The 57,671-nt window shown below is 54.5% G+C and carries 47 protein-coding genes and 3 tRNA genes; 29 read left to right on the forward strand and 21 right to left on the reverse strand.

Going from position 1 to position 57,671, the window contains the following annotated elements:
- The first annotated feature begins 121 nt into the window (after positions 1-121).
- Positions 122-2,116 (forward strand): ligand-gated channel protein, encoded by a 1,995-nt coding sequence (locus tag ACGS9J_RS04485; RefSeq protein WP_442229830.1) that lies wholly within the window; start codon positions 122-124, stop codon positions 2,114-2,116.
- Between the two features lie 64 nt (positions 2,117-2,180).
- Entirely contained in the window at positions 2,181-3,128 is a 948-nt protein-coding gene (locus ACGS9J_RS04490) for a siderophore ABC transporter substrate-binding protein (RefSeq protein ID WP_442229831.1), read from the forward strand.
- A 52-nt stretch (positions 3,129-3,180) separates the two neighbouring features.
- On the opposite strand, the gene ACGS9J_RS04495 is transcribed toward ACGS9J_RS04490, so the two are convergent.
- On the reverse strand, positions 3,181-3,969 hold the full coding sequence (locus ACGS9J_RS04495; RefSeq protein WP_442229832.1) for an ABC transporter ATP-binding protein: 789 nt from the start codon (positions 3,967-3,969) through the stop codon (positions 3,181-3,183).
- The gene (locus ACGS9J_RS04500; RefSeq protein ID WP_044552502.1) at positions 3,966-5,048 is read right to left on the reverse strand and encodes a FecCD family ABC transporter permease; all 1,083 of its coding nucleotides are present in this window, start codon (positions 5,046-5,048) and stop codon (positions 3,966-3,968) included. The genes ACGS9J_RS04495 and ACGS9J_RS04500 overlap by 4 nt, the downstream gene beginning before the upstream one ends.
- A gap of 353 nt (positions 5,049-5,401) precedes the next feature.
- On the opposite strand from ACGS9J_RS04500, the gene ACGS9J_RS04505 reads away from it, so the two are divergent.
- Positions 5,402-6,499, forward strand: a complete 1,098-nt coding sequence (locus tag ACGS9J_RS04505; RefSeq protein ID WP_442229833.1) for a GGDEF domain-containing protein — start codon at positions 5,402-5,404, stop codon at positions 6,497-6,499.
- 55 nt (positions 6,500-6,554) lie between these two features.
- On the opposite strand, the gene ACGS9J_RS04510 is transcribed toward ACGS9J_RS04505, so the two are convergent.
- Both ACGS9J_RS04510 and yieE read right to left on the reverse strand, forming a co-directional pair.
- Complete coding sequence (locus ACGS9J_RS04510) at positions 6,555-8,033, reverse strand: amino acid permease (RefSeq protein ID WP_442229834.1); 1,479 nt, start codon at positions 8,031-8,033, stop codon at positions 6,555-6,557.
- 200 nt (positions 8,034-8,233) lie between these two features.
- The gene (gene yieE / locus ACGS9J_RS04515) at positions 8,234-9,106 is read right to left on the reverse strand and encodes a DNA-binding transcriptional regulator YeiE (protein ID WP_442229835.1); all 873 of its coding nucleotides are present in this window, start codon (positions 9,104-9,106) and stop codon (positions 8,234-8,236) included.
- Positions 9,107-9,376: 270 nt separating this feature from the next.
- Between yieE and ACGS9J_RS04520 the strand changes: the two genes are divergently transcribed.
- The 3 genes from ACGS9J_RS04520 (at position 9,377) to nfo (ending at position 13,439) form a co-directional block, all read left to right on the forward strand.
- Positions 9,377-11,269: an acyltransferase family protein gene (locus tag ACGS9J_RS04520; RefSeq protein ID WP_442229836.1), complete on the forward strand. Its 1,893-nt coding sequence runs from the start codon at positions 9,377-9,379 to the stop codon at positions 11,267-11,269.
- Between the two features lie 148 nt (positions 11,270-11,417).
- Positions 11,418-12,497 (forward strand): YeiH family protein, encoded by a 1,080-nt coding sequence (locus ACGS9J_RS04525; protein WP_442229837.1) that lies wholly within the window; start codon positions 11,418-11,420, stop codon positions 12,495-12,497.
- Between the two features lie 102 nt (positions 12,498-12,599).
- Positions 12,600-13,439 (forward strand): deoxyribonuclease IV, encoded by an 840-nt coding sequence (gene nfo, locus ACGS9J_RS04530; protein WP_044552515.1) that lies wholly within the window; start codon positions 12,600-12,602, stop codon positions 13,437-13,439.
- Positions 13,440-13,493: 54 nt separating this feature from the next.
- Here the strand turns inward: nfo and fruA are convergent, their stop codons facing one another.
- Genes fruA through fruB form a run of 3 tightly spaced genes read right to left on the reverse strand, consistent with a single transcriptional unit; the run spans position 13,494 to position 17,268 of the window.
- Entirely contained in the window at positions 13,494-15,185 is a 1,692-nt protein-coding gene (gene fruA, locus ACGS9J_RS04535; RefSeq protein WP_442229838.1) for a PTS fructose transporter subunit IIBC, read from the reverse strand.
- 11 nt (positions 15,186-15,196) lie between these two features.
- Positions 15,197-16,138, reverse strand: a complete 942-nt coding sequence (gene fruK / locus ACGS9J_RS04540; protein WP_044552518.1) for a 1-phosphofructokinase — start codon at positions 16,136-16,138, stop codon at positions 15,197-15,199.
- Positions 16,135-17,268: a fused PTS fructose transporter subunit IIA/HPr protein gene (gene fruB, locus ACGS9J_RS04545; protein ID WP_442229839.1), complete on the reverse strand. Its 1,134-nt coding sequence runs from the start codon at positions 17,266-17,268 to the stop codon at positions 16,135-16,137. The genes fruK and fruB overlap by 4 nt, the downstream gene beginning before the upstream one ends.
- Before the next feature lie 247 nt (positions 17,269-17,515).
- Between fruB and ACGS9J_RS04550 the strand changes: the two genes are divergently transcribed.
- The 4 genes from ACGS9J_RS04550 (at position 17,516) to ACGS9J_RS04565 (ending at position 23,208) form a co-directional block, all read left to right on the forward strand.
- The gene (locus ACGS9J_RS04550; RefSeq protein WP_442229840.1) at positions 17,516-17,938 is read left to right on the forward strand and encodes a nucleotide triphosphate diphosphatase NUDT15; all 423 of its coding nucleotides are present in this window, start codon (positions 17,516-17,518) and stop codon (positions 17,936-17,938) included.
- A 259-nt stretch (positions 17,939-18,197) separates the two neighbouring features.
- A complete protein-coding gene (locus ACGS9J_RS04555; RefSeq protein WP_442229841.1) occupies positions 18,198-19,358 on the forward strand; it encodes a NapC/NirT family cytochrome c in 1,161 nt (386 codons plus the stop codon).
- A gap of 12 nt (positions 19,359-19,370) precedes the next feature.
- Positions 19,371-21,851, forward strand: coding sequence for a trimethylamine-N-oxide reductase TorA (torA, locus tag ACGS9J_RS04560; protein WP_442229842.1), 2,481 nt, complete (start codon positions 19,371-19,373; stop codon positions 21,849-21,851).
- Positions 21,852-22,029: 178 nt separating this feature from the next.
- Complete coding sequence (locus ACGS9J_RS04565) at positions 22,030-23,208, forward strand: sugar efflux transporter (protein ID WP_442229843.1); 1,179 nt, start codon at positions 22,030-22,032, stop codon at positions 23,206-23,208.
- A 6-nt stretch (positions 23,209-23,214) separates the two neighbouring features.
- On the opposite strand, the gene ACGS9J_RS04570 is transcribed toward ACGS9J_RS04565, so the two are convergent.
- Entirely contained in the window at positions 23,215-23,469 is a 255-nt protein-coding gene (locus ACGS9J_RS04570) for a YkgJ family cysteine cluster protein (RefSeq protein WP_004947052.1), read from the reverse strand.
- Positions 23,470-23,752: 283 nt separating this feature from the next.
- Here ACGS9J_RS04570 and mtr point away from each other — a divergent pair, with 283 nt between their 5' ends.
- Positions 23,753-24,997 (forward strand): tryptophan permease, encoded by a 1,245-nt coding sequence (gene mtr / locus ACGS9J_RS04575; RefSeq protein WP_442229844.1) that lies wholly within the window; start codon positions 23,753-23,755, stop codon positions 24,995-24,997.
- 130 nt (positions 24,998-25,127) lie between these two features.
- Positions 25,128-25,700, forward strand: a complete 573-nt coding sequence (gene yeiP / locus ACGS9J_RS04580) for an elongation factor P-like protein YeiP (protein ID WP_129936521.1) — start codon at positions 25,128-25,130, stop codon at positions 25,698-25,700.
- Between the two features lie 38 nt (positions 25,701-25,738).
- On the opposite strand, the gene uxuA is transcribed toward yeiP, so the two are convergent.
- The gene (uxuA, locus tag ACGS9J_RS04585) at positions 25,739-26,929 is read right to left on the reverse strand and encodes a mannonate dehydratase (protein WP_442229845.1); all 1,191 of its coding nucleotides are present in this window, start codon (positions 26,927-26,929) and stop codon (positions 25,739-25,741) included.
- A 339-nt stretch (positions 26,930-27,268) separates the two neighbouring features.
- On the opposite strand from uxuA, the gene ACGS9J_RS04590 reads away from it, so the two are divergent.
- Positions 27,269-28,750, forward strand: coding sequence for a mannitol dehydrogenase family protein (locus ACGS9J_RS04590; protein WP_442229846.1), 1,482 nt, complete (start codon positions 27,269-27,271; stop codon positions 28,748-28,750).
- 63 nt (positions 28,751-28,813) lie between these two features.
- Here the strand turns inward: ACGS9J_RS04590 and ACGS9J_RS04595 are convergent, their stop codons facing one another.
- Positions 28,814-29,122 carry a type 1 fimbrial protein gene (locus ACGS9J_RS04595; protein ID WP_442229847.1) on the reverse strand — a complete coding sequence of 103 codons (309 nt, stop codon included), beginning with the start codon at positions 29,120-29,122 and terminating at the stop codon, positions 28,814-28,816.
- A gap of 318 nt (positions 29,123-29,440) precedes the next feature.
- Here ACGS9J_RS04595 and ACGS9J_RS04600 point away from each other — a divergent pair, with 318 nt between their 5' ends.
- From ACGS9J_RS04600 to yejF, 8 genes are all read left to right on the forward strand, one after another.
- Positions 29,441-30,415 carry a CobW family GTP-binding protein gene (locus ACGS9J_RS04600; RefSeq protein WP_442229848.1) on the forward strand — a complete coding sequence of 325 codons (975 nt, stop codon included), beginning with the start codon at positions 29,441-29,443 and terminating at the stop codon, positions 30,413-30,415.
- 52 nt (positions 30,416-30,467) lie between these two features.
- Positions 30,468-31,172, forward strand: a complete 705-nt coding sequence (locus ACGS9J_RS04605; RefSeq protein ID WP_442229849.1) for a phosphatase PAP2 family protein — start codon at positions 30,468-30,470, stop codon at positions 31,170-31,172.
- Positions 31,173-31,586: 414 nt separating this feature from the next.
- Positions 31,587-32,162 (forward strand): bifunctional murein DD-endopeptidase/murein LD-carboxypeptidase, encoded by a 576-nt coding sequence (mepS, locus tag ACGS9J_RS04610; protein ID WP_442229850.1) that lies wholly within the window; start codon positions 31,587-31,589, stop codon positions 32,160-32,162.
- Positions 32,163-32,518: 356 nt separating this feature from the next.
- A complete protein-coding gene (locus ACGS9J_RS04615) occupies positions 32,519-34,105 on the forward strand; it encodes a cyclic di-GMP phosphodiesterase (protein ID WP_442229851.1) in 1,587 nt (528 codons plus the stop codon).
- Between the two features lie 89 nt (positions 34,106-34,194).
- Positions 34,195-36,003, forward strand: a complete 1,809-nt coding sequence (locus ACGS9J_RS04620) for an extracellular solute-binding protein (RefSeq protein ID WP_442229852.1) — start codon at positions 34,195-34,197, stop codon at positions 36,001-36,003.
- A 10-nt stretch (positions 36,004-36,013) separates the two neighbouring features.
- Positions 36,014-37,108 carry a microcin C ABC transporter permease YejB gene (locus ACGS9J_RS04625; protein ID WP_442229853.1) on the forward strand — a complete coding sequence of 365 codons (1,095 nt, stop codon included), beginning with the start codon at positions 36,014-36,016 and terminating at the stop codon, positions 37,106-37,108.
- A complete protein-coding gene (locus ACGS9J_RS04630; RefSeq protein ID WP_442229854.1) occupies positions 37,105-38,130 on the forward strand; it encodes an ABC transporter permease in 1,026 nt (341 codons plus the stop codon). Before ACGS9J_RS04625 ends, ACGS9J_RS04630 begins: the two co-directional genes overlap by 4 nt.
- Before the next feature lies 1 nt (position 38,131).
- Positions 38,132-39,724 carry a microcin C ABC transporter ATP-binding protein YejF gene (gene yejF / locus ACGS9J_RS04635; RefSeq protein ID WP_442229855.1) on the forward strand — a complete coding sequence of 531 codons (1,593 nt, stop codon included), beginning with the start codon at positions 38,132-38,134 and terminating at the stop codon, positions 39,722-39,724.
- A 9-nt stretch (positions 39,725-39,733) separates the two neighbouring features.
- On the opposite strand, the gene ACGS9J_RS04640 is transcribed toward yejF, so the two are convergent.
- From ACGS9J_RS04640 to rsuA, 3 genes are all read right to left on the reverse strand, one after another.
- Positions 39,734-40,078, reverse strand: a complete 345-nt coding sequence (locus tag ACGS9J_RS04640) for a YejG family protein (RefSeq protein WP_442229856.1) — start codon at positions 40,076-40,078, stop codon at positions 39,734-39,736.
- A gap of 604 nt (positions 40,079-40,682) precedes the next feature.
- Positions 40,683-41,891, reverse strand: coding sequence for a Bcr/CflA family multidrug efflux MFS transporter (locus ACGS9J_RS04645; protein WP_442229857.1), 1,209 nt, complete (start codon positions 41,889-41,891; stop codon positions 40,683-40,685).
- A 39-nt stretch (positions 41,892-41,930) separates the two neighbouring features.
- On the reverse strand, positions 41,931-42,644 hold the full coding sequence (rsuA, locus tag ACGS9J_RS04650) for a 16S rRNA pseudouridine(516) synthase RsuA (protein WP_442229858.1): 714 nt from the start codon (positions 42,642-42,644) through the stop codon (positions 41,931-41,933).
- A gap of 309 nt (positions 42,645-42,953) precedes the next feature.
- On the opposite strand from rsuA, the gene ACGS9J_RS04655 reads away from it, so the two are divergent.
- A complete protein-coding gene (locus tag ACGS9J_RS04655; protein ID WP_442229859.1) occupies positions 42,954-44,711 on the forward strand; it encodes a DEAD/DEAH box helicase in 1,758 nt (585 codons plus the stop codon).
- Between the two features lie 287 nt (positions 44,712-44,998).
- Positions 44,999-45,283 (forward strand): 50S ribosomal protein L25, encoded by a 285-nt coding sequence (gene rplY, locus ACGS9J_RS04660; protein WP_012145970.1) that lies wholly within the window; start codon positions 44,999-45,001, stop codon positions 45,281-45,283.
- An 84-nt stretch (positions 45,284-45,367) separates the two neighbouring features.
- Here the strand turns inward: rplY and yejK are convergent, their stop codons facing one another.
- Entirely contained in the window at positions 45,368-46,378 is a 1,011-nt protein-coding gene (gene yejK, locus ACGS9J_RS04665; RefSeq protein ID WP_442229860.1) for a nucleoid-associated protein YejK, read from the reverse strand.
- A gap of 304 nt (positions 46,379-46,682) precedes the next feature.
- On the opposite strand from yejK, the gene ACGS9J_RS04670 reads away from it, so the two are divergent.
- From ACGS9J_RS04670 to ACGS9J_RS04685, 4 genes are all read left to right on the forward strand, one after another.
- Positions 46,683-46,910: a YejL family protein gene (locus tag ACGS9J_RS04670; protein ID WP_006317912.1), complete on the forward strand. Its 228-nt coding sequence runs from the start codon at positions 46,683-46,685 to the stop codon at positions 46,908-46,910.
- A 9-nt stretch (positions 46,911-46,919) separates the two neighbouring features.
- Positions 46,920-48,701 (forward strand): LPS biosynthesis-modulating metalloenzyme YejM, encoded by a 1,782-nt coding sequence (gene yejM / locus ACGS9J_RS04675; RefSeq protein WP_442229861.1) that lies wholly within the window; start codon positions 46,920-46,922, stop codon positions 48,699-48,701.
- 78 nt (positions 48,702-48,779) lie between these two features.
- Positions 48,780-48,856, forward strand: a tRNA-Pro gene (locus tag ACGS9J_RS04680).
- 1,113 nt (positions 48,857-49,969) lie between these two features.
- The gene (locus ACGS9J_RS04685; RefSeq protein WP_442229862.1) at positions 49,970-51,127 is read left to right on the forward strand and encodes an acyltransferase family protein; all 1,158 of its coding nucleotides are present in this window, start codon (positions 49,970-49,972) and stop codon (positions 51,125-51,127) included.
- 183 nt (positions 51,128-51,310) lie between these two features.
- Here the strand turns inward: ACGS9J_RS04685 and ACGS9J_RS04690 are convergent.
- From ACGS9J_RS04690 to ACGS9J_RS04705, 4 genes are all read right to left on the reverse strand, one after another.
- Positions 51,311-51,386: transfer RNA gene (locus tag ACGS9J_RS04690), tRNA-Thr, on the reverse strand.
- Between the two features lie 6 nt (positions 51,387-51,392).
- A tRNA-Ser gene (locus ACGS9J_RS04695) sits at positions 51,393-51,480 on the reverse strand.
- Positions 51,481-51,637: 157 nt separating this feature from the next.
- Positions 51,638-51,967, reverse strand: a complete 330-nt coding sequence (gene osmE / locus ACGS9J_RS04700; protein WP_041414766.1) for an osmotically-inducible lipoprotein OsmE — start codon at positions 51,965-51,967, stop codon at positions 51,638-51,640.
- 67 nt (positions 51,968-52,034) lie between these two features.
- Positions 52,035-53,447: a PepSY-associated TM helix domain-containing protein gene (locus ACGS9J_RS04705; protein ID WP_442229863.1), complete on the reverse strand. Its 1,413-nt coding sequence runs from the start codon at positions 53,445-53,447 to the stop codon at positions 52,035-52,037.
- A 167-nt stretch (positions 53,448-53,614) separates the two neighbouring features.
- Here ACGS9J_RS04705 and ACGS9J_RS04710 point away from each other — a divergent pair, with 167 nt between their 5' ends.
- Positions 53,615-54,055: a DUF2946 domain-containing protein gene (locus ACGS9J_RS04710; protein ID WP_442229864.1), complete on the forward strand. Its 441-nt coding sequence runs from the start codon at positions 53,615-53,617 to the stop codon at positions 54,053-54,055.
- Positions 54,056-54,132: 77 nt separating this feature from the next.
- On the opposite strand, the gene ACGS9J_RS04715 is transcribed toward ACGS9J_RS04710, so the two are convergent.
- Positions 54,133-54,600 (reverse strand): nuclear transport factor 2 family protein, encoded by a 468-nt coding sequence (locus ACGS9J_RS04715; protein WP_442229865.1) that lies wholly within the window; start codon positions 54,598-54,600, stop codon positions 54,133-54,135.
- A 114-nt stretch (positions 54,601-54,714) separates the two neighbouring features.
- On the opposite strand from ACGS9J_RS04715, the gene ACGS9J_RS04720 reads away from it, so the two are divergent.
- Positions 54,715-55,293, forward strand: a complete 579-nt coding sequence (locus tag ACGS9J_RS04720) for a TetR/AcrR family transcriptional regulator (protein WP_442229866.1) — start codon at positions 54,715-54,717, stop codon at positions 55,291-55,293.
- Here ACGS9J_RS04720 and ACGS9J_RS04725 read toward each other — a convergent pair.
- Positions 55,287-55,703: a VOC family protein gene (locus ACGS9J_RS04725; RefSeq protein WP_442229867.1), complete on the reverse strand. Its 417-nt coding sequence runs from the start codon at positions 55,701-55,703 to the stop codon at positions 55,287-55,289. The genes ACGS9J_RS04720 and ACGS9J_RS04725 overlap by 7 nt on opposite strands.
- A gap of 153 nt (positions 55,704-55,856) precedes the next feature.
- Positions 55,857-56,969: a porin OmpC gene (locus ACGS9J_RS04730; RefSeq protein ID WP_442229868.1), complete on the reverse strand. Its 1,113-nt coding sequence runs from the start codon at positions 56,967-56,969 to the stop codon at positions 55,857-55,859.
- Positions 56,970-57,671 lie beyond the last annotated feature (702 nt).

Raw genomic sequence — 57,671 nt, forward strand, 5'->3', positions numbered from 1 at the left:
ATCCTTACAATAGCCTGACGAAACGAAGACCCCCGCAACGATGGGGCCTGTTTCTGCTTATTATTCAAACCGTTAAAGCGACACTTTGTCGATTTACATCAGACCAGGAAAGGTTTGCCTCATGGAAAAGCCACGTTATAACAAATTAACCGCATTGATCATTGCTACATTGACCAGCGCAGGCGCCGTCGCTGCGCAACCAGACGCTCAGGACACCATGGTGGTAACCGCTTCCGGTTTCCAGCAGAAAATCCAGGACTCCCCTGCGTCTATTTCTGTGATCCCACGTCAACAAATTGAAGACAAAGCCTACCGTGACATTACCGATGCGTTGAAAGACGTGCCGGGCGTGGTGGTTACCGGCGGTGCCAGCAACAGCGATATCAGCATCCGCGGCATGTCCTCCAAATACACCCTGATCCTGGTCGACGGTAAACGCGTCGATACCCGCGGCACCCGCCCTAACAGTGACAACTCAGGCATTGAACAAGGCTGGCTGCCACCGCTGGAAGCCATTGAACGCATCGAAGTGGTGCGCGGCCCGATGTCTTCGCTGTACGGCTCCGACGCCATGGGCGGCGTGATCAACGTCATCACCCGCAAAACCTCCACCACCCAGGCGTGGAAAGGCTCACTGCACGGCGACGCTACCTTCCAGGAAAACCGCAATTCCGGCGATATTTTCCAGACCAACGCCTACGCTTCCGGCCCGCTGATTGAAGGCCTGCTGGGCCTGCGGGTCAATGGCCTGCTGTCACACCGCGCCGAAGACCAAATCCTCAACGGCTTCAACGAGCAGCGCATGCGCAGCGGCACCGCGGTATTCAGCCTGACGCCAAACGAACAGAACGATTTCGATTTCGAAATTGGCCGCTCTTTGCAGGATCGCAACAGTACGCCGGGCAAATCCATGGCGACCGAAAACTGCCGCAATAAAAAGTGCACGCCTAACAGCGCCAGCGACAGCCTCTACACCCGCACCAACTACGCGGTAACCCACAACGGTTATTACGACTTCGGCAATACCACCAGTTACATTCAGCGCGAAGAGACCAACAACCCGGGCCGCGACATGAAGATGTACAACACCATTTTCAATACGCAAACCCAGTTTGACCTCGGCAGCCATATGCTGAACCTGGGTGGCCAGTACCGTTACGAGAAATTGAGTGACGGCGGCAACCAGATGCAAGGGGCGGATAAGCTGAGCCAATTGACACGCTGGAGTTGGGCGCTGTTTGCCGAAGACGAATGGGCGATGACCAACGACTTTAGCCTGACCAGCGGCATTCGTATGGATCAGGACCAAAACTACGGCAACCACTGGACGCCGCGCATGTACGGCGTTTGGCACCTGACCGAACAATTTACGCTGAAAGGCGGTGTTTCCGCCGGTTATCGCTCACCGGATCTGCGTCAATCTTCCGCCGGATGGGGGCAAATCACCGGCGGTGGCCGCACTTCAATCATCATCGGTAACCCGGATCTGAAGCCAGAGAAGAGCCTGAGCGAAGAGATCGGCGTGATGTGGGATAACCAGCAAGGTCTGAACGCCGGCGTCACCCTGTTTAACACCGACTTCAAAGATAAAATCACCGAAGTGCGCCGCTGTGACAGCGGCGATGGCGACGCGCAATGCATGATCGGCAACACGCCGTATTACTTTATCAGCGACCGCACCAACGTCGATAAAGCCAACATGCGCGGCGTGGAAGCTACATTTGGCTGGGAAATCACCAAAGACTGGCAGTTGACCACCAACTATACCTACACCACCTCCGAACAGAAGAGCGGGGATTTCCAGGGCAAGCCGCTGAACCAAATGCCGAAGCATATGGTTAACAGCGTATTGGACTGGCAGGCCACTCACGACGTCAGCCTGTGGTCGCGCGTTAACTTCCGCAGCAAGACTTCGGACTACATGAGCCGTGCAGACATGGCCAAGAGCACCCCGTCCTACACCTTTGTTGACGCCGGTCTCAGCTACCAGGCGAATAAAAACCTGATGGTGACCGGTGGGGTTTACAACCTGCTCGATAAAACCGTCGACTACGACAATTACAACACCGTGCTGGATGGCCGCCGTTACACCCTCGGCATGACCTACAACTTCTGATGCCAGTTTGGGCGCGCACTTCAAAATGCGCGCCCTTTTATTTCTCTTACCTGAGGAAATCTCAATGACATTACGCCGCTCCCCTATGGTTATCACCCTGCTGGCCTGCATGGCGCTGGCCGGCTGTAACGGAAAGACCCGCGCACCGGCTGCGGATGCCCCTGCAACCGTCAGTTTTCAACATCTGAACGGCACCACCGAAGTGAAAAAGCACCCGCAACGCGTGGTGGTGCTGGATTATGCTTCGCTGGAAACGCTGCAACTGCTGGGCGTTGATCCCTTGGCGCTGCCGGGCAACCGCAGCATGCTGCCGGACAGCCTGAAACAGTATCAGGATGCCAAATACCTCAACGCCGGTACCCTGTTTGAACCAGACATGGCCACGCTGCGCGCAGCCAAACCGGATCTGATCCTGATCGCCGGCCGCTCTTCCAAGGCCTATGCCGAACTCAGTGGCATCGCGCCGACGCTGAATATGGCTATCGATCCGCAAGATCAGTTGGGCGGCCTGAAACAACGCACCCTGCAACTGGGTGAGCTGTTCGATAAGCAGCAACAAGCCCAAGCGGCCGTCGACAAACTGGATGCGGAGATTGCGGCGATCAAGCCGCAGGTCGCTAAAGCCGGACGGGGCTTGGTGGTGCTGTTCTCCGGCGGGAAAATCAGCGCTTACGCGCCGAAGAGCCGTTTCAGCTTTACCTATGACGCCCTCGGGTTCCAGTCTGCGCTGCAGAGCGACAACGCCGATGTCCGCGGCAACAAACTGTCGCCCGAGCAGGTGGCTCAGTTGAACCCGGATTGGCTGTTTATCATCGATCGCGATGCGGCAACCGGTCGCCCGAACGCGGTTGCACCGCAGAAGATCCTCACCACCACGGCGCTGAAAAACACCGTAGCGGTCAAGAAAGGTCAGGTGGTTTATCTGCCGGCGGCTGAGGTCTATCTGTCCGGCGGTATCATCACCAGCCAGCATATCGTCGAACGCGTCGCCGAGGCGCTGAACAAGCGGTAATAAAAAGCCCGGCATTGTGAAATGCCGGGCTTTTTTAGGTATCAGTCGGGGATCAAATCGACGGCTGGTTAACCAACCCGTCGATCAACACCTGCGGGGTTCCCTGCGAGCAACGCTCAATGCGCCCACGAACGCCATAAACCCGTGCCAGACTTTGCGGGGTGATCACCTCTTCCGGTGCGCCGTCGGCGATCAATTCGCCATCCTGCAGCATCAGCACGTGGTCGCCGTGACGCAAAGCGATATTGATGTCATGCACCACCACCACGGTGATGATATTGCGTTTACGCGTCTCTTTGCGCACCAAATCCATAACGTGGAACTGGTAGTTGAGATCCAGCGCGCTCAACGGTTCGTCCAGCAACAGCAGCGAAGGCTGGCGGATCAGCGACTGCGCCAAGCCCACCAACTGCTTCTGACCACCGGAGAGCTGATCGAGATAGCTCAACGCCAGATGGGCAATACCAAGCTGTTCCAGCAGCGCCATCACCTCCGCCTCACTGCCGGCATTGCTGCGACCGCCCGAGGCACGTTGCGCCACGATGATCGACTCCAGCACGTGCAAATGCACCCCGGCAGGCAATGACTGCGGCAGATACACCACTTTCTCCGCGCGGCGGGCAAATGGCATCTGCATCAGATCGGTATCGTCCAGCCACAGTTGGCCCTGTGCCGGGTTCAAGCCGGCCAGTGAACGCAGCAACGTCGACTTGCCGCTGCCGTTCGGCCCCAGCAACACGGTGATTTGCCCGCGCGGTAACATGGGGACCGCCAGATTGCTGATAACCTGACGCTTGGGATAACCGGCGGAAAAACCTTCAATGCGCAATCCCTGATTCATACATTCCCCCGGTGACGCAGAATAATGCTCAGGAAGAACGGCACGCCCACCAACGAGGTCACGATGCCCACCGGAATGATAATGCCCGGGATCAGGTTTTTCGACGCCACGGAAGCCATCGACAGCACCAGCGCGCCAATCAGCGCACTGGCCGGCAAATAGAAACGGTGATCTTCACCGAAAATCATACGTGCGATGTGCGGCGCCACCAGGCCGATAAAGCCGATAGGCCCGACAAAGGCCACCGCCAGGGCGGAAAGAATGCTGATGCGCAGCAAGGTCGTCAGGCGCAGACGGCGCACGTCGATACCGAAGCTCACCGCCCGATCTTCCCCCAGACGCAGCGCGGTCAACTTCCACGAGCTCATCATCGACAACGGCAGCAGCACGGCGAATACGCCGAGCAGGATGCCCAGTTTGTCCCACGAAGCACGCGCCAGGCTGCCCATGGTCCAGAACACCAGCCCCTGCAGCGTGTCTTCGCTGGCGATAAACTGCATCATCGAGACCAGCGCGTTAAAGGTGAACACCAGCGCAATGCCGAACAGCACCACCCCGGAAGTGGCAACCCGTGTCCAACGCGTAATGCCGTCCAGCATCAATGCGGCGAACAGGGCGAAAATAAAGGCGTTGGCGGAAATGAACCACTGATCGGGAATGCCCGGTACGCCAATCCCCAGCACGATAGCCAGCGCCGCGCCGAAAGCCGCGGCAGAAGACACGCCGAGGGTAAAGGGGCTGGCGAGCGGGTTATTCAGGATGGTCTGCATTTCTGCACCGGCCAGGCCAAGGGCAAAGCCCACCACCACGGCCATCAAGGCATAAGGCAAGCGGATATCCCAGACGATGACCCGCGTTCCGGCGTCGGCCGCCGCAGGATCAATCAGCGTTTGCCACAGGGAGGACAACGAAAGCCCGGAGGGGCCCATGGTAAAATCCAGCAGCAGCGAACCCATAATCGCCAGTGCCAACACCCCCATCATCAATAAACGGTGGCGGAGAATATGGTGATAACGCCCCATGGCGTTGACGTCGGGTTTCCCCTTGGCGTCAGGCATAGGATCGGTGGATACGCTCATTATTTCGGATACCTGTTACGACGATGACCACAGCGGCAGGAAAACGGCCGTCTGAACGGGATAAGCAGCCGCTAACAATAAAGCAAACGATAATACTTATCAATCATATCAATAGTTATTATCTGTCATGTAAATATGTAACACTTTATTTTATAACGTTATTCGTCAAGCCCTTCCACAAACTGTTCCCTGATGCTCAGGGTTAACAATTCCGAAAATATCTCCCCGCCCCGCTCCGCTGTGACAAATAGCAATAAAACCACATAGAATCCGAATCCTGACCGGTAACTGGCGCCCCGCGCCGGGCCGGATATTTAGGGCCTGTTGGCTGGGCCCTTATTAAAGAGGCTGTAATGAGAAGTCGAACACCCGCGTTAACGCCTAAAAAACCCGCACTGCTGCACTGGCTGGTACAAAGCCCAGGGCTGGCTGATGACGCTCAATTACAACGCCAGATGCGGCTTACGTTGGTGCCTTCTCCCGCGACTCCCTGGATGAATGCCGCTGCGGTGGCGCTGCTGCTGCTGGCCTATATCTGGCTGAGCCATCGGGCCATTGGCGCCGGTCTGCTGATGCTGCTGGTGTTGCTGACCGGCGGGCGTTGGTGGCTGGCACGCGTCAATCCGCCCCGTTGGCCGAATGCCATGCTGGTAACGGTACTGCTGTGGTGTGCTCTGGTGGGGGCAGGCGCCCTGATGGCCATGCTTTCAGGTCGCATGGTGCTTATTCTGTTCGCCGGAATGTTGATTACCGGCCTGGCCTTCTGGCTGATGCAGCGTCACGCCGCGGCACCGCGTTTTGCCATGCTGGAAATCATGCTGTTGACGCTGCCTTATTTACTGGCTGCGCCGCTGTCGCGCGTGCAAAACCTGTTTTTACTGGCGGATATCATCCCGCTGTGGCTGCTGTTGGCCCATGGGCTGATCGCGTTTTACCACCGTCAGGTCGCTCGACACGTCACCCTGAGCGCAGAAAAACAGCAAGCCGCCCATCAGGATCATTTGACCGGTTTCCTCAACCGAGCGGGAGGTGAAGCGGTAATGCAGGATATTTGCCGCCCATCGGCGACGATACATCCGCTTTCCCATCTGTTTATTTTCGAATTCACCCCGCTGGCGGCGCTGTATCAGAGCCACGGCGTGCTGATCGGCGATGACGTGTTACGCACCATCGGCGAGCGCCTGAAAATGTTGGTTCGCCCCAGCGATTTTGTCTGTCGCTATAGCGGGGGCCAGTTTCTGATCCTGGTGCACGGCCTGCCTTACGGCTCGGAAGGCGAATTTTTGGCACGTATCGTTCCGGCGCTGGAAGCCCCCTGCGATTTTGGTGCTTTCGGTGAGATATCGCTGCAGCTCAACACCGGCGCACTGGCATTAACGCAGGATTATCCGTCGGTTGACAGTCTGATGGCCGCGGCGCAACAAGCGCTGGCGGTAAAAGGGAAGGAATAAGAAGTCAGGGGAAAGAATAACGCGGCGGGCTCCCGCCGCGTTTCATAGCAAGACGTTACTTCACGTCCATTTTCGGGAATTCCATTTCGCTGTACTTCACCACACGGGTGCCGCGCGTCAGCTTGTAACCGAACCAAATGATCAGGAACAACGGAATGCCGATATAGGTCGCGGTCACGCCGTACCAGTCGATCCGGTCTTGCAGGAACGCCTGATAGTTCTGGCCCAGCGTGATGATCAGGCACAGCACAAAGGCAAAGATCGGGCCTATCGGGAAGAAGCCGGAACGGTACGGCAAATCGTTCAGATCACGCCCCTGGATCATATAGCCGCGACGGAAGCGGTAATGACTGATGGCGATCCCCAACCAGGCGATAAAGCCGGTCATGCCCGAGGTATTCAACAGCCACAGATAAACCGACTGGTTGCCGAACATCGAGCTCAGGAAGCACAGGCCCGCGACCACGGTAGTGGCGTACAGCGCGTTGCGTGGTACCCCGCCCTTCGACAGCTTGGCGAAGATACGCGGCGCTTTACCTTCCGATGCCAGAGTAAACAGCATACGGGTGGACGCGTACATGCCGGAATTACCCGCAGACAATACCGCCGTCAGGATCACCGCATTCATCACCGCCGCCGCCGACAGCAAACCGGCATGCTGGAAGACCAGCGTGAACGGACTGACGCTGATGTCTTTCACATCATTGCGCAGCAGGCTCGGATCGGTGTAAGGAATGATCAGGCTGATAATCAGGATCGCGAAAATATAGAACAGCAGGATACGCCAGAACACCTGACGCACGGCGCGTGGGATATTCTTGCCTGGGTTTTCCGACTCACCGGCGGCGATACCGATAAGCTCGGTCCCCTGGAACGAGAAGCCGACGATCATCGCCACGCCTATCATCGCCGAGAACCCTCCGGCAAACGGCGCGTCACCGATGGTCCAGTTTTGCCACCCCGCGTGCTCGCCCCCTTTGAGGATGCCGAAAATCATCAGCACGCCGATACCGATAAAGATAATGACGGTGGTCACTTTGATCAGCGAGAACCAGTATTCCGCTTCGCCGAAGCCTTTAACCGAAATGTAGTTCAGCAGGAACATCAGGCACAGGAACAATGCGCTCCAGATCCAGCCTGGGGTGTCCGGGAACCAGTAAGTCATGACCAACTGCGAGGCCACCAGGTCAACGGCGATGGTCACTGCCCAGTTGTACCAGTAGTTCCAGCCCAGCGCGAAGCCAAAACCTTCTTCTACGTATTTGGCGCCGTAGGTGGAAAAGGAACCGGACACCGGCATAAAGGCCGCCAGTTCGCCCAGGCTGGTCATCAGGAAGTAAACCATCAGCCCGATCAAGGCATAAGACAGCAGCGCCCCGCCCGGGCCTGCCTGCGAAACCGTGGCTCCAGAAGCGACAAACAGACCCGTGCCGATAGAACCACCGATAGCAATCATGGTTAAGTGCCGCGCCTTCAGCTCGCGGCGCAATCCGGGTGCTTGTTGCCCCGATGTTTTTATATCCTGCTGAGCCATTCTTACCCTATCTGCTGGTCAAAAAAAATAAGGGCGGATTGTAACAAATACCCGCCGGCGAACTAGTAACATTGCACTGATATAAGATAGCTTCATAATTCAGGGCTAATTATTAGCAACGGGCCTCAAGGCCTTACTTACTGTCATTAATGTGACAGAGAGCAGATTTTTATGCTTCGTTTCTGCTTACCGAGGCCTTTTTAGGGCTGAAGGGTGCAATAGCTGAGAAAACGCTGCAGAGCATTGGAGATATGCTTCTGCCGATGGTGGATCAGGTACAGGGTGCGCATTAAAGGTGGCAACGGCAGCTTCAGCTCCACCAGCACACCGCTGGCCAACTGTTCGCCGATCACCCTTCGCGACAGGCAACTGATGCCAATACCGTGGCGAACCGCATGTTTTATCGCTTCGGAATTCCCCAGCTCCATCACCAGTTGAAAGTGCGGCAGGTGTGCCAACAGCAGGTGATCCAGCACCTCACGCGTGCCCGAACCACGCTCCCGCAGGATCCACGGCGCATTCGCCAGCATCTCCAACGTCAGCGGTTGACCCGCCAGCGGATTGTCCGGCGCGGCGAACACCACCAGCTCATCCTCCAGCCACGGCTGGGTGACCAGCTCCGGCATATGACAGGGCCCCTCGATCAGGCCCAGATCGACGCGGAAATCCGCAACCGCCACGATCACATCCTGGCTGTTGCCCACGTTAAGCTCCAGCGGCGTGGCGGGAAAGTCCTGCCGGTAGTGGGCGATCATTTCCGGCAACATATAGTTGCCAATGGTGCTGCTGGCCGCGATGCGCAACGCGCCACCGTCATGGCGGAACAACTGTTCAATCTCCCCGGCCTGCTCCAGCAACGCCAGCGCCTTCGGGTACAACAACCGTCCATGCTCATTGATAACCAAACGCTTACCGACGCGATCGAACAATTGCACGCCCAACTGCCCTTCCAGGTCAGCCAGCGCCGCGCTGACCGCCGATTGCGATAACGCCAGAACTACCGAGGCTTGCGTGGTCGAACCGCTTTTAAGCACTTCGGTAAAAACTTCCAATTGACGTAAGGTGATATGCATAGTGTCTCAGTATTGAAATTTCGAACATTTTCTTTGATAGATTATAACCCTTAATCTCTTCTTAAACCCGTCAGAAAACCTTAGTCATCGTAGAGATGCCAGATAGAAAACACGGTTGGCCCGCGACTTCTTAACCAACATTGCCGTTAACGATATTGAGTAAAATCTTATTTTTACATCTGATGGAGTATTCCGAAGAAACATTCTTAAAAATCTATAAACAATTTGTCTATACTGCCATTTCGAATTGCTTACAAATTGGGTGAAATTGTGAAGTATAGAGCAGATATCGACGGATTACGGGCGCTCGCCGTTCTGCCGGTCATCGCGTACCACATGGGCTTTGGCGGCATTCCTGGCGGTTTTACCGGTGTCGATATATTCTTTGTTATTTCTGGTTATTTAATTTCAGGGATAATATTCCAAGAATATATTAAAGGGGAGTTCTCTTATATTGAATTTTATAAACGCCGCAGTTTAAGGATTCTTCCCCCTTTATTTATTGTGCTACTTACAACACTCGCTATTGGATACCATATACTTCTCCCCGTACAGGTTGCCGAATTAGGGAAAAGTGCATTAGCTACAACATTATTCTCTTCCAACTTTTTCTTTTTTAGCCAAACCGGGTATTTTGATGGTCCTGCAGAACTGAAACCACTGTTGCATACTTGGTCGCTGGCAGTAGAAGAGCAATTTTATATTATTTTCCCTATTATTCTTTTTACCGCATTAAAATTCTTCCGAAATAGAATAACACTGATCATCACATTGATTATCGCCGGTTCATTTTTGCTCAGTCTTGCTGGATTGAAATACCAACCGAGCATGACATTCTATATGTTGCCAACCCGAGCTTGGGAACTGGCTATAGGGGCATTATTGGCGGTAAGTGGTATGGAGCATTCGTCGTCCCTAAAAGGAAAGACTACCCGCCACATCTTAAGTCTGTTAGGGTTAGCGCTGATTGTCTTCGGGTTTGTCTGGTTAGATACCACCAAGAAGTTCCCTTCCTATAATGCGCTTTACCCTTGCGTTGGCACCTTCTTGATTATCTTTTCCGGCCGTGATGCTATCGTCAACAAAATACTAGCACTTAAACCCATCGTATATATCGGCATGATTTCATATTGCCTGTACCTTTGGCATTGGCCGATCATTGTTTACTCCAACCTGCTGCTTGACATCAACCTGTGGCAGAAGAGTCTATTGGTTATTTCCCTAACCTTTACTCTAGCAATTGCTTCGCGCTATTTAATCGAAATACCGTTCAGATATAAACTAAAAAATATTTCATCAAAAAACATTGTTACGGCTTCCGCCTTCAGTGTTGTACTCGCTGCTTCAATGACCGCATTTATTGGATATGTAAAGAATGACAATGGAAGTTTTTCTTCAGAATCATTAAAGATCGCTGACTACATCCACTATCATGGTTCAAAAGAATACAATTTCCAGTATCGTTCTGGCGAGTGTTTTATTAACGGTAATATAGGTGAAGATAGTGTCTACGATAAGAAAAACTGCCTGAAGATTTCTGAAACACAGAAAAATGTTGTGTTGATTGGCGACAGCCACGGTGCTCATCTTTGGCGTGCTATCAGCCTGGCTGCAGGAAAAAACGTGAATCTGATGCAGGCAACCGCGTCAGGCTGCAAACCGGTAATAGCGCAAAAAACAAACAACCACTGTACTGACCTGATAAACTACGTGTATGAAGATTTTATACCCAATAATAAGATAGATGGTGTCATAATTTCAGCTCGCTGGAGTGAATCTGATATAAATCAGCTAATTAAGACCATAGCCTATCTTCGTAAGTATACAAAAAACTTTTACGTATTGGGACCAACGGTTGAATACAAGGGGCCATTGCCGGAATTGTTGGCTTATCAGGAAAATGGCGATCCTGCATTGGCAAGTCGCTCTATCGTCAATGGGCGAAAAGTTATAGACAGCGAATTGAAAACGCTGACGACGTCCATGGCGGTAAACTACATTTCGGTTTACGATTTGATTTGTCCAGCAGGTCATTGCCTAGAAATAACCGACAGTGGCGAACCTACAGCCTTTGATTACGGCCACTTTACCCTAAGCGGGGCGAACTACGTCGCGAAAGGTATCGTCACCCAACTCAATGACAATCACTTCTTTTTTCAATAGATAACCCATCCAATCTAAGGGTACACATCTTGTGTGCCCTTCGTCTGATACCACTTATTCAGATAGGTTATAAATATATAATCAATTTCTCTTTTATACCGCAATAACCTAGTCTTTGGCTCAAGAATTTGATGACAAGGGCTGACTTATGGCGACCAATACCACACATACTTTTCCATCGCGGCAATTCCCGCTGTTCGGCGTGCCACGTCTGGTGCCGGGCCTGCTGCTGACCGGGGCGCTCACCGCTCTGGCCGTTTGGGTGGGGGATATTCCCTGGGTTGCCGGACTGGGGCTGGGTGCGCTGACGCTGGCTATTTTGCTCGGTATTTTGGTGGGCAATACGCTGTACCCCTGGCTGCAACCGAGCTGCCATGACGGCGTTCAGCTCGCCAAGCAACGCCTGCTGCGCCTGGGCATTATCCTTTACGGTTTTCGTTTGACGTTTCAGCAGATTGCCGACGTGGGGGCCACCGGTATCATCATTGATGCGCTGACCCTGAGCACCACCTTCCTGCTGGCCTGCTGGCTGGGCAAAAAAGTGTTCGGCATCGACAGCCATACCGCGATGCTGATCGGTGCCGGCAGCAGCATTTGCGGCGCGGCGGCAGTAATGGCCACCGAACCGGTGCTGAAAGCCGATGCCAACAAAGTGGCCGTGGCGGTCAGCACCGTGGTGGTGTTCGGTACGCTGGCGATTTTCGCCTATCCATGGCTGTATCAGTTGAACGAGCATTTCCAATGGTTGCCGTTTAATCAGGAAACCTTCGGTATCTTTACCGGTTCAACCATCCACGAAGTGGCGCAGGTCGTCGCGGCCGGTCATGCCATCGGACCGGATGCTGAGAACGCCGCGGTCATCACCAAAATGATCCGCGTCATGATGCTGGCTCCCTTCCTGGTGCTGCTCTCCGGCTATATCAGCCGCAGCCGGAATGCTGACAGCAAGGCGGAAAAATCGGCCATCACCATTCCGTGGTTTGCCGTGCTGTTTATCGCCGTCGCCGGGCTGAACTCATTCGACCTGATCCCGGCGACGCTGGTCAAACACCTGATTACCGCCGACACCTGGATGCTGGCGATGGCCATGGCGGCGCTGGGGTTGACCACTCACATTAGCGCGGTGCGCCAGGCGGGGGTAAAACCGATTATTCTGGCCAGCCTGCTGTTCGTCTGGCTGATTGCCGGCGGTGGCGCCATTAACCTGCTGGTGCAGCATTTCCTCTGATTCACTTCTCTTTGGCCCGCGATTGCGGGCCAGCGCTTTTCCTGCCATTCAATCCTTCCGCTATCAATGCCATAATGACGCCGATTACACAGGAGAATGAAAATGAAGTTTGTCGGTGCACATGTCAGCGCGTCAGGCGGCGTGGATCAGGCGGTTATCCGCGCGCATGAATTAGAGGCGACCGCATTCGCCCTGTTCACTAAAAACCAGCGTCAATGGAAGGCCGCTCCGCTGCCGGCCGACGTGATCGATAAGTTTAAAAGCGCCTGTGCGCAGTATGGCTACGGCCCAGGACAGATCCTGCCGCACGACAGCTACCTGATTAACCTTGGCCATCCGGTGACCGAAGCGTTGGAAAAATCCCGTGAAGCCTTTCTTGATGAAATGCAACGCTGCGAACAGTTGGGGCTAACGCTGCTGAATTTCCACCCTGGCAGCCACCTGCTGCAGATTGAGGAAGACAAGTGCCTGGCGCGCATCGCCGAATCCATCAACATGGTGCTGGACAAGACTGAAGGCGTGACGGCGGTTATCGAAAACACCGCCGGTCAGGGCAGCAATCTGGGCTTCAAGTTTGAACATTTGGCGGCGATCATCGACGGCGTGGAAGACAAGAGCCGCGTCGGCGTTTGCATTGATACCTGCCACGCCTTTGCCGCCGGTTACGATCTGCGTACCGAAGAAACCTGCGAGCAGACTTTTAAGGCGCTCGGCGACATCGTGGGGTTCAAGTACCTGCGCGGCATGCACCTGAACGACGCCAAAAGCGAGTTCGGTAGCCGTGTCGACCGCCACCACAGTCTGGGCGAAGGCAATATCGGTAAAACGGTGTTCAGCTATATCATGCGCGACGATCGTTTCGACAATATCCCGCTGATTCTGGAAACGGTGAACCCGGATATCTGGGCGGAAGAGATTGCCTGGCTGAAAGCTCAGCAGTAATGGTCAGATAAAAAAACCGGAGCCTGGGCTCCGGTTTTTTATTGCCTGCGCGAGTTAAGCTACCGTCGCAGCGGGGACTTCAGCACGTTTCAGCAGCGCGTAAGACACGCCCGCCAACAGCGTACCGGCGACAATCGCCACCAGATACAACAGTACCGGTGTGATGGCGCCCGGGATCAGCAGCACAAACAGCCCACCGTGCGGTGCCATCAGCTTGGCGCCGAACGCCATGGACAGTGCCCCGGTCAGTGCGCCACCGGCGATGCAGCATGGCAGCACACGCATCGGGTCACGGGCGGCGAACGGAATGGCACCTTCAGAGATAAAGCACAGGCCCAATACCAGCGCCGCTTTGCCACCTTCCTGCTCGGACTTCTCGAACTTGCGACGCGCCAGCAATGTTGCCAGCCCCATCGCCAGCGGTGGCACCATGCCGGCCGCCATAATGGCCGCCATCGGGGCATACACCGAGGAGCTCAGCAGCGCCACGCCAAAGGCGTAGGCCGCCTTGTTGACCGGGCCACCCATGTCGGTACACATCATGGCGCCGAGGATGGCACCCAGCAGCACCGCGTTGGCGGTACCCAATGATTGCAGCCAGTGAGTCAGGCCTTCCATAATTTTCGCCACCGGCGTACCGACGACGAAAATCATGATCAAACCGACAATCAGGCTGGCGACCAGTGGAATGATCAGGATCGGCTTCAGCGCTTCCATACTCTGCGGCAGGCGCAGTTTGGTGCTGATAAATTTAGCGACATAACCCGCCAGGAAACCGGCAATGATACCGCCGAGGAAACCGGCTCCGGTGCTGACCGCCAGCATGCCGCCAATCAACCCCGGCGTCAGGCCCGGACGGTCAGCAATCGAGAAGGCGATAAAACCGGCCAGTACCGGCACCATCAGCGCAAACGCCGAGCCGCCACCAATCTGCATCAATGCCGCGGCCAGCGTGCCCTTGACTTCGAATGCCTTGATGCCGAATACGAACGACAGCGCGATACACAAGCCCCCCGCCACCACCATCGGCAGCATGTAAGATACGCCGGTCAACAGGTGACGATACGGGCCGGCACTCTCTTTCTTCTTGCCGGCGGTGGCTGGCGCACCGCTTTTCTGCGGTTGGAAAATTTCGGCTTCGGCCTGTGCCTTGTCCAGTTCCTGCGCTGTTTTTTTCAGCGCCAGACCGGTCGAGGTGCGGTACATCGGCTTGCCGGCGAACTTGTCCAGATCCACTTCAATGTCCGCCGCCACGATCACCAGATCGGCCGCCGCCACTTCTTCTGGCGTAATGGCATTACCGGCGCCGACGGAGCCGCGGGTTTCAACTTTCACCCACCAGCCACGTTTTTTGGCTTCGCTCTCGATGGCCTCTGCCGCCATAAAGGTATGTGCCACGCCGGTTGGGCAAGCGGTGATCGCCACAATACGTTTTTGAGCGGCGGCTTTTACCGGTTCGACGACTGCCGCAGCCGGTGCCTGCCAGGCTTTCGCCTCGGCAATGGCCTGCGCCAGGAAGGCTTCCGGCTCACGCACCGCATGCTCCACGTCGCCCACATAAACCCGTTTGCCGTTCAGCGCGGCGTCAGCCGGTGCAGTTTGCCCCGCCACCACCACCAGTTCAGCTTCGGCCGGTGACTCAACCAGCGTCAGGCCGGTTTTCGCCGCAGCCGCACCGAGCATGCGTTTCGCCAGGTGGCCACGCGCCTGCCCCAGCGAACTGTCTATCATCAGCAGTGTTTTCATTCTGCCTCCTGCTATTGATTAAAAGGTTTCAGATCGACACGCGCCATCATCGCGGCCAACTGTGGACGGTCGGTCACGCCAACGTTGCTCTGGCTAACCGCCAGCGCAGCCACGGCGGTGGCCAAACGCAAGGTATGTTCACTGGATTCGCGCATCAGCAGGCCATAAATCAGCCCGCCGACCATCGAGTCGCCGGCCCCTACGGTGCTGACCACTTCGCAGGCCGGTGGCTTGGCAATCCAGGCGCCGGAAGCATTGACCCACAACGCACCTTCGGCACCGAGTGAAATCACCACGTGGGCAATGCCCTGATCGCGCAAGGCATGCGCGGCCTCGACCACATCCGCCAACTGCGGCAATGGACGGCCCGCCCAGATTTCCAGCTCACGGCGGTTCGGTTTCACTAACCAGGGTGCCGCTTTCAAGCCGGCAACCAGGGCTTCGCGACTGCTGTCGAAAATGATGCACGGGCACTGGGCGCGCAAACGGATCATCCAGTCGGTAAAAGCGTCAGGATCGACGCCGGCCGGCAGGCTGCCGCTCACCGCGACCATATCGAACTGACCCAGCCAGCTCAGGGAGTCGGTCACGAAACGTTCCCAATCCTGCCCGTTTACCTCGAAACCGGAGAAGTTGAAATCGGTGACTTCACCGTCTTTTTCCGTCAGTTTGACGTTAATGCGGGTACGCCCCGGCACTACCTGAAAACGGTTGGCAATGCCCAGATCGCTGAACAGCAGTTGGAAGCCGTCCTGATTGTCTTTCCCCAGGAAACCGCCCACCGTCACATCAATCCCCAAATCCTTCAGCACCTTGGCGACGTTAATGCCTTTTCCAGCGGCGTGCAGGCCGGCGGTTTTGACCAGGTTCACTTCACCACGCTCGATCTCCGGGCAAAAGCCCACCAGATCGTAAGCCGGATTCAGGGTAATGGTTGCTACTCTTCTGCTCATGCTGCGCCCTCGCCCAGTCCTTCGTTAATTGCGTCACCGATCGCCTTCAGCGCCGTTTCAGCATCTTCACCTTTGGCGGTAAAGCGCAGGTGATGTCCTTTCTTCACGCCCAACGCCACCACCTTCATCAGGCTGCGTCCGTTGGCCGGTTTGCCACTGCCGTCCAGGTTAGTGACGGTGATTTCACTGCTGAACTGCTTGATCACATTGACCAGCGCCGTGCCCGGACGGGCGTGCAGGCCATGTTCGTTGCGGATCACATACTCGGCGCTCAGCGTGGTGTCTTCTTCTGCTACCTCGCTGGTCAGCAACGCCAACAGGGTGACGGCATCCGCGTTCAGCAAACGTTCAGCTTTATTCGCCAACAGCAGGTCGCCGAGGTAGTTCAGCACCGCCAGCGGTTGTTGATCGGCCACGGACAGCGTCAGCAACAGCGCAACCTGCTCGCCCTCTTCGTCAAACGCCTGTGCCGGGCGGCTCACCGTAGCCGCGCTGGCCAAGTTGCCTTCGGTGCTGTCGCTCAGCCAAATACCCTGCCCCAGATTCAGTGGCTTACGGGTAATCACGTCGCTGACGAACTGGGCGTTGACCGCCCCTATTTTCTGCAAACGGCCTGCATTCAGCGCCTGTAAGGTCATCAGGCTGTCAGCGGCCACGTCGAGCGCAATCAAGGAAGCGTCAAACTTGAATTCCGCCGTCAGCTTTTCGCCCATCAGCAAACTGCGCAGCTCTTCCGCAGAGGTGGTTTTCGCCAGCTGTTCGGCTACGCTGTCGTCGCTCAGGACGTGGGTCAGTTGGCGCAGTAGCGCCAGGTGTTCATCGGATCGTGCGGCGATGCCGATCACCACGTAGGCGGTTTGGCCTTCGCCCCACTCGATGCCCTGCGGGAACTGGAACACCTGTACGCCGGTGTTCAGCACCAGATCGCGGGTGTCGGTAGTGCCATGCGGAATGGCGATACCGTTCCCCAGGTAAGTGGAGGTTTGCAGCTCACGCTGCAACATGCCGTCCACATAGGCGGCGCTGACGCAGCCGGCCTCGGTCAGTGCGGCAGCCACCTGGCGGATGGCTTCCTGCTTGCTGCCTGCGGTGGCACCCAGGTGAATATCTTGCTGTGACAACTGGAACATGATTCTCCTCTCCTGCTGAATTGAATCGTTTCAGCTTCATTGAGAAAAAGGAGCGCTATCGGCACGGAATCATCACGCCCATAACGCTGAAACGTTTCAAGGAGTGTGTGAGCAGCCTCGGGCGAAAGCAAGTTTTCTCAATTTTGATGTGATAGATTTTTGACCTTACGCACACTTTTCCCGAAGGGTTACCCGTCGCCGCACGAAAATGACATACTGTGCTGAAACTTTGCTGACGGAGATAAGCATGACTGTAGTTGCGGGCGTAGGTGTCATTATCGTGAATCAACAAGGGGAAATATTGCTGGGAAAACGCTGCGGGCAGCACGCCCCTTTCTGGTCGATTCCCGGCGGGCATCTGGATGCCGGCGAAACCTTTGAACAGTGCGCACAGCGTGAGATCGCCGAAGAAACCGGGTTGATCATCGCAGCACCGAGTTTTATAGGTATCAGCAACAATTTGCAAACCTGGCGCGCCGAGGGCAAACATACGGTTTCGGTGTGTTTGCTGACCCAGCATCCTGGTGGCGACGCCGAGTTGAAAGAGCCGGAAAAATGTGCCGAATGGCGCTGGTGCCTGCCGGATGCGTTACCGGAGCCGCATTTTGAAGCTAGCCGCAACGCCATCCATCTTTGGTTGACGGGGCAAACTTACCTGCCAGCGAAGTAGCTGTTTTCAATCACGTTTTCCCTATCCTGTCCGTGATCTTGCTCATAGACTGATAAATCCACATGAAAAATACGTTATATAACGCAGAATATAACGCTGCGAAAACCCTCGAAAGGCCGTTTTTCCTCTCAAAATAACCCTATAGTATTAGATGACTTTGCCAATAGTACCTATACTTCCTCAGGTATGTCGGCGCTCGGCCGGCACTTTTTTTTGGCAAGGTTTTCCTTGGTATTTCATAATTATAAACGGATTCAATATGACCAATAAACTCACAGGCTTGATAAAAAAGCACCGCTGGGGATGGCTGTGGATTTTGCTGCTCGGAATTATCCTCGGAGCAGCACTATTGGCGGGTACCGCCACCGTATTCCATAAAACCAGCGACACCGCGTTCTGCGTTTCCTGTCACACCATGCAACAGCCCCTGGCCGAATATCAGGGCAGCGTTCACTTCCAAAACACCAAGGGTATTCGCGCTGAATGTGCCGACTGCCACGTCCCGCACGAACCTCTCGATTACCTGTGGACCAAAATCCGCGCGGTCAAAGACATTTATGGCGAGATGGTGGGCACCATAGATACCCCTGAAAAATACGAGGCGCACAAGCTGGCGATGGCGCAGTCGGTTTGGAAAACGCTAAAAGAAAACGACTCCGCGACCTGCCGCTCCTGCCACAGCTTTGATGCCATGGACATCACCGCCCAGCGACCTGAGGCGCGTATCCAGCATCCGGTGGCGATCAAACAGGGTGAAACCTGTATCGACTGCCATAAAGGGGTGGCGCATATTCTGCCGGACATGAGCGGTGCAGCCCAGGCCGGTGCCGCCGAACTGGCGAAAGCCGCCGCGGAAACCTCACCAACCGCCACCACGCTGTACACCATTGCCACGGAACCCTTCTTCCTCAAACCGGACGACAGCCACAATGCCGGTAACCTGATGCCATCCACCGAAGTGCAGGTGGTGAAACAGGAAGGCGACAAAGTGCTGGCCAACGTCACCGGCTGGCAGCAGGACGGCGTCAGTGAAGTGTTCTACGCCGCACAGGGCAAACGTATCCTCAGCGTGCTGCTGGGTGAAGACGCCCGCAAACTGCTGAAAACCGGCAACACCATGACCGATGCCGAAACCGGCCTGGTATGGCATCAGGTTTCTCTGCAGGTATGGCTGCCGCGTAAACAACTGATCGACGATCAGCAAAAAATCTGGCGCTATACGGCGGATATGATGTCGGCCAACTGTACCGGTTGCCACGGCCTGACCGCCCTCGATCGCTTCAACGCCAACCAGTGGATCGGCGTAATTAAAGGTATGGCTCCACGCACCTCGCTGACGCAGGAACAACTGCGCGTTCTGACACAGTACGTGCAGAAACACGCCAGTGACATGCAGCCTGCCGCACCAGCCAAGCTTTAAGGGAGAAGCGAAATGAGCAAATATCAACAACAAGCGTTAAAAATGAGCCGCCGCCGCTTCCTGGCCGGCGCAACCGCGCTGGCCGCCGCCCCTCTGCTGGCGGGCCTGTGGCCCAAATCGGCACTGGCCCAGGCCATCAGTCAGGCATTGCCGCAGTTTGTCGTGCTGCGTCAGGCGCAAAAAGGCATTCTGACCGGTGCGCATTGGGGCGCCTTCGAGGCCATAGTGCAGGACGGTAAAATGGTCGGCGTGCAGCCGGTCAAAGACGATCCTTACCCGAACGAACTGATCACCATGGCGCCCTATCAGGTGCATGCCGAAAACCGCATCAAATACCCGATGGTGCGCAAAAGTTGGCTGGAAGGCGGCCCCGGCAGCCATACCGAACTGCGCGGCCGCGACGAATGGGTACGCGTAAGCTGGGAGAAGGCGATTGAGCTGGTGTGCGGCGAAATCACCCGTTTGCAAAAAGATCACGGCCCGCAGTCCATTTATGCCGGTTCCTATGGCTGGAAGAGCGTCGGTATGCTGCATAACAGCCGCACGCTGCTGCAACGCCTGATGAACCTGACCGGCGGTTTCCTCGGTTATGCCGGCGATTACTCCACCGGGGCCGCACAGGTGATCATGTCACACGTGGTGGGCTCCATGGAGGTTTACGAACAGCAGACCGCCTGGCCGAACGTGATCGAAAACAGCCAACTGGTGGTGCTGTGGGGCTGTAACCCGATGATCACGCTGAAAAACAGCTGGAACGTGCCGGACCACTACGGCCAGACGGGCTTTGAGGCGCTGAAGAAGAAAGGCACCCGCGTGATCAGCATCGATCCGGTGCACAACGACAGCGCCAAATTTGTCGATGCGCAGTGGATCGCCCCACGGCCTTATACGGATGGCGCCATGCTGATCGGCATCGCCCACACGCTGTTAACCGAGAAACTGCATAATCCGGATTTCCTGAAAACCTACACCGCCGGTTTCGACAAGTTCCAGGCCTATCTGTTGGGGGAAACCGACGGCACGCCGAAAACCGCCGAATGGGCCGCCGATGTGTGCGGCGTCGATGCCGAGGTGTTGCGCCAGTTAGCGCGCGACATGGCGAAAAACCGCACCATGATCATGGGGGGCTGGGGCATTCAGCGCCAGCACCATGGCGAACAGCAGCACTGGCTGTTGGTCACCGTGGCGGCGATGCTCGGCCAAATTGGCCTGCCGGGCGGCGGCTTCGGCTTCAGTTATCACTATTCCTCCGGCGGCAGTCCGACGGCGAAAGGCGGCATCATTTCCGGCATTTCCGCCGGTAATGCACCGAAGAATTCACCGGCACCGATCCCGGTGGCGCGTATCGCCGAATGTCTGACCAACCCGGGCAAGACGATCAATTTCAACGGCGCACAGGTCACCTATCCCGAGGTGAAAATGGTGTATGTGGCGGGCGGCAACACCTTCCACCAGCATCAGGACACCAACAATCTGGTCAAAGCCTGGCAGCGGCCGGACACCATTGTGGTGAACGAACCTTACTGGACCGCCACCGCCAAGCATGCCGATATCGTTCTACCGGCCACCACCAGCTACGAACGCAACGATCTCGAAATGGGCGGCGACTACTCGCAGTTGTATGTGTTCCCCATGCACCAGTGCGTGCCGCCGCAACATGAGTCGCGCAGCGATTTCGATATTTTCGCGGCCATGGCGACCAAACTGGGGGTTCAGGATGCCTTTACCGAGGGCAAAGATGAAACCCAATGGCTGAAAGGCATGTACGACGACATGAAAACGCAGGCGCGTGGCGCCCGGGTGGCCCTGCCGCCGTTCGACATGTTCTGGCAGTCCAACAACTATGTGCGCTTCCCGGTGCCCGAGGCCAATACCCAATGGGTGCGTTTTGCCGACTATCGCGAAAACCCACTGCTGAATCCATTGGGAACGCCTTCAGGTAAAATCGAGATTTACTCCGACGCCATTGCCAAAATGAAATATCAGGATTGCCCGGGCATTCCGACCTGGATGCCGCCGCATGAATGGTATCGCGGGCCGGAAGCGGTTAAATACCCGCTGTCGCTGAACACCGCGCACCCGATCAATCGCCTGCATTCGCAACTCGACAACACGCCGCTGCGCAAAAAATACGCGGTGGCAGACCGGGAAGCGATTGTGATCCATCCGCAGGACGCCCAATCACGCGGCATTGCCAATGGCGATCTGGTGCGCGCCTTCAACGATCGTGGCCAAATCCTGGTGGGTGCGGTAGTGAGTGAAGATGTGCGCCCTGGCGTGGTACGTATCAGCGAAGGTGCCTGGTTCGATCCGGCCGATCCGTCACAGCCGGGTTCACTGTGCAAGAACGGTAACGTCAATTGCCTGACCTTCGACGTTGGCTCCTCCAGCCTGGCGCAGGGTAACTGCGGGCAAATGGCGCAGTTGCAGATCGAGAAGTATCAGGGTGAGGTGCTGAAAAACACCGCGCACGACGTGCCGGCCGGCGCGTAACGGCAGATCCAAAAGCATCAGGGGCGATGATAATATCGCCCCTTTTTTTGTCCCTGCGCAGGGAAATAATTTCTCTATTAAGCAGGGTGAAACCGGTTTCTGTTTCTTTCTTTTTATTTAAAATAAATGGGCGTATGATGCGCGCGACTCCCTCATTTACGGCTATTTTCTGACCTCTATGCCTACTTCAACTGCGGTAACGCGACGCTCGCCCGATCTCACTTCACTGGCTTTTTTAGTGGTGGCGTTCCTCACCGGGATTGCCGGTGCGCTCCAGACCCCCACTCTGAGCCTGTTCCTGGCGACGGAGGTGAAGGTGCGGCCCTCCATGGTTGGGCTATTTTTCACCGGCAGCGCGCTGATCGGCATCCTGGTCAGCCAGTTTCTCGCCCGCCGCTCCGATCAAAAGGGTGACCGCAAGACGCTGATTTTCCTCTGCTGCATGCTGGGAGCGTTAGGCTGCGCGTTATTCGCCTGGAACCGTAATTATTATCTGTTGTTGGCGGTCGGCGTGATGCTGACCAGTTTCGGCTCCACCGCCAACCCGCAAATGTTCGCCCTGGCACGTGAGCACGCCGATCGCACCGGCCGCGAGGCGGTGATGTTCAGTTCGATCCTGCGGGCGCAGGTTTCTCTTGCCTGGGTTATCGGGCCGCCGATCGCCTTTGCGCTGGCATTGGGATTCGGTTTTAAGGTGATGTATCTGGCCGCCGCCGCGGCGTTTATCCTGTGCGGCGTGCTGGTGTGGAAAATGTTGCCGTCAATGCGCAAAACGCCGGTGGCCGCCAGTACCACGCTGGAGGCGCCGCGACAGAACCGTCGCGATACGCTGCTGCTGTTTCTGGCTTGCACCTTTATGTGGACCGCCAACAGCATGTACCTGATCAATATGCCGCTGTATATGGTGCACGAGCTGCAACTGCCGGAAAGGCTGGCCGGGCTGTTGATGGGCACGGCGGCCGGGCTGGAGATACCGACCATGTTGCTGGCCGGCATGGTGGCGAAGCGCTTCGGCAAACGTTTTTTGATGCGTTGCGCGGTGGCGGCGGGCCTGCTGTTTTACTTCGGCCTGCTGTTTATCACCGGCACCTGGCAATTGATCGCCCTGCAATTGCTCAATGCGGTGTTTATCGGCGTGCTGGCGGGGATCGGCATGCTCTATTTTCAGGATTTGATGCCCGGTCAGGCCGGGGCCGCAACCACTTTGTTTACCAACACCACGCGCGTGGGCTGGATTTTTGCCGGTTCAATCGCCGGGGTGGTGGCGGAAGTCTGGAACTATCACGCGGTGTTTTATTCCGCGTTGGCGATGGTGGTCGGCGCGGTGCTGTGCCTGTGGAAATTGAAAGACGCTTAACACCGATTAGGGTGCCGTATCCGCTTCCAGCTTGATCAGGTAGATCAACGCCTGGTCGCGATGGTCATGGCACATCTCGCGGCTGGCCTGCAGGCTGCCACAGACTTTGGGCCGCAGCGGCGAATGAAACAGACCGCAACGCAGTTGCTCACTCAGATGAATGCAGCGGGTATTGGCGGGCTTGCCATTGGGCATGCCGGGGATCGGGCTGGATATTGAGGGCGCAATACAACAGGCGCCACAGTCGGCACGACAGTCCATCAGCGAGTCTCCCGGTGGGCTGGCGGAATTGAAGCGCGACAATATCAGTCGCGCTCATTTGCCGCCAGCATAATCCGGGTTTGCCCGCGAATCTTTACACCCCGCTGTTTTAGCCGTGAATCGCTCGTTCTCGCACCCGTCCCAAAATTGCCACAAATCCCCCTTCTGCCGCCAATTAATGCATGAATCAAGCGCATTCACGGCTTTACATGCGCCAATCGCACCTGTACCATTGAGCTAGTACAAAAGAACCCACGGCCGATGAGGCCAATCAGGAGCAAAAATGTCCGCGGACACCATCCAGAAGCTTTCCCGCCCTTCAGTCCTTGGCGGCGCGATGATCATTGCAGGCACCGCCGTCGGCGCCGGCATGTTCTCCATTCCCATTGTCACTTCTGGCGTGTGGTTCAGCGGCTCCGTCGCGCTACTGGTTTATACCTGGGCCTGCATGCTGATTTCTGGCCTGATGATCCTGGAAGCCGCGCTGCATTACCCCAGCGGTGCCAGCTTCCACACCATTGTCAAAGATTTGCTTGGCAAAGGCTGGAACGCCATTAACGGCATTTCCATCGCCTTTGTGCTGTATATCCTCACTTACGCCTATATTTCCGCCGGAGGGTCGATCATTGCCCATACGCTGGAAGGCATCGTGGGCGTCGGGCAAACCACCGCCGGATTGGTGTTTGCCGTGGTGGTGGCGTTTATCGTTTGGCTCTCCACCCGCGCCGTTGACCGCCTGAGCACTATCCTGATCGGCGGCATGGTGATCACCTTTGTGATGTCGGTGGGTGATATGTTCACTCACGTACAACCGGCGGTGCTGTTCAACCGTGGCGACGACCAGGCCAGTTACCTGCCTTACGCCCTGGCGGCGCTGCCCTATCTGCTGACGTCCTTTGGTTATCACGGCAACGTGCCGGGGCTGGTGAAGTACTATCACAAAGACAGCGGCGCAGTAGTGCGCAGCCTGGTGTACGGTACCTTGCTGGCACTGGCGATCTATATCCTGTGGCAGTATGTGATCCAGGGCAACATCGCCCGCGACGCCTTTAAGCAGGTGATTGCCGAAGGCGGCAACATCGGCAGTCTGCTCAAGCAGATGGGCAACGTGTCCAGCAGCCAGACCGTCGGTCAGCTCCTGAACGCCTTCTCTTATATGGCGCTGGCGAGCTCGTTCCTCGGGGTGTCGCTGGGCCTGTTCGATTATCTGGCGGACTTCTTCAAATTCAGCGATGACACCGCCGGGCGCAGTAAAACCGCGCTGGTGACCTTCGCGCCACCGACCATAGCCGCCCTGCTGTTCCCGAACGGCTTCCTTTACGCCATCGGCTTCGCCGGTTTGGCCGCCACCGTTTGGGCGGTGATCGTGCCGGCCATGATGGCGCGCGCCAGTCGCCGTCGCTTTGCCGAGGCGCAATATCGCGCTCCCGGTGGCCGCGGCATGATCCTGTTCATCATTCTGTTCGGGGTGGTCAACGCCGTCGCACACGTGTTGGCACTGCTCGGTCTGCTGCCGGTCTTCAACTAATACCTACGGGGATGGCGCCCGCCGTCCCCTCTTTTCTGCCACTGTTTTTGCTCGATCTGCTTGCCTGAAATCAGCCGCGCGAGTAACTTGTCGCAACTTCCCAAAAACTCTTTATTGCAGGTTATTTTATATGGCAAAGGCTAACGAAATTAAGCGTGGCATGGCGATCAGCTACAACGGCAAACTGCTGCTGGTAAAAGACATCGATGTGCAGAGCCCAAGCGCACGCGGTGCCAGCACCTTGTACAAAATGCGCTTCTCTGATGTTCGTACCGGGCTGAAGGTGGAAGAACGTTTCAAGGGCGACGATATTCTGGACACCATTAGCCTGTCCCGCCGCAAGGTGAACTTCTCTTACATCGACGGCGAAGAATACGTGTTCATGGATGACGAGGATTACACCCCGTACATCTTCAAGAAAGACCAGATCGAAGATGAACTGCTGTTTATTCCTGAAGCCGGCCTGCCGGGCATGCAGGTGCTGACCCTGGACGGCCAGGTGCTGGCGCTGGAACTGCCGCAAACCGTGGATATGGAAATTGTCGACACCGCGCCGGGCATCAAAGGTGCCTCCGCCAGTGCCCGCAACAAGCCGGCCACCATGGCGACCGGCCTGACCATTCAGGTGCCGGAATACCTTAGCGCCGGTGACAAGATTCGCATTCATATTGCCGAACGCCGCTATATGAGCCGCGCCGACTAGTCGATATTCTGGGGCCTGTATGGCCCCTTTTTAATGGCTTAGGGCAAATCCGGGAAGAAGCGGCGTTTAAGTGCCAGCTCCACCCCGCGCAGTTCCGCCAGCCCTTTCAAACGACCAATCGCCGAGTAACCCGGGTTGGTTTTTTTCTTCAAATCATCCAGCATCTGATGCCCATGATCGGGCCGCATCGGGATCGGCCGGCGATCGCCCGCCTGATGACGCCGTTGCTCTTCGCTGAGGATCGCCTCAATCACCGCCACCATGTCCACATCGCCTTGCAGATGTGCGCCTTCATGGAAGCTTTTTGGGTTTTCTTCACGGCAAGTGGCACGCAGGTGGGTGAAATGGATGCGATCGCCGAAGGTTTCAATCATCCGCACCAGATCGTTATCCGCCCGCACGCCGTAAGAACCGGTGCACATAGTGAAGCCGTTATAGAGGCTGTCGACCGTCTGCTTGAACCACTGCATATCTTCAAGGGTGGAAACAATGCGCGGCAGCCCCAGGATTGGCCGTGGCGGATCGTCCGGATGCACCGCCAAACGCACGCCGACCTCCTCCGCTACCGGCACGATCGCGCGCAGGAACACCGCCATATTTTCACGCAGTTGCGCCTTGTCGATCCCATCGTACTCCGCCAGCCGGGCACGGAACTGATCGAGGGTGTAACCTTCCTCGGCCCCCGGTAGCCCAGCGATGATATTGCCGGTCAGCTTGGCAATCTCCGCCGGGTTCATCGCAGCGAAATACGCAGCGGCCTGCTCCTGCTCTTCCGGCGTGTAATCTTGCTCTGCGCCCGGACGTTGCAGGATATGCAGCTCAAAAGCCGCGAAGGCAATTTGATCGAAACGCAGCGCTTTCGACCCGTCGGGCAGCAAATACTCCAGATCGGTGCGCGTCCAGTCGAGGATCGGCATAAAGTTATAGCACACGGTGTCGATACCGCAGGCTGCCAGGTTTCGCAACGATTGCTGGTAGTTAGCGATATGCTGTGGGTAGTTACCGCTGTGGGTTTTGATCTCTTCATGCACCGGGATACTTTCCACCACCGACCACACCAACCCTTTCGCCGCCAATAACGCCTGACGAGCCTTGATCTCTTCGACCGGCCACACCTCGCCGTTCGGAATATGGTGCAATGCGGTGACGACGCCAGTGGCGCCAGCCTGACGCACATCGTCAAGAGAGACAGGATCGTTCGGCCCATACCAACGCCATGTTTGTTCCATTATTTATCCTTGTAAAAATCGCCCAGTATTACGGATAGTGACCAAGATCGCGTGGCCTCAACAATCTTGTTATACCAAATTAAGATAGATATCGGTTATCTTTCACCTTACTCTTTCGCTCACCTCTGTCAAAAGTGAAACCACGATTGGTTGATCCACTTCACGAATCTGGCTTATTTTAGCCGTATCAATGTTATTGGTGCGCTTACAGCCTTACACTGGCGGCAGATAATTCGTGCAAACAGAGGCAAAAACAGTGCCACATCCTGCGCGAAAAACTGGTCTGATAACTTTTCAAAGTTAGCCGCCAACACCTTTTACTCAGCTTTGGAGCTTTGCATGAAGACTATCGCCAACACGCCGCTTCCTGACGCCGTCCAGCAACCGCATTACGACCGCAGCGCATTACAAAGCCGTATGGTGCACATTGGGTTTGGTGCCTTTCACCGCGCCCACCAGGCGCTGCTGACCGATCGGGTGTTGAATCGCCAGGGGGGCGACTGGGGGATCTGCGAAATCAGCCTGTTTGGCGGTGATAATCTGTTCCGGACGCTGCGCCAGCAGGACCACCTTTACAGCGTGCTGGAGAAAGGTGCGGCAGGTAATCAGGCGATCGTGATCGGTGCGGTGCATGAAAGCGTACACCGTAAGCTGGAAGGGATCGGCGCGGTGCTGGAAAAGCTGGCGGAGCCGCAGGTGGCAATTGTCTCGATGACCATTACCGAAAAAGGCTACTGTATTGAGCCGGGCAGCGGAAAACTGGATCTTCAACATCAGGCGATCCGCGACGATCTGGCTACCCCCCACCAGCCCACCACCGTCCCGGGCATTCTGGTGGAGGCACTGCGCCTGCGTCGGGAACGTGGTCTGCCCGCTTTCACCCTGCTTTCTTGCGATAACATTCCGGAAAACGGCCATGTGCTGCACAATGCGATCGTCGGTTTGGCGCAGGCGCGCGACGCCGCTCTGGCCGATTGGATTGCCCGCGAAGTGAGTTTCCCCAGCACCATGGTTGACCGCATCGTTCCGGCCGCGACGCCGGAAACGCTGGATGAAGTGACCGAGGCACTCGGCGGTATTCGTGATGAATGCGCCATTGCCTGCGAACCCTTTATTCAATGGGTCGTTGAGGACAACTTTGTCGCCGGCCGCCCAGACTGGGAGTTGGCCGGTGCGCAGTTGGTTAACGACGTGCTGCCTTTTGAGCAGATGAAACTGCGCATGCTGAACGGCAGCCATTCCTTCCTGGCCTACCTTGGCTATCTGGGGGGCTATCAGTATATCAACGACTGTATGGGCGATGAGTCTTATCGCCGCGCCGCGCACCACCTGATGCTGGCCGAACAGGCCCCCACGCTCAGCGTCAGCGGTATCGATCTGTCTGCCTACGCCGCGCAACTGATTGAACGCTACAGCAACCCGGCGCTGCAACATCGAACCTGGCAAATCGCCATGGACGGGACGCAGAAGCTACCGCAGCGCATGCTGGACTCGGTGCGTTGGCATCTGCAGCATGGCGGCAGCTATGCCGGCCTGGCGCTGGGCGTGGCGGCCTGGATGCGCTATGTCGGCGGCGTGGATGACGCCGGCCAGCCCATCGAGATCCGCGATCCGCTGCTGACAACCCTGCAACAGACAGTGGCGGCAACGCCGGATGATGAACAACGGGTAAAAGCCCTGTTGGGCCTGAAGGCTATTTTTGGTGAGCCGTTGGCGGCCAACGAGGAATTTGTTACGGCGGTCACCCGTGCCTATCTGTCGCTGCGCGATCGCGGGGCGCGCCAAACGGTACAAGACTGGGTATCGACTCAACTGGCTTAGCAACTGAATCTGGCGTAAAGGGGAAATGGCGATGCCGGATATCATCCGGCATCGCCGAACGACTTAACGATAAACTATCGTCATTACTGCCAGTTTTTTCTGTTTATCCACCCACTTCATTTCAGTCGACCCTAAATTCAGGGGGAGCTCTTTGCGTGTAGCGTCAAATTTCGACAGGGTCTGTTGGCCTTGATAGTGCTGCCCATTGCGGTAACATTGCGTATTGGCCGTTGAATCGGTGATTTTCACCGTGCAGGGGCTTTCCACAATAGAGCCGACAAAACGAATAACCCCGCCAGTGGTACCTGCATGACTAGCTGCCGTCCATGAAAACAACATTCCTGCGATCAAAAATAACCGAAAGACATTCATGGCAACCTCATTTTTTGTTAAGCCAATTTAAACATAGAGGATTTTCTTAAGAATAATCGCAAGGTTAGGGGAATTTTTTGATGGGTAATCGGGCAATTAACAAAGAAAAAACAAAATACTAACAATTGGCATCCATGGCTAACTCATAGCTTTTGCTGAGAATTTTCCGATAAACTATCGTGAATTTGGCCGGTTAAATATCGCATTTGAACCTGTTAAATTTGTGACCTGACGCAGGCTAAGCATCTGTATACGGTCAGGCAAAGCAGATGCGCTTATTTATTGCGCCACCACCTTTATTAACATCAGGAATAATCAATGACCAAAACTAACCTGATCACCGGTTTCCTCGGCAGCGGTAAAACCACCACCATCCGCCATTTGCTGGCTAACAAGCCGGAACATGAACGTTGGGCGGTGCTGGTCAATGAGTTCGGTGAAATTGGCATCGACGGCGCGCTGCTGGCGGACAGCGGTGCGGTATTGAAGGAGATCCCGGGGGGCTGCATGTGTTGCGTCAACGGGCTGCCGATGCAGGTCGGACTGAACATGTTGCTGCAACAAAATAAGCCTGACCGCTTGCTGATCGAACCCACTGGGCTCGGCCACCCGAAACAAATCCTGTCATTGCTGACCCAGGACAGTTACGCCGGTTGGATCGATCTGCAGGCCACGCTGTGCCTGTTGGATGCGCGCCAACTCAGCGAGCCGCGTTACCGGGAGAACGAAAATTTCCGCGATCAATTGGCCGCGGCCGACATTATTCTGGCCAGTAAAAGCGATACTTATCAACCACAGGATCGGCTGGCCTTGCAGCAGTGGGCCGAGCTGGATACCCACCAGCGGCCGCTTTATCACATTGAACAGGGCCACGCGGATGTCGCCTGGCTCGATCTGCCTCGCACGAATCGTACAGAATTACCGGATGCGCAACATCATCATAGCCATGCCAAAACCCAGGGTCTGGCCGCATTGCGGCTGCCGGAAACCTCACGCTGGCGGCGAGCGCTCAACCAGGGACAAGGTTTTACCAGCTGCGGTTGGATTTTTGACGCCGACACGGTGTTCGATACCGTAGGTATCATGGAATGGATCCGGCTGGCGCCGGTCGAACGCGCCAAAGGCGTGGTACGCATTGCTGAAGGCACGCTCTTAATCAACCGACAGGGACAAGATCTCAATATTGAAACGCGCCCGGTAGCGCCGCTGGACAGCCGAATTGAACTGATCCACAGCGAGAATGTGAACTGGAATGAGCTGCAATCCAAACTGTTTAATATTCGTTTAAGTTGAGATCTTTACCGTTAATACCCTTTTACTTTCCAGACAGATTACAGGTTATGCCATGACTCGCCGCAATTTACCCCTCATCATTTTCTTCAATTTATTGGGCATTGTGTTGTTTTTGTCCTGGTTCCTGCCGGCGAATCACGGTTATTGGTTTACTCTGGATTCATCGATTTTCTTCTTTTTTAATCGTCATCTGGCAACCGACCCCGGTTTTCTGCATCTGGTGGCCATCACCAATAACCGCGCCTTTGACGTCATTTCACTGCTTGCCATGGGGCTGTTGTACCTGTGCTTTTATTTGCAGCAGGATGCCGTCGGCCGCCGCCGCTTGCTGATTACCGGCATTGTCATGCTGCTGACCGCCGTGGTGCTGAACCAGTTGGGGCATTTGTTGCCGGTCAAACACCCCAGCCCCTCGCTGAGCTTTGAGAACATCAATCGTGTCAGCGAACTGACCGGTATTCCGACCAAAGACGCCTCCAGCGACAGCTTCCCTGGCGATCACGGCATGATGCTGATGATTTTTTCCTGCTTTATGCTGCGCTATTTTAACCGTCGTGCATTCGCCGTCGCGTTGCTGATCACCCTGGTATTTTCATTGCCACGCGTGATGATTGGCGCCCACTGGTTTACCGATATCGCCGTTGGTTCACTGTCGGTGGTGTTGGTCGGGGCCAGTTGGTGCCTGATGACACCGCTTAGCGATGTGCTGATCCAGGGTTTAAACCGTATGCTGCCCGGTAAGCATCGCCCCGCTTAGTCATAACAAATCATTATGATCCCCAGGAGGCCACCGGCCTCCTGATTATTTCCCCGCCACATTCCGTTTATTTCCTCATCATCGCGTTAACGCTTTCGTCACCTGATTTCACGCAAAACCAACACAACGGACAATCAGCGTTTTTTATATGATGATTTACATTATGTTACATCACAAATTCATATAAAAAAGGGTAGAAAAAGGCTCGCAATCCCTAATTCGTTACGGTAATCTCAGATGCGTTTGTGCCTGGTTTAACTCGACTCAGCATCAAATCCACTAAAAATGTGCGTTCCAGCACGTTTTCGGAGGTAACTGATTGTCGTGAAAACAGCTGCAGACTAGTCTCGTTCCGTTTGGTATTTTTCAGGTAGCGACTGACGTCGTTAAGGACTTCAAGGGAAAACAATAACAATGGTCAAATCTCAACCGTTTATGAGATATTTTTTGCGGGTAGTACCTGCAATTGCCGCAGCGGTAATGCTCTCCGCCTGTAGCACGACTCACACTTCGAACTTGAATAACGCACAAACTGAGATGCGTGCAGTTAATGACAAAGACGGTCTTTTACTGCAAGCCTCTCAGGATGAATTCGAAGCAATGGTCCGTAACGTTGACGTTAAGTCAAAAATTATGGATCAGTATGCAGACTGGAAAGGCGTTCGCTACCGTTTAGGCGGTGAAACCAAGCGCGGCATCGATTGCTCGGCGTTTGTACAGCGTACTTTCCGTGAACAGTTTGGCATGGACTTACCGCGTTCGACCTATGAACAGGAAGACATGGGCAAGAAAATCTTGCGTACCAAACTGCGTCCTGGCGATCTGGTGCTGTTCCGCGCCGGCTCTACCGGACGCCATGTCGGCATCTATTTGGGTAACGATCAATTCGTTCATGCCTCTACCAGCAGCGGCGTGATGATTTCGAAACTGAGCGATAACTACTGGAATAAACGTTATCGCGAAGCCCGCCGGGTGCTTACCAGCAGCTGACGGCGCAATACCTGATTGTCCTGAATACCAAACGAGCGATAGAACGCTGCCTTCGGGCAGCGTTTTTTTTTGCGCCGCTGATCGCCGCCAGATAGAGTTCTAATTATCAACTCGCGGTATTCTTATCCCCTGCCCTATTATTTCGCGATATTATTTGCAGGAAACTACGCCGCCGATGAAAAACTCACCTATTATCGTCAAATGGGATAATGGCCGTCATAGCTGATTTAATCGATTATCAACCGTTTGATATTTGATAAACGATGAATAATGACTGCAATACCGCCGTTGGGATATATTAGGCAGTCACTCTATAACAAAAACAAATTGATACGCCGTGCTCAGGGGGCAGGTTTATGGGCTTGAAAAGGGCATTTGCACGCCACGTCTCTCACCGACGACGCAGCTTGGCTAAAAGCGCCGTTGTAGCCCTGGTATTTTTTATCCTGTTCGTGGCGATTACACTCTCTTTGATTGACCACCAGCGTACCCAATATCAACACCAGGTTGAACAACGCACGCAGAAATTCACCGTCGACACGCTTAATAACCTGACGAAAATCATGCAGCAGTTGATGCCGTTGATCGATCGCCCCTGCGCCACCAGCCAGCCGGATATTACCTATCAGGCGGCTTTCCATTCCGGCGTGCGCACCTTTCTGCTGGTAAAAAATGGCTTTGCCTATTGCTCTTCCGCCACCGGCGATATGATGTTGGCGCTGAAAAACATTTATCCGGAGATTGACCCTCATCAGCCGCTGGATCTCAAATTGCAGCAAGGTACCCCGCTGGTCCCGGGAAAACCGGCGGTAGCGGTTTGGTTACGCCAGCCCGGCAAGGAAGACACCGGCATACTGGCGACCCTGGATATCGCGCTGATGCCCTATCAGCTGTTTAGCTCAAATGTCGAACGGGCACCGGGCATTGCCATTATTCTGGGCGATCGCGCACTGACCAGCTTTAGCCCAAATCTGATGCCTGTGAACCAGTTGCCCAACGAGCGGGCCGATCGCATCACCATCACCAACACGCCGATGACCATCCTGTTTTATAACCAGAAACTGACGCCCAACGACATTCGTCTGACCCTGATGGGCAGCCTGGTGCTGTCGTTGATGATCGGCGTGCTGTGTTACTACATGCTGTTGCTGCGTCAAAGCCCGGAGCGCGCGCTGATGCGCGGCATCAAGCGCAATGAGTTCTTTATCGAATATCAGCCGGTGTTTCATACCCAAAGCGGCACTATTGGTGGGCTGGAGGCGTTGATCCGCTGGCAGCACCCGATTGAAGGTCGCATTCCGCCGGACCTGTTTATCCCCTACGCCGAAAGCGAAGGGTTGATTGTCCCGCTGACGCGCCACCTGTTCCGCCTGATTGCCGAGGATGCGCCAAAACTGGCGACGGCATTGCCACAGGGCGCCAAACTCGGCCTGAACATCTCCCCTTCCCATCTCAGCGCGCCGTCCTTCCACCACGATGTGTACGAACTGATTGCGCAATTGCCGGGAGACTACTTTACGCTGGTGTTTGAAATTACCGAACGTGGCATGGTGGAGGAAGGCAACGCGCTGGCGGAGTTCGACTGGTTGCATCAGCAAGGTATTGAAATCGCCATCGATGACTTCGGTACCGGGCACAGCGCGCTGATTTATCTGGAGCGCTTTAGCATGGATTATCTGAAAATCGATCGTGGTTTCGTTAACTCCATCGGCCGCGATACGGTCACCGCACCGGTTTTGGACGCGGTGATTTCGCTGGCCAAAAAACTGAAAATGCAAACCGTAGCGGAAGGCGTAGAAACGGCAGAGCAGGCGAACTTCCTGCAAGAGCAGGACGTTAATTTTATGCAGGGATACTATTACAGCAAACCGCTGAGCATCGATAACTTCGTGACCTTCTGCAATGCCCATAGGGTCATGGATCATCAGGCGCTAAAGGGCTGATCTTTTAACTTCTTTACCCTGCGGCACGGTAGCGAATGTTATGCTGGCCGCAGGCTTAATTGACTTTACAGCAGGAGCTTACCGTCAAGATGTCCGTGCGCGTTTTTGCTGCCCTGGTGCTATCAGCACTGAGTTTCGGCCTGCAGGCTGAAACCCTCAATGAAAGCTATGCTTTCGCCCAACTCGGTGAGCCAAAATACTCTACCGATTTTAGCCATTACGACTACGTCAACCCGGCGGCACCTAAGGGTGGCAACGTCCGGCTGGCGGCGATCGGCACCTACGATAATTTTAACCGCTATGCTTCACGCGGCGTGCCAGGCGAGCGTACCGACGCATTGTATGACTCCCTGTTTACCACCTCTGACGATGAAATAGGCAGCTACTACCCGCTGATTGCCGAATCTGCCCGCTTCCCGGCCGACATGCGTTGGGTGGAGCTGGATATTAACGCCCGCGCCCGTTTTCACGACGGCTCGCCCATCACCGCCGCCGACGTGGCCTTCACCTTTAGCAAATTTATGACCGAAGGCGTACCGCAGTTCCGTGTGCTGTACAAAGGCATCACGGTCAAGGCCATCTCACGGTTGACGGTGCGCATCGAATTCCCGCAGCCGGATAGAGACAAACTGCTCGGGCTGTTCAGCCTCCCTATTTTGCCGCAGAGCTTCTGGAAAGATCATAAACTGAATGAACCGCTGAGCACCCCGCCACTCAGCAGCGGGCCGTATAAGATCTCCAGCTACCGGCTCGGCCAATATATTACCTATCAACGGGTGCGTGATTACTGGGCGGCCAATCTGCCGGTCAACCGCGGTCGATTTAACTTCGACAGCATTCGCTACGACTACTACCTGGACGACAAAGTGGCGCTGGAAGCCTTCAAGGCCGGTGCCTATGACTTCCGCATTGAAGGCTCGCCGAAAAGCTGGGCCACTCAGTATCAGGGGGGCAATTTCGCCCGCAATTACATCATTAAGCAGGACGAAACCAACCAGTCGGCGCAAAATACCCGCTGGATGGCTTTCAACCTTCATCGCCCGATATTTGCCGACCGCCGAGTGCGTGAAGCTATTACGCTGGCGTTTGATTTCGACTGGATGAACAAGGCGCTGTATTACAACGCCTATCAACGCACCAACAGCTATTTCCAGAATACCCCTTACGCCGCCAGCGGCTACCCGGATGCAGCCGAGCTGGCGCTGCTGGCACCGCTAAAAGATAAGGTACCGGCAGAAGTGTTCACCAGTATCTACCAACCGCCGTCCTCTGATGGCAGCGGCAACGATCGCCAGAATCTGCTGAAAGCTACCCAGTTGCTGAAACAGGCCGGTTGGGAAGTGAAAAACCAGCAGTTGGTGAACAGCAAAACCGGCAAACCGTTCAGTTTCGAGCTGATGTTGCTGAGCGGCAGTAACTTCCAGTACGTCTTGCCGTTCCAGCACAACCTGAAACGACTCGGCATCGATATGCAGATCCGTGAGATCGATGTCACTCAGTACACCCGTCGCATGCGCGAACGCGATTTCGATATGATGGCGACGGTCTATATGGCCATGCCTTTCCCCAGTGCCGATTTGAAAATACTCTGGGATTCCGAATATATTAATTCCAGTTATAACCGGCCCGGTGTCGCCGATCCGGCCGTCGACAGTCTGGTCAGGCAGATCGCCGCGCACCAGGGCGACGAGAAAGCCCTGCTGCCGCTGGGCCGGGCGTTGGATCGGGTGCTGACCTGGAACAGGTACATGCTGCCAATGTGGTATTCCAACCACGACCGCTATGCTTACTGGGACAAGTTTTCCACGCCATCGATACGCCCGGCCTACGTGATAGGCTTCGATAACTGGTGGTTTGACGTCAACAAGGCGGCGCGTTTGCCGGCCCAACAACAATAAGGAGTCTGCGATGGCGGCCTATTTAATTCGCAGACTGTTGCTGATTATCCCCACCCTATGGGCAATCATCACCATTAACTTTTTCATCGTGCAAATCGCGCCCGGTGGCCCGGTCGATCAGGCCATTGCCACTATCGAAATGGGCCAAAGCAGCGGCTTTGGCGGCGGTGGCGCAGGCGAAGGTCTGGGACATGCGCGCATCGGCGTCGCCAGTGCGACGGATAGCCAGTACCGTGGTTCTCGCGGGCTGGATCCGGAAGTGATCGCCGAAATCACCCAACGCTATGGCTTCGACAAACCGCTGCACGAGCGCTATTTCACCATGCTGTGGAACTACATGCGCCTCGACTTCGGCGACAGCCTGTTCCGCGGGGCATCGGTGATGCAGCTGGTTGGCCACAGCCTGCCGGTCTCCATTACGCTGGGGCTGTGGAGCACGCTGATCATTTATCTGGTGTCGATCCCGCTGGGGATCCGCAAAGCCGTGCATAACGGCAGCGCCTTCGATACCTGGAGCAGCACCCTGATTATCGTCGGTTACGCCATTCCGGCCTTCCTGTTCGCCATTCTGATGATCGTGCTGTTCGCCGGCGGCAGCTACCTCGACTGGTTCCCGCTGCGCGGCCTGGTTTCCAGTAACTTCGATACCCTGCCGTGGTACAGCAAAATCACCGACTATCTGTGGCATATCACCCTGCCGGTGCTGGCGACGGTGATTGGCGGTTTCGCGACCCTGACCATGCTGACCAAAAATTCGTTCCTCGATGAGATCCGCAAACAATACGTGGTCACCGCGCGCGCCAAAGGGCTGGACGAGAACAAAATCCTTTATCGCCACGTGTTTCGCAATGCCATGCTGCTGGTGATCGCCGGCTTCCCGGCGACCTTTGTCAGCATGTTTTTCACCGGCTCCTTGCTGATCGAGGTGATGTTCTCGCTTAACGGCCTGGGCCTGTTGGGCTATGACGCCACGCTGCAGCGCGATTATCCGGTGATGTTCGGCACGCTGTATATTTTCACCCTGATTGGCCTGCTGTTGAATATCCTCAGCGACATCACCTATACCCTGGTCGATCCGCGCATTGATTTCGAGGCCCGCCAATGAGCCGCTTAAGCCCGATCAACCAGGCACGCTGGGCGCGTTTTCGCAGCAATCGCCGTGGCTATTGGTCGCTGTGGATCTTTCTGGTGCTGTTTGTCCTCAGCCTGGGGGCCAACCTGATCGCCAACGACAGGCCACTGCTGGTGCGTTACGAGGGCCGCCTGTACCTGCCCTTCATCATCGACTACAGCGAGACCACCTTCGGCGGCGAGCTGAATACCGCCACCGACTATCAGGATCCGTTCGTAAAAAAACAGATCGACAGCCACGGCTGGGCGATTTGGCCACCGATTCGTTTCAGTTACGACACCATCAACTTCGCTACCGAAGTGCCTTTTCCTTCCGCGCCTTCGCGCCACAATCTATTGGGCACCGACAGTAACGGCAGCGACGTGCTGGCCCGCGTGCTGTATGGCTTTCGTATTTCGATGCTGTTCGGTTTGGCGCTGACGTTATTCTCCAGCGTGATCGGCGTTTGCGTCGGTGCCATGCAGGGCTACTACGGCGGGCGTGTAGATCTGTGGGGACAGCGCTTTATCGAAGTGTGGTCAGGCATGCCGACGCTGTTTTTGATCATTCTGCTGTCGAGTATCGTACAACCCAATTTCTGGTGGTTGCTCGGCATCACCATTCTGTTCGGCTGGATGAGCCTGGTGGGCGTGGTGCGCGCCGAGTTCCTGCGCACTCGCAACTACGATTATATCCGCGCCGCACGTGCCATGGGGGTGCAGGACCGGGTCATTATGTACCGCCATATGCTGCCCAATGCGATGGTAGCGATGCTGACCTTTTTGCCGTTTATTCTGTGTGGCTCCATCACCACCCTGACCTCACTCGACTTCCTGGGCTTTGGCCTGCCTATCGGCTCTCCTTCGCTCGGTGAACTGCTGCTGCAGGGCAAGAACAACCTGCAGGCGCCATGGCTCGGCATCACCGCGTTCCTGGTATTGGCGGTGCTGTTGTCGTTACTCATCTTTATCGGCGAAGCGGTACGCGACGCCTTTGACCCCAGCAAGGCGCATTAATATGGCTAGCACACCTTTGCTTTCAATTCAGGATCTCAGCGTCGCTTTCCGCCACGGAGAGGTGTTGGATCCGGTGGTCAACGGCATTTCGCTGCAGATCGAAAAGGCCGAAACGCTGGCGCTGGTGGGGGAATCCGGTTCGGGAAAAAGCGTCACCGCCCTGTCGATATTGCGCCTGCTGCCTTCGCCACCGGTGGTCTACACCGGCGGCGATATCCAGTTCAACGGCAGTTCGTTACTGCATGCGCCGGAGGCTGAACTGCGCAAGGTGCGCGGCAATCAGATTTCGATGATATTTCAGGAGCCCATGGTGTCGCTCAATCCGTTGCACACCATTGAGAAACAGCTGGCGGAAGTGCTGGCACTGCATCGCGGCATGCGGCGTGACGTCGCGCGCGGCGAGATCATTCAGTGTCTGGATCGCGTCGGCATTCGCAACGCCAAGGGCCGATTGAAAGACTATCCGCATCAGCTTTCCGGCGGCGAGCGCCAGCGCGTGATGATCGCCATGGCGGTGTTAACCCAGCCCAAATTACTGATTGCCGATGAACCCACGACCGCGCTTGATGTGACCATTCAGGCGCAGATCCTGCTGTTGCTGAAAGAACTGAAGCAGGAAATGGGCATGGGACTGCTGTTTATCACCCACAACCTGAATATTGTGCGCCGCCTGGCGGACAACGTGGCGGTGATGCGTCAGGGCCAATGCGTTGAGCAGAACGACCGCATCCGCCTGTTTGACCAACCGCAGCATCCCTATACCCAACAATTGCTGGCGGCGGAAAATGTCGGTGATCCCCTGCCGCTGCCGGCAGATGCCGCCCCGCTGCTGAAGGTGGAAAACCTGCAGGTCAGTTTTCCGATCAAACGCGGTTTACTGCGCCGCACGGTCGGCCATCATTATGCGCTGAAAGATTTGAGTTTTGAGCTGAAGGCCGGGGAAAGCGTCGGGCTGGTCGGGGAATCCGGCTCGGGGAAAAGCACCACCGGGCTGGCGTTATTGCGTCTGCTGACAGCCAAAGGCGCGATGTGGTTTAACGGCCAGCCGCTGCACCAGTTCAGCATGAAACAAATGCTGCCGTACCGCAGCCAGATGCAGATTGTGTTCCAGGATCCTTACTCTGCGCTAAATCCGCGGCTGAACGTGCTGCAAATCATCGCCGAGGGGCTGGAAGTACACCAGAAACTGAGCGCCGAACAGCGAGAGCAGCGGGTCATCGAGGCCTTGCAAGAAGTGGGATTGGATCCCGCCCTGCGCCACCGTTACCCCACCGAGTTTTCCGGCGGGCAACGCCAACGTATCGCCATCGCCCGCGCGCTGATTTTACAGCCGCAATTGCTGATCCTCGATGAGCCGACCTCGTCACTGGACAAATCAGTGCAGGCGCAAATCCTGACCTTGCTGAAGTCGCTGCAACAGCGCTATCAGCTGGCCTATCTGTTTATCAGCCATGATTTACAGGTGGTGCGTTCGCTGTGCCATCAGGTGATTGTGTTGCGGCAGGGTGAAGTGGTTGAGCAAGGCGACTGTCAGACGATATTTAACTCGCCAGCCGCCGCTTATACGCAGCAGCTGTTACAACTGGCGGACTAGCGGCGGGGATCAGAAGGGATATTGTGCGCTCATCGGCTCGGCAATAGCGGCACCGACGTTTTTTAACCTGCAGAGGGTGGCGCTTTCGTCACAGCGCTGTACAAACAGGCAAGGTTCCCCTTCCCACTCTACAATGGCGCAGTCGACCTGAATCTCCTGCAAAGACAGATTAAGCTGCTGCATGACCTGCCAGGCGTCAGCCCCTTCATGGCTGAGCAGTTTCAGGCCAATCAGGTTGTTATCTTCGTCTATTCCGCTGAGCGGGAGCGGTTCGACCTTGACCCCGGTAAAACCTGATAGCCAACGATAACTTTGCGGCAAGCGGTGCACTACCGAAAGTTGGATACTTTCCACATGAAATCCCTAGTTTGAAAAATGAAACGCTTTTTACCTGACAGGGTAACTAAGTTATAGCCGTTGAGTCCCGACTCTGCCGCGCATGCATGTTATTTAAATGTAAATAATGTCACAAGCAGTTAACTTAACCCTGCGCTTGCTGATGTCTCGCCGTTTTTCAGACACTCTGTGGTGTCGTTTCACGGCATTTTGCGACTCAGCTCGCATTTTTGCGTTATATGTAACCCTTTCCCGCTGCAATCTCAACTCTTTTTTCTCTCAATACGGTTACTTTTCACTCTTTATAATTTTACATTGCGGAAACATTTCACTTCACCCCACCGACGGCGCCAATAGGATAACCCCTTGATTATCAATACCCCTAACACAAACCCACCGCGATTTTCCGACAAAACCCAGGCGCTAAATACCCGTTGCCATCCCCGGCAGACAAAGCACTTTATTTAACAAAACGCACACAGTCTGCGCGGCCAACGCTTCATTAGCGAGCTTATGCTTAGCACCTAAATGACTGTTGCCATTGGATTTCAAGGGAGGCAGAGCGGAAGGTTCAACCCACTCAGGCTCAAACACAAGGTTGAGCCTGAGTCAGGAAGGAAGACTACGAAGTACCCGGTGAGGCTTTGTGGCGTGGCCGGCTGGCGTAAAAATAGAACAATACCGCAACGATGCTGCACAGTGCCATCGAGGAGACCATTGGCCAGGCGCTTTTGCCGGGTGCCATCGCCAGTATCGCCCCCACCAATGCGCCAATGCTGAAACGCAACGTCCCGGCCAGGGAGGACGCGGTGCCCGCCATATGCGGGAAATCGTCCAGGATCACCGCCATGGCGTTGGATGAAATCATCGCGATACAGCCCAGATAGACCGCTACGCCAATCACCAGCGCCCAGAAGCCCAGACCGATGGCGCTCACCGCCAGCAACCACAGGCCCATCGCCAACTGAACAAACAGCCCTAAACGGAACATTTTGATCGCCCCCAGCCGGCGTACATTGCGGCTATTGACCAACGTCGTCAGGAACAGGAAAACAATGTTCAGCGCAAAATAGTAGCCAAAGTGCTGCGGGGAAACGTGATTCAGCTCGATGTAGACAAACGGGCCGGCGCTGAGAAACGAGAACATGCCGGCAAACGAGAAGGCGCTGGCCAGCATATAGCTCAGCACCCGCTTATGACGGAACAAGGACGCGAAGTTGCCCAGCGTGGTTCGCAGGTGAAATTTCTGTCGTCGCTCTTTCGGCAGCGTCTCCTTGATAAAGAACGCCACCAGCAACGAACCGATCAGCGCCGCCGCACCCATGGTCCAGAAAATCGCATGCCAACTGAACCACAACAGCAGCGCCCCGCCGATCATCGGCGCCAGCAAAGGTGCGATGGTCATCACCAGGATGACGAACGACATCATGCGCGAGAACTCATCCTTGGTGAACATATCGCGCATCAGGGCATTAATCACCACGCTGGCCGCCGCTGCCGACAGCCCGTGCAGGAAACGCAGGTTGATCAATTGGTCGATCGATTGCGCCATCGCGCAGGCACCACCGGCGATGGCGAAGATCAGCGTCCCCCACAGGATCACCGGCTTGCGGCCGATGCTGTCTGACATCGGCCCGTAGAACAGCTGCCCCAGCGCGAAGCCGAGCATATAGGCGCTGAGCGTCATTTGTACGCTGCCCGACTCGACGCCGAACTGTTTGGCAATCACCGGCATGCTGGGCAGATACATGTCGATAGCCAACGGCATCAACATGGAAAGCAGGCCCAGAATAAAAATCAAACCGAGGTGAGATGACCGGTTCTGTTGCACGTTCAACGACTCCTTCATCAGCCGTAGTGTAATAATGAATTAATCCTGCAGGTGCGGTGCGCCCACGCTGGCGATCTCTTCTTCGGTCAGCGGACGGTATTCGCCCTCCGCCAGATCCTCATCCATCACGATGGCGCCGATGCGTTCGCGGTGCAGCTCGATAACCCGGTTGCCGACCGCCGCGAACATGCGTTTCACCTGGTGATAACGCCCTTCGCTGATGGTCAGGCGCACCAGATTGTCTTCAATTTTTTCCAGTTGCGCAGGCCGGGTCAGGTCTTTTTCATTGTGCAACTGCACGCCTTCGGCAAAGCGCTGCGCGGTGTCTTCCGCCAGCGGATGTTCCAGCGTTACCAGATAGGTTTTCTCACAGTGATGTTTCGGCGAGGTGATGCGGTGCGACCATTGGCCGTCGTCGGTCATCAGCACCAAACCGGTGGTATCGATGTCCAGGCGACCGGCGGCGTGCAGCTTGTAGGCAACCGGCTCATCGAGGAAATACAGCACCGTCGGATGATCGGGATCGTCCGTAGAACACACGTAACCCTGTGGTTTATTGAGCATAAAGTAACGCGGGCCGTTCTGCCGTTGCAGCGGGTTGCCGTCAAACGCCACCTCCTGCTCCGGAGTCAGTTTCAGTGCTCCGCTCTTAACCACTTCACCGTCTACGGTGACGCGTTTGGCCCGAAGTTCACGCGCTACCAGCGCACGGCTAACACCTAACTGCTGAGATAAAAACTTGTCCAGTCGCATTGAATCTGCTTTGCCTGTCGTTGTTATGATCGCATTGATCGTATTGCTAAAATATGACACCCGCCGTTGCACCAGGTGCAACAGAGCAGGTTCGAAGAGGGGGGAACAGCGATTACTGTCACACGAGTATAGCGGCGGAAACGGCCCCCTGACAGAGGTAATTTCCATGCTTCTCGCACCGCGCGCGCTCAGAAGGCATAATAATAGAAATTTTTTAGCCGTCAGGGGAGTAAAATGTCACTGTTTTTGTGGGTGCAGATGTTACAAAACCTGTTCCCGACGGCCTTTCTCAACCCACGGCGTTAATTTATGGCCTTTACTCTGCGCCCCTACCAACTGGAAGCGGTCGAAGCCACCATTAAACATTTCCGTCAGCACCCGCAGCCAGCGCTGATCGTGCTGCCGACCGGTGCCGGTAAAAGTCTGGTGATCGCCGAACTGGCGAAACGCGCGCGTGGCCGGGTATTGGTGCTGGCCCACGTGAAAGAACTGGTGGCGCAAAACCACGCCAAATACCGTGCCTACGGGCTGGAGGCGGACATCTTTGCCGCCGGGCTGCAGCAAAAAGACAGCGCCGGTAATGTGGTGTTCGGCAGCGTTCAGTCGGTGGCACGTAACCTGCCGCTGTTCGACGGCGCGTTTTCTCTGCTGATTATCGACGAATGTCACCGCATCAGCGACGATGACGACAGTCAGTACCAACAGATTATTCAGCATCTGCAAAAAACCAATCCGCGGTTGCGGCTGCTGGGCCTGACCGCCACGCCCTACCGGCTGGGTAAAGGCTGGATTTACCAATATCACTACCACGGTTTTACCCGCGGAGAGGCCGGCAGCCTGTTCCGCGACTGCATTTATGAACTGCCGTTGCGCTACATGATCAAGAACGGCTATCTGGTGCCGCCGGAACGGTTGGACATGCCGATTGTGCAGTATGATTTCAGCCGTCTGGAGGCCAGAAGCAACGGCCTGTTCAGTGAGGTAGATCTGAACCGCGAGCTGAAACAACAAAACCGCATCACCCCGCATATCATCAGCCAGATCGTCGAATATGCCGAAACACGCAAGGGAGTGATGATTTTCGCCTCCACCGTTGAACACGCCCGAGAGATCCACGGCCTGTTGCCGTCAGGCGAAGCTGCGCTGGTCAGCGCCGAAACGCCCGCCGCCGAGCGCGATGCGTTGATCGAGGCGTTCAAACAACAGCAATTACGCTATCTGGTCAATGTCGCGGTGCTAACGACCGGCTTCGATGCACCGCATGTCGATCTGATCGCCATTCTGCGCCCGACCGAATCCGTTAGCCTGTATCAGCAAATCGTCGGCCGCGGGCTGCGGTTGGCCCCCGGCAAGGAAGATTGCCTGATCCTCGACTACGCCGGGAACCCTCACGACCTGTTCACGCCGGAGGTCGGGGTCAGCAAGCCGCATAGCGACAGCCAGCCGGTACAGGTGTTCTGCCCCGGCTGTGGTTTCGCCAACCTGTTCTGGGGCAAGTGCACCGAAAATGGCGATATCATCGAACATTACGGCCGCCGCTGTCAGGGCTGGCTGGAGGACGATGAAGGCCACCGCGAGCAGTGCGATTACCGTTTCCGCTTCAAAAGCTGCCCGCACTGCGGTGCGGAAAACGACATTGCCGCCCGCCGCTGTCACCAGTGTCAGGAAGTGCTGGTCGATCCCGATGATATGCTAAAGGCAGCGCTGAAACTGAAGGACGCTCTGGTATTACGCTGTGGCGGCATGGAACTGCAAAGCGGCCGCGATGAAAAAGGCGAATGGCTGAAGGCCACCTATTACGACGAAGACGGCACCAGCACCAGCGAACGTTTCCGTTTGCAAACGCCGGCACAGCGCAAAGCCTTCGAAATGCTGTTCCTGCGCCCACATCAGCGCGCACCAGGGGTCCCCTTCAGTTGGCAAACCGCCGCCGACGTATTGGCCCAGCAAGCGCTGCTGCGTCATCCGGATTTTGTTGTGGCACGCAAACGCGGGCAGTTCTGGCAGGTGCGGGAAAAAGTGTTCGATTATCAAGGACGCTTCCGCCGTGCCAACGATCTGTACTGATCTCCACACCCAGCAAATCGGGCAGGTTTCCATTGCCCTACGGGCGGCTTTCCGTTAAAATGCCGCCCGCTTTGCCTGGGTTCGCCCGGTGCTAAAGCAGGTTATACCCTATGAATTTCAAGTTACGGCCAGGCGCCCAGCTTACTCATCTCCTGGCGCTTACTTAGGTAAGTAACTGGAGTGAGTCAGTGCAGGTAACAACGCTGTGACTTGAAAGGCGACGGGTAAATCGAACTTGCTACTGGGTCGCCTGTAGCAGGGTAAATTTTCTTTTAAGAGAAAAAACAATGTTCACTATCAATGTAGAAGTACGTAAAGACCAGGGTAAGGGTGCGAGCCGCCGCCTGCGTATTGCCAACAAATTCCCAGCTATCGTTTACGGTGGCGAAGAAGCTCCAGTTTCCATCGAACTGGACCATGATTCTGTTAAGAACATGGAATCCAAACCAGAATTCTACAGCGAAGCAGTAACTCTGGTTATCGACGGTAAAGAAACCAAAGTTAAAGTTCAGGCTGTACAGCGTCACCCGTTCAAGCCGAAACTGGCTCACATCGACTTCCGTCGCGTTTAATCGCAACGAAATCGAACCTTTCGGGACGCCGAAGTAGAAAACGCCGCAATTGCGGCGTTTTTTATTGTCTGCGATCCGGCGAGATTACTTATTGCCACCGCTCAAACGACGTTGTAACTGATCGCGCAGGTTCGGAGGCGTGCCTTTAATGGTTAGCGTGTCGGTAGCCGCGTCCCAGAACACTCGTTCCCCCAACAGCATGGCGTCAAAGTTCATGCTGATGCCGCCGCCACTGCCGGCAAACTTGGTCAACTGACGCAGCGTGCCGCGATCGGCCGGGAAGCTGTCTTCCAGTTGATAGCCCTGCTCGCTGGAAAACTGCAGAAAATCTTTCTCGCCCACCGGCGCGATCTCTTTCGACAATTCCTGCAGTTCAATCTCTTCGCCGGCCTGCAGCTGTTCGTTGCAATAGCTGTACACCTGCTGACGCACCGACTGGCGCTCATTCTTGTCCAACTGTGCATCGGCACAGTAATCGTCAACCGCCTGCAACAAGCCCCGGTTCTGCGCCTTGGTGTCCAGCCCTTCGGCTGCCGCCAGGAAATCCATGAAGAAATCAGACACCTTACGGCCCACTCGCCCTCTCAGGAAGGTCAAATAACGGGTCGATTCCGGATTGGTTTCCCACTCGGTCAGATCGATGCGCGCCACGATATCAGCGTGGTTAATGTCCAGATAATGAGTGGTGTTGATATCCAGCTCTTCGTTAACGCGCGAACTGTTGCGGCTGTTGAGTACCGCAATCAGCAAATATTCCACCGCCAGGTAACGGTACTGACCAAACAGCACCACGCCACCTTCGGCGAACGGGTACTTGGCCAGTTCATCGCGCAGGCGACCGGTCGCCGCCCGGCTGAAAGCCAGAAAGTCTTTATCTTCCTTGCGGCAAGTACGCAGCGCATCCGCCAGTTCACTGCCTTCATTGAACAGGCCGTAAGCCTTGCTCTTGGCACTGTAGACACGATGCAACTCTTCCATCATCTCTTCCACTGCCGCATTGCTGGGCAGCAGAGAATCGCGCAACACCACGTCCAACGTTTGTTCGTCGCGTTTAACCAACTGATGCAGAGCGATCTGGTCAATATCCAGACTCATGGTAAATCCTCCTGTTCTTTTAGCGCGTATTCAAACACTGAAGGCCACCGCGCTGCAACTTTAAAGCAGTGCTTGCACCGTCATATATCAATAAATTTCTGCCCTCTATACAGGCGGTAAATACCAGGAATCACCCACGGATTTCAGCCCGCCCTCCGGAAGTCGCACTGGATCATTGATGGAAGCGGCAAGCTCCCCTCGCCATGCTAGGGTTTGAAAGACAAAGGGAATCGATAAAAGAGCAGAAAATCACTGTCCTATACGGTAAGATATGGGACTTTGTCAGGCTTTGAGCGCAATTTTTATGCCACAATCATCCCGTTACAGTGACGAACACGTCGAACAACTGCTCTCCGAGCTGGTTAATGTTCTGGAAAAACACCATACTCCCACCGATCTGTCTTTGATGGTGCTGGGCAACATGGTGACTAATTTGATCAATACCAGCGTGGCTCCCGCCCAGCGGAAGACGTTGGCCAGATCGTTTGCAGAGGCTCTGCAAGCTTCTATTCGTGAAGATAAAGCGCATTAATAATTACTTATGGTGACAAACCGTCAGCGTTATCGTGAAAAAGTCTCCCAGATGATCAGCTGGGGGCACTGGTTCGCCTTATTCAATATCCTGCTCGCTCTCGGGCTGGGCAGCCGCTACCTGTTTGTCACTGACTGGCCCTCCTCCCTGTTGGGCCGGGTTTATGCTCTGGTCAGTTTACTGGGGCATTTCAGCTTTATCGTTTTCGCCGGCTACCTGCTGATCATTTTCCCACTCACCTTTGTGGTGATGTCGCAGCGGCTGCTGCGATTTATTTCCGCCGCGCTGGCCACCACCGGCCTGACGCTGTTGCTGGTCGACAGCGAGGTCTTCACGCATTTCCACCTTCACCTTAACCCGGTGGTGTGGGAACTGGTGGTCAACCCGGATCAAAGTGAGCTGGCGCGCGACTGGCAGCTGATGTTTATCTGCGTGCCGGTTATCTTCCTGGTGGAGATGCTGTTTGGCACCTGGAGCTGGCAAAAGCTGCGCAGCCTGAACCGTCAACGTTTCGGCAAGCCGCTGGCCATGCTGTTCATCAGCGCCTTTTTTGCGTCGCACCTGATTTATATCTGGGCCGATGCCAATTTCTATCGCCCGATCACCATGCAACGGGCTAACTTGCCGCTGTCATACCCGATGACCGCGCGTAAATTCCTTGAAAAACACGGCCTGCTCGATTCGCAAGAGTATGAACGTCGGCTGGTACAGCAAGGGAATCCGGAAGCCGTTGCGGTGGAATATCCCCTCAGTGACCTCAGCTACAGCGACAAAGGCAGCGGCTATAACCTGCTGATGATCGTGGTGGACGGCGTACGCGAACAGGATATGAAGCAGGATATGCCTGCCCTTACCCGCTTCGCGCAGGAAAATGTTCGTTTCAGCGATCACTACAGCTCCGGCAATCATGCCGATACCGGTCTGTTTGGCCTGTTCTACGGCATTTCACCGACCTATCTGGACAGCATTCTTGCCGCGCGCAAACCTTCTGCTCTGGTCAGTGCGCTCAGCGCCCAGGGCTATCAATTTGGTTTGTTCTCGTCGGACGGCTTTAACGCCAGCCTGTATCGTCAGGCGCTGCTGACCGATTTCACGCTGCCGTCACCCACCCAGCAAAATGACGCGGTAACCACGCAGCAGTGGCAACGCTGGTTAGCCGATCAAAACAGCAACGCTCCGTGGTTCTCTTACATTAACTTCCGCGGCGGCGATACGGTGGCTAATGAAAAAACGCCGGCTCCGGCCGACTTTATTCAGCGTTACCGTGCCGGTGCACAAGATGTGGATGCACAGATTGCTCAGGTGCTCAGCACGCTGAAAGAACGTGGCGTACTGGATAAAACCGTGGTGGTGATTACCGCAGAACACGGCATTGAATTTAATGACACCGGGAAAGGCTACTGGGGCGCAGGCAGCAGTTTCAGCCAGCAACAGTTGCAGGTTCCGTTGGTTATCCACTGGCCGGGCACGCCGGCGCAGACCATCAATAAACTGACCGGTCATAACGACGTGATGCGCACGCTAATGCAGCGTTTGCTGCACGTGAAAACCGCCCCGAATGACTACTCGCAGGGCGAAGACCTGTTTACTGCCCAACGCAGAAACAACTGGGTTGCTACCGGCGACAATAGCCTGTTGGTCATCACCACCCCAACGCAAACCCTGGTGTTGGACAGCAGCGGCAATTACCGTGCGTACGATAAAAACGACAAAGAGATCAAAGACGAGAAGCCTCAGCTTGCCCTGTTGCTGCAGGTTCTGACCGATGTGAAGCGTTTCATTGCCAACTAATTGCTTAAAATACAAGCAGTCAGCTGAATTCACTCTTGCTTTGAAATCGGGAACGGGTAGTATGATTTGCCATAGCGTCGGCATGTAGCGCAGCTTGGTAGCGCACCGTCATGGGGTGTCGGGGGTCGGAGGTTCGAATCCTCTCATGCCGACCAAAAATCCTTCTAGAAACCAACCCTTTGCGGTTGGTTTTTTTATACCTAAAATTCCTCCAGGGTAAAAACATAGCAAAAGGCCCCTAAAATACGCCGTTTTTATCCCCTTACTTACCCTAAATCAGCATCGAAAAGGGTTGGTTATACACAGTAACGTAAAATAAATAGGCTACATTGGAAGGAATAGCTGATGCAATACTCGCTAAGAGCAATGCGTAGAGATTCAAGTAGTCGACAGCAGGACTGGGAGATCCTAACAACTGTATTTTTAGTTTGATTGGGTTAGATGCTGGATAAAGAAAGTCATAACATTGTCTTGTTACTGAATTTTCATACAGTAATGGCTCAAATTTTTAGTGGGGGAAACGCTAGGAAATCACTCGGGAGGTAGAATATTGCTCGGTAACTAAAGAGTGTTTCTGCATTTTCTATAAATACAATCGGCTAAGGCTCGCCCCTTATCCGGTGTAAAAGCATGCCAAGCTACAATCGAGGAGTTGTTAATGGTAGGATAGCAAAAAGATGTGACCGGCGATGATGAACAAAGCTAATGCGATCCTCAGTAGATTCATTACGTTACCAATTTTAAATGAAAACGATACTCCACGTTTTTTAACATATTAGCAATAAGAATATTCGTATAGACCGGGGAAGTATGAATTTTAACAGGATGTTTACCAGATTTGCGGCCTTAGTCTCCGCTGCCTCCATACTCACAGGCTTCACTCACTGGCCTGATGTCATGTTCATCTCAAGTTGTGTGATGCTTGTTCTCTGGGCTCACGCCGAATGGGACTGGAGAAGGAAGAAATAACTCCGCCCAAGCCATCGTTCGTTGCCTTGGGCCCTCCCCTGAGGAATGAGAAGATTCGTATCCTCCCATGCTAACCAGAAGTACTTAGAGAGGCCAACCCTTTGCAGTTGGTTTTTTTATGTCTACCATATCCGTAACTCCCTGTTGAATAAACATTTCAAACTGGGTCGCAAGATTCAAACCCATATTCAGATTTCCCCCAGTAACCATTCTAAATCGGCCTGCTATACTGAAAAATCAACAAAATTCACCTGCATACGGATAACTGCTTATGAAATACCGTTCAGCGAGGCTTGCCAATGCAACCTGTTAAAAAATGGTCACAGGAGTTGGAAGGGCTGCGTGGTCTTGCCTCCTTTTGGGTTGTTTTGGGCCATATTTGTATTTTAACCAGTTTCCATTTTCCTATCCTTTCCGACCCAGCAATCGGTGTCGACTTGTTCATTTTGCTCTCTGGGTACTTGATGGCAAAAAACTATGTGGAACGTAAGGAGAAAGAACCCTGGACTGACAGAGCGACCTTTAAGAAGTTTTGGCTGCGCCGTTTCTTTCGCATCGCCCCGCTTTACTACGTACTTTTGATTTTAGCCATTGCATTTGGCAACTACTTCGGTGAAGCACGCGACATTATTGGTCATTTCTACAATGAAACTCAAACAAATAGCTCGCGTTACAGTGACTCTTCATTCTTGAATGTATTCACCCATGTCACGTTTTTGTTTGGTTTCCTGCCGAATTTCTCATTTAATACCGTGCTACCTGACTGGAGTATCGGCCTGGAAATGCAATTTTATTTCCTTTTCCCCTTCATTATGTTAGCCGTAATGCGTCTGGGCTTTGCCCGAGCCTGCTTAGCGATCATTCTATTGTGTATTATTGCCAAGCAGCTGTTCTCTAGTTACTTCTCTTCGTTTCCGATGCCATCAATGATTTTGATAAAACTGCATCTGTTCATTGCCGGCATGTTTATTTCAGAAGCCATTCGGGCCAAGAAACTCAAGTATGTTGTTTTTGCTTTAGCTTCAGCTTTCATCAGCATCTATATGCAGGATAGCTTCAACAAGATCCGTTTCCTTGCCGAAATTGGTATGATTTTAATGATGGCAGCTATTCTTTGGCCATGGGGTGAAGGAAGTCGTTGGAACAGTACGTTACGTTATCCACGTTGGTTGCTGACAAACAAGATCAGCGTCCTTATGGGTGATGTTTCCTACTCTGTCTATTTGCTGCACTTGTTAATCGTGCTTCCAGTCATCGCATTCCTGCTATCAAACACCCAATTTGCCGGATTGCCTTCCATAGTGCGATTTATCACAGCCTCCGCCATTATTCTCCCTGTCACTTATGGGATCGCGGCACTGCTGTATAAGTTTATCGAGAAGCCAGGAATTAAGCTAGGTAAGAGCGTGATTAGCCGTAGTGAAGCAAAAAATCGTAGCCCTGTTGTAACTGATTGACAGGGGCTATGAACTGGCACAGCGACTTAAACCCGGTCTTTTCGCGCCGGGTTTTTTTATTATTCTCCGTAAAACTGACTCAGCCAATCTGATGACATTTATCTGCAACCGAAACGAAAAAACCCAGTAATCCGAAGATTCCTGGGGTTTCGCAGACGTGGTTAAACGCCTGTACTGCTTATATGGTGCCGGCTACCGGAGTCGAACTGGTGACCTACTGATTACAAGTCAGTTGCTCTACCTACTGAGCTAAGCCGGCTAAATTTGGCGGAAGGACAGAGATTCGAACTCTGGGAGCTGTTACACTCGACGGTTTTCAAGACCGTTGCCTTAAACCACTCGGCCATCCTTCCAATGGGCGCAGATATTAGCGCTACCGTTATGAAATGTCTATCGTTTCGTGCAAAAAAATGCAGGAAAAAGCGCGTTTGCTTAAACTTCATGCCACTAACGGTTAAAAAATGAAAAACCCCGCAAATGCGGGGCTGAATCATTCGCTACCGCGGGGGGTTATTTTGGCTGTGAATCGTAATCAGAGCAGGTCTGATACCCTTTGTTCATCACATGGCCGGTGTCGCTGTAGCTAACAAAATAGGTTTGCACTTTCCCGTCACGCGGCGCAACCGCGTAGGTGTCGCAGGTCCCCTGCGCATGAACCAGGGTCGCCGTAGTTGACGGTGGACCGGCAATGGCTCGTACCTGCTGTTTGGTCATCCCTACTTTGACATCACTGACCACAGGCTCCTGAACGTAACTGGCGGCTCTGTCATAAGCCGTACAGCCGGCAAGAATAGAAAATGTCGCTGCTGTGCAAACGGCTAAAATCAGCTTGTTCGTCATAGTTTGTCCTCTTGGAGTTCGTTTGTTGTGCTCTAAGTCTAGAAGAGGGAAGGCTTTTCTACAAATTTCACTTTGTCGATAGGTGCGATTTTCGCCGCCGCACAGCCAGATACCCCAGCAAATCGCACAGCAGAAATACCAACAGACTAACGCCCATCACCGGCAGGCAAAAACCCAATAACAGAGTAAGACTGACAATCAGCAGCAGGGGCCCTTTCGGCGTGTTACGCAGCAACGTAAAAGGTGAACGCACTGACTTGCGCGCACCCCGCGTTGGTCGGCCACGCCACCACATCAGGTAACCCATCACCACCATCGCCACCAGCCCGGCAGCAAAGGTCACCAGCACCAACTCATTGACCAGACCGAACAAGACGCCCATATGCAAGTCGATCCCCCAACGCGTTAATTTAGCCGCGAGTGGGTATTGTTCGAAACTGACGCGATCGGCAATGATCATTGTTGCGGGATCGATCGCAACGACATCAACCTGCGTCGGCCAACGGCGATCGATTTCCATTACCGTCCAGGCCTGCCCCGCCGCTGTCGGCTGCTTGATTTCGACCCTGGCGGCGTCAATCCCTGCCTGTCGCGCACCGGCCAAGGCTCTGTCATACATCGCCTCGTCCAGAGACGGTTCCGCCTTCGACATCGGCATCATGTGGCCATGATGTTCTGCATGTTCATCAACAGGCTCTGTGATCTGCCCACCGAGCGCCGTCGACAGTGAGGGGGTCGCCCAACCGAATTGCTGACGCAGCACGCTGATGTTTTCACCGGCCCACTGTGACCAGGTCAGCCCGGTGGCGGAGAAGAACAGCAGACCGATTAATAGCAGTACACCGCTTTTCTCATGCCACCAACGCAAACCGCCGCGTTTACGCATCGCCTTCTTGCGCTTGCGCGCCCCCCAGAGGATCAGGCCGCCCAGCGCGGCAATCCACAACCAGGACGCCGCCAGCTCGCTGTAATTGCGCCCCACATCCCCCAGCAACAAGCCGCGATGAAATTGGTCCAGCCAGGTGCGCAGCGGCAGTACGCCACTGGTGCCATAAACTGCCATTGCCCCGTGCGTTTGCGCCGTAACCGGATCGACAAATACCGCCAAACGTTCCGAAGCCTGTAACCCGGCGATGTTAAATAGCACCCGGGTATTCTCGCCATCGGCAGGAGATGGGCGTACCGCCGAAAGAGAGGCGTTTAGCGGAGCGATCGCCTGAGCAGCCATAATTTGCTGTTTTAACGGCAGCGTCGGTCCGGTGCTGTCGTTATATAACTGCTGAGCATACAAACGGGCTTCAATTTGCGGCGTCAATGCGTAAAATATTCCGCTCAATGCCGCAATAAGCAAAAACGGCCCGACAAACAGACCAATATAAAAATGGATCCGCATTGCCAACGGAATAAACCAGCTACGAGTGGTCACCTGCGGGTTAATATCCTGGGCAGCAGCAAGCAACGCAAAATTGCGTTCAGACATGATAAGTCAGCCGTGGTCAAATGAATATAATTCGAAATCTACCCGAATTATATTCATTTAACAAATAGATTTCTTCTCCGTTTAGCTTAATTCTCATTAATGTTACAATAGAGGCACAACTGCCGACATTACCATTCCTTTACTCTTTGCCCCTGGAAGGCCCCTTGATGAAACTGTCAACTCAATCTATGCGAACACTGGCCTGGTTAGGCCTGTTCGCTATGCTGATGATATTCATCGCGCCATCCATCTCTGCCCATCTCTCAAAAAATAACATTGATAACAATGAGATGATGAACATGCCCATGAGCGGCGAGCATACCGAACCTATGGCAATGATGAGCCATGGCGCGGCGAATAGCCCACCGACAGAGCACAACATGGCGGATATGGCCGCCGGTGCCTGTTTTGATTTCTGCGGCTACTGCAGTTTGTTTCATCATAGCCCACCGTTAGCCACGTTGCCGTCAGCGGTGCCTGCGCTTACTATTCAACGTGCCCCCGTTATTATTTCCGCCATTTATCGAATTATTATCCTGCCGGTCTTTCCGCCTTACCAAACTCGAGCCCCACCGTTATTCCCGCCCCGCTCTGTTAAACATTTCTAATTTATATGCCTTTTTTATTTAGGTAGGGTTATTTATGCCAAGAATTAAATAAAAACTCGGCATAAATTAATTTTCATTCAGAAACCAAACTCGCTCAGGGCCGCAATATCATCCGGGCGACGGCCTAACGGCCAGTGGAATTGACGATCCTGCTCGCGGATGGGCATATCATTGATGCAAGCGTGTCGGTTTATCATCTGACCATCAGAATTAAACTCCCAGTTCTCATTGCCAAAACTGCGGTACCAATTGCCGGAATCATCACGCCATTCGTAGGCGAAACGCACCGCGATACGTGCGCCATCAAATGCCCACAACTCCTTGATCAGCCTATATTCCAGTTCCTTCGCCCATTTACGTTGCAAGAATGCGCAAACGGCCTCCCGGCCATCGACAAACTCAGCCCGGTTGCGCCAATGCGTATCGACAGAATAGACCTGCGATACCCGTTCAGGGTCACGGCTGTTCCAGGCATCCTCCGCCAAACGGACTTTCTCAATCGCCGATTCGCGGGTAAAGGGCGGTAATGGGGGTTTGATACTCATAGCTTATCTCCGGGGGTTATCTTGATGTAGACAGGTTTGTCTACATAATTAAGCTAGCGCAAGTAGACAGAGCTGTCTACAATCATCGAGGTCAATCTTTCTGGAGGTGTTTTGATGTCCGCTGCCACCCAAGCTCTGCCCCCGCGTCAGCGCATTCTGCTGACGGCCCACAATCTGTTTTACCGCGATGGGGTACGCGCGACCGGCATCGATCGCATCATCAGCGAGTCTGGCGTGGCGAAGGTGACCTTCTATCGCCACTTCCCCAGTAAAAACGAGTTGATTGAAGCATTTCTGACCTACCGCCATGAGCAATGGCTGAGCTGGTTCAGTCAGTCGCTGGCGCAGCAGGTCACACAGCTTGGGAACGTCTTGCTCGCTTTGGTGCCTTGTCTCGAGGAATGGTTCAGCGATCCGCACTACCGCGGCTGCGCTTTTATCAATACGGCGGTAGAACTGGCGGATATGTTACCGGAGAGTCTGGATATAGCACGCCGACACAAGGGGCAAATGGCCGAGGAAATCGCCCGCCACCTGCCCGTTGGCCCTGTGCGGGAACAGCGGGCAGAGATGCTGGCAATGCTGATCGACGGGGCGATCGTCAAGGTGCAAATAGAGCAGCAGCCGCAGAATGCGTTGCTGTTGCTGAATGAAACGCTGAAGGCATTAGCCAAGGTTTGGCAGGATCAGTAATTGGCCCAGATCCCCGGTGTCACCAGTTCCAGCAGGTGTCCATCGGGGTCGCGGAAATAAAGACTCTCCCCGCCGTGCTCCCAACTCATTCGCCCTTCTATCTCGATGCCGTGTGCCGTCAGGTGTTGCTCCCACTGCGGCAACTGTTCTTTCGCCACCGCCAGCCCGATATGCAAAGGGCCGTTGCCGTCGTGCGGGGGAATGTAGCCCTCAGGATAATGCGCGCCTTTAAGCGAATCGCCTTCAATAAACAGCAGCAACACGCTTTGTTGGCCGACGTTGTAGGCGCGAAAACGTTCGTTGGCCACCATCGTCGGCAGCTTTAACACCTGCTGATAGAAAGCTGCGGCCCGCTCAATATCCTTGACGTACAATACCGTTTCAATCACCCGGTCGATCGTGAGTTCCATACTAACCTCCTGATTTATCTATACGAAAGAAGTTTAGATAAGGCATTGAACATCAAAATGGCAATCTGTGCCCTGCTCATGCCAATTCGTGCCGAACCGCAGGCAAAAAAAACGCGGCCCGAAGGCCGCGTGGTGACACTCACACTCTGTTGCTTAGAACTGGTAAACCAGACCCACAGCAACCACGTTGTCGGTGTTGATACCGGCAGACTTGGTGAAGTCGTTGTCGTCCAGCAGGTTGATTTTGTAGTCAACGTAGGTGGACATGTTTTTGTTGAAGTAGTAGGTCGCGCCCACATCAACATATTTCATCAGGTCCTGATCGCCATAACCGCGCTCGATATTTTTGCCTTTAGACTGCAGGTAAGCAACGGAAGGACGCAGACCGAAGTCGAACTGGTATTGTGCAACAATTTCAACGTTCTGTGCTTTGTTGGCGTAGCCGTAAGTCGAGCTGTCGCTGCTGCCGAAGCGGGTTGCATTATAAGATTGGGTATACATCGCTGCCAGGTAGACATTGTTCGCGTCATATTTCAGGCCGCCGCTGTAAGCCTCTGCCTTATCACCATGGCCAAGAATGCCGGGGTTGTTATTGCCGTTCTGATCGTTAGTACGGTCGGAAGAGAAATATGCCGCTGCAGCACTGATGCCGTAACCCAGATCATAGGTGGCGGACATACCGTAACCGTCACCATTTTGGGCTAACACGTCACGGCCGTTGTTCGATTCGGTGGCGCTGTCATTTTTGCCCTGATATTGCAGCGCAAAGCTCAGACCATCAACCAGACCAAAGAAATCGCTATTGCGGTAAGTCAGCACACCGTTGGTACGTTGGAACATGAAGTTATCCGCACCATAGGTGTCACCACCGAACTCAGGCAGCACGTCGGTCCATGCGCCGATATCGTAAAGCACGCCATAGTTACGGCCGTAGTCCAGTGAGCCATAGTCGCCAAATTTCAGACCAGCAAAACCAACACGAGTGAAGTTTTTGTTGTCTTCACTCTCTGCATGGTTGAGGTTCGCCTGATATTCCCACTCGCCGTAACCGGTCAGTTGGTCGCTGATTTGAGTTTCGCCACGCAGGCCGAAACGCATATAAGACTGATCGCCATCAGAGCCTTTATCATCAGAGAAATAATGAAGACCGTCGACTTTACCGAACAAATCCAGTTTATTGCCGTCTTTGTTGTAGATTTCTGCCGCGCCTGCTGTGCCTGCAACCAGCAGTGCGGGTACTACCAGAGAGAGAACTCGAAGTTTCATCGTTATTATCCTCGTTAATTATGTCGAGCTATGGCCACTGCCCTTTTGAGCATTATTAGCACGACTGTGCATTACCATTCTGGTAACAAGGGTAATATTAATCCAGAAAGAAAATGATACCAAGTATCCGATAGTGTTTCAGTGTGATTATTAAAGGTTTCCAAATGTAAACTTGAGCGAACTTCCACAAAACATTACAGACACACAAAATAAGGCACGCAATGCCAAAAAACACATTTAAAGATATAAAATCATATAGTTATACAAAAGTTTAAGAAAAAACAGATAGCCATACAAAAGTCGCCTGCAATAAGCACATTGTGCCAAAAGAATTTCATAACGCTGCCGTTATAATAATCCCGCTATCATCATTATTTTCATTATTACCTTCATTATCTGTAAGATAATTTTTGTACACTGAGTACACTTCAACCGGCTTCTGGCCGGTTTTTTATTGCCTCACATTTTGCTCACATTTCATCTCAATGCGCACTCTATGCCAAAAAATAATCACATCAAGATATTATCCCTCTAATTAACTTCCGCACTAATAGCTAATCTTTTCCCTTATTTTAGACTACATATTAACCGCGTTAATTTAGAAAGCACTCTATCGCTTAAATATCTGCAGCTTGGCGCGGCTCCCCTTTGTTGCGACAACATTGGTCGCGTCGCTTCTATTTTGATAATCTACCCCAAATG

Source organism: Serratia quinivorans (genome assembly GCF_052113645.1).
Classification (GTDB): Bacteria; Pseudomonadota; Gammaproteobacteria; order Enterobacterales; family Enterobacteriaceae; genus Serratia; species Serratia quinivorans_B.

Excerpts from the sequence above, each read along its gene's own strand:
- ACGS9J_RS04485 (WP_442229830.1), top strand. The coding sequence starts at position 122 with ATGGAAAAGCCACGTTATAACAAATTAACCGCATTGATCATTGCTACA.
- ACGS9J_RS04490 (WP_442229831.1), top strand. The coding sequence starts at position 2,181 with ATGACATTACGCCGCTCCCCTATGGTTATCACCCTGCTGGCCTGCATG.
- ACGS9J_RS04495 (WP_442229832.1), bottom strand. The coding sequence starts at position 3,969 with ATGAATCAGGGATTGCGCATTGAAGGTTTTTCCGCCGGTTATCCCAAG.
- ACGS9J_RS04500 (WP_044552502.1), bottom strand. The coding sequence starts at position 5,048 with ATGAGCGTATCCACCGATCCTATGCCTGACGCCAAGGGGAAACCCGAC.
- ACGS9J_RS04505 (WP_442229833.1), top strand. The coding sequence starts at position 5,402 with ATGAGAAGTCGAACACCCGCGTTAACGCCTAAAAAACCCGCACTGCTG.
- ACGS9J_RS04510 (WP_442229834.1), bottom strand. The coding sequence starts at position 8,033 with ATGGCTCAGCAGGATATAAAAACATCGGGGCAACAAGCACCCGGATTG.
- yieE (WP_442229835.1), bottom strand. The coding sequence starts at position 9,106 with ATGCATATCACCTTACGTCAATTGGAAGTTTTTACCGAAGTGCTTAAA.
- ACGS9J_RS04525 (WP_442229837.1), top strand. The coding sequence starts at position 11,418 with ATGGCGACCAATACCACACATACTTTTCCATCGCGGCAATTCCCGCTG.
- nfo (WP_044552515.1), top strand. The coding sequence starts at position 12,600 with ATGAAGTTTGTCGGTGCACATGTCAGCGCGTCAGGCGGCGTGGATCAG.
- fruA (WP_442229838.1), bottom strand. The coding sequence starts at position 15,185 with ATGAAAACACTGCTGATGATAGACAGTTCGCTGGGGCAGGCGCGTGGC.
- fruK (WP_044552518.1), bottom strand. The coding sequence starts at position 16,138 with ATGAGCAGAAGAGTAGCAACCATTACCCTGAATCCGGCTTACGATCTG.
- fruB (WP_442229839.1), bottom strand. The coding sequence starts at position 17,268 with ATGTTCCAGTTGTCACAGCAAGATATTCACCTGGGTGCCACCGCAGGC.
- ACGS9J_RS04550 (WP_442229840.1), top strand. The coding sequence starts at position 17,516 with ATGACTGTAGTTGCGGGCGTAGGTGTCATTATCGTGAATCAACAAGGG.
- ACGS9J_RS04555 (WP_442229841.1), top strand. The coding sequence starts at position 18,198 with ATGACCAATAAACTCACAGGCTTGATAAAAAAGCACCGCTGGGGATGG.
- torA (WP_442229842.1), top strand. The coding sequence starts at position 19,371 with ATGAGCAAATATCAACAACAAGCGTTAAAAATGAGCCGCCGCCGCTTC.
- ACGS9J_RS04565 (WP_442229843.1), top strand. The coding sequence starts at position 22,030 with ATGCCTACTTCAACTGCGGTAACGCGACGCTCGCCCGATCTCACTTCA.
- ACGS9J_RS04570 (WP_004947052.1), bottom strand. The coding sequence starts at position 23,469 with ATGGACTGTCGTGCCGACTGTGGCGCCTGTTGTATTGCGCCCTCAATA.
- mtr (WP_442229844.1), top strand. The coding sequence starts at position 23,753 with ATGTCCGCGGACACCATCCAGAAGCTTTCCCGCCCTTCAGTCCTTGGC.
- yeiP (WP_129936521.1), top strand. The coding sequence starts at position 25,128 with ATGGCAAAGGCTAACGAAATTAAGCGTGGCATGGCGATCAGCTACAAC.
- uxuA (WP_442229845.1), bottom strand. The coding sequence starts at position 26,929 with ATGGAACAAACATGGCGTTGGTATGGGCCGAACGATCCTGTCTCTCTT.
- ACGS9J_RS04590 (WP_442229846.1), top strand. The coding sequence starts at position 27,269 with ATGAAGACTATCGCCAACACGCCGCTTCCTGACGCCGTCCAGCAACCG.
- ACGS9J_RS04595 (WP_442229847.1), bottom strand. The coding sequence starts at position 29,122 with ATGAATGTCTTTCGGTTATTTTTGATCGCAGGAATGTTGTTTTCATGG.
- ACGS9J_RS04600 (WP_442229848.1), top strand. The coding sequence starts at position 29,441 with ATGACCAAAACTAACCTGATCACCGGTTTCCTCGGCAGCGGTAAAACC.
- ACGS9J_RS04605 (WP_442229849.1), top strand. The coding sequence starts at position 30,468 with ATGACTCGCCGCAATTTACCCCTCATCATTTTCTTCAATTTATTGGGC.
- mepS (WP_442229850.1), top strand. The coding sequence starts at position 31,587 with ATGGTCAAATCTCAACCGTTTATGAGATATTTTTTGCGGGTAGTACCT.
- ACGS9J_RS04615 (WP_442229851.1), top strand. The coding sequence starts at position 32,519 with ATGGGCTTGAAAAGGGCATTTGCACGCCACGTCTCTCACCGACGACGC.
- ACGS9J_RS04620 (WP_442229852.1), top strand. The coding sequence starts at position 34,195 with ATGTCCGTGCGCGTTTTTGCTGCCCTGGTGCTATCAGCACTGAGTTTC.
- ACGS9J_RS04625 (WP_442229853.1), top strand. The coding sequence starts at position 36,014 with ATGGCGGCCTATTTAATTCGCAGACTGTTGCTGATTATCCCCACCCTA.
- ACGS9J_RS04630 (WP_442229854.1), top strand. The coding sequence starts at position 37,105 with ATGAGCCGCTTAAGCCCGATCAACCAGGCACGCTGGGCGCGTTTTCGC.
- yejF (WP_442229855.1), top strand. The coding sequence starts at position 38,132 with ATGGCTAGCACACCTTTGCTTTCAATTCAGGATCTCAGCGTCGCTTTC.
- rsuA (WP_442229858.1), bottom strand. The coding sequence starts at position 42,644 with ATGCGACTGGACAAGTTTTTATCTCAGCAGTTAGGTGTTAGCCGTGCG.
- ACGS9J_RS04655 (WP_442229859.1), top strand. The coding sequence starts at position 42,954 with ATGGCCTTTACTCTGCGCCCCTACCAACTGGAAGCGGTCGAAGCCACC.
- rplY (WP_012145970.1), top strand. The coding sequence starts at position 44,999 with ATGTTCACTATCAATGTAGAAGTACGTAAAGACCAGGGTAAGGGTGCG.
- yejK (WP_442229860.1), bottom strand. The coding sequence starts at position 46,378 with ATGAGTCTGGATATTGACCAGATCGCTCTGCATCAGTTGGTTAAACGC.
- ACGS9J_RS04670 (WP_006317912.1), top strand. The coding sequence starts at position 46,683 with ATGCCACAATCATCCCGTTACAGTGACGAACACGTCGAACAACTGCTC.
- yejM (WP_442229861.1), top strand. The coding sequence starts at position 46,920 with ATGGTGACAAACCGTCAGCGTTATCGTGAAAAAGTCTCCCAGATGATC.
- ACGS9J_RS04685 (WP_442229862.1), top strand. The coding sequence starts at position 49,970 with ATGCAACCTGTTAAAAAATGGTCACAGGAGTTGGAAGGGCTGCGTGGT.
- osmE (WP_041414766.1), bottom strand. The coding sequence starts at position 51,967 with ATGACGAACAAGCTGATTTTAGCCGTTTGCACAGCAGCGACATTTTCT.
- ACGS9J_RS04705 (WP_442229863.1), bottom strand. The coding sequence starts at position 53,447 with ATGTCTGAACGCAATTTTGCGTTGCTTGCTGCTGCCCAGGATATTAAC.
- ACGS9J_RS04710 (WP_442229864.1), top strand. The coding sequence starts at position 53,615 with ATGAAACTGTCAACTCAATCTATGCGAACACTGGCCTGGTTAGGCCTG.
- ACGS9J_RS04715 (WP_442229865.1), bottom strand. The coding sequence starts at position 54,600 with ATGAGTATCAAACCCCCATTACCGCCCTTTACCCGCGAATCGGCGATT.
- ACGS9J_RS04720 (WP_442229866.1), top strand. The coding sequence starts at position 54,715 with ATGTCCGCTGCCACCCAAGCTCTGCCCCCGCGTCAGCGCATTCTGCTG.
- ACGS9J_RS04725 (WP_442229867.1), bottom strand. The coding sequence starts at position 55,703 with ATGGAACTCACGATCGACCGGGTGATTGAAACGGTATTGTACGTCAAG.
- ACGS9J_RS04730 (WP_442229868.1), bottom strand. The coding sequence starts at position 56,969 with ATGAAACTTCGAGTTCTCTCTCTGGTAGTACCCGCACTGCTGGTTGCA.